The following is a 55,162-nucleotide window of genomic DNA, read 5'->3' as shown; positions in this document are numbered from 1 at the left end:
GGCCGATCCGGCGGATGTGGACCAGGATGTCGTCGACCGCACCGATCATAAGCGAGGGCAGGAAGCCGAACAGATAGCTGTATTGCAGGGACTTGAAGAACACCGCGAACAGCTTGCCGACCTCAGCGAGATTGGTCTGGGTCCAATAGCCGGACTGATAGGTCGTCGTCAGCAGCAGCAGGAACCCGCCCACGAACGGGCCGACCAGCGCAAACACAAGATAGCGTTTCATCAGGCACCCTCATCCTTCGCCCCGTTATAGCAGCGCCGCGGGAACCTTGAATAGCGGGAGGTGCGGGCTCCGCGCTGGGAACAAGCGGCATAGCGACGGACTTGAAACTCACCTGTCAGATTTGGAGCCGCCGATGTCCCGCAAACTGTTCTTCCTGGCGACGATCGCGCTGACGGCCGTCAGCGGCTTGTCGAACGCGCCCGCTTTCGCGCAAGGCCATATGGGTACGCCGCAGGAGCAGAAGGCCTGTTCGCGGGACGCCTCGCGCTTCTGCCGCAAGGACCTCGGCAACGACATGGCGGTGCAAGGCTGCTTGCAAGCCAACCGGGCCAAGCTGTCGCGGTCTTGCAGCAAGGTGTTTCAGAGCCACGGCATGTGAGGACCGGAACCATCCCCGGATAATGGAGAGTGAAGCCATGTTGCGCGACGAACAGCTCTCGATTCTCAGGGACATCAGCCAGTCCATCGCGTTTGCCGACGACCGGCACGGCAAGATAGGCGAGCTGATCGCCGACGGTTACGTGATGAAGGACGGCGATCTGTTCGAGCTCACGGCAAAGGGCGTTACGGCGGTCGAAGAGCACGCAGCGCTTGGCGCAAGCGATACGGAACAAGCGAGCGTATCCTCCGATCGATTGATCTGATCGCACGCGAGTGGCATTGTGCGTGACGTGCGCGCAACAATTGCGAATTCCTTTTCGCCTGCCATTGCAGCCGCGTGACAATGGCGCATACTTGATTCGGGCGGCGCAGCACTTTTCGATTCGAACATCACGAGAGATCGAGCGACCACATCCGGGATTGAGGTCCCGGCGTGAAGGCTGTGACATGCGGCAGATCAAGCCGCGTGCGGCGCCCCAAAACCAAGTGGCTCAACCCACGGAACTCGGGGACGCATTCCGCATGACACGCAACCAGACCATCGCAACTCTCTTCGCCGTCACAACCGCAGCCATCGCTTTCCAGACATCGCCCGGCCTTTCCTTCTCGTCCGAAGCGCAGCAGATGTGCTCCGGCGATGCCATGCGGCTGTGCTCGAGCGAGATCCCCGACATCCCCAGGATCAGGGCCTGCATGGTGCAGAAGAAAGCTCAGGTCAGCCCCGGCTGCCGCGCCGTGATGGACCGCGAGCACGCCGCCGCGACATCGCGCAAGCGGGAAGCGACGGCGCAGTAGAGAGAGCGTAGCTGCGGCATCCCTCGAGACGCCCGCCCAAGGGGCGGGCCCTCAGGATGAGGTCTCGTTTCGCGGCGAGATATCAAACCCTCATGGTGAGGAGCCCGCCAAGGCGGGCGTCTCGAACCATGCGGGCCGAGGTCTCACGGTTTAGAGATCTAATCGCCCCACTGCGCGAAGGCGTCGTTGAAGGCGCGCTCGCCGGGAGCGCCCTTCTCGATGGCGATGATGGCGCGGCGCTGGTTGGCGTAGACCAGGGGCACGTCGAACCAGGAGCGCTCCTTCAGGAGCTGGACGTTCCGGCTGCGGTCGGCGTCGACGTTGGAGAGGCCGACCAGGAAGAAGCCGTCGGTGACTTTGACCGCGAGGCCTGCGAGCGGCGTGCCGCGTGCCTGCTCGTTCGACTTCATCAGGATGCCCGGCACGTTGGCGACGCCGCCGCCCGAAAAGTCCGCCGGCAGGACGAAGGTCAGCTCCGCGGTGTGGCTCGCCGGCAGCGAGGAGTCGGTGTTGCGGCGGAACGACATCGTCATCTTGAACTTGCGGTCGGGGATCTCGATGTCGGCGCGCACGGCGACGTCGGCCTTCTGGTTGCCCGACGCCTTGATCGGCTCGAGCCGCCACACCACCGAGCCGACATATTGTTTGCCCTTCGGATCGGATGGATCCTCGTCGTAGAGCACGACCTTCTGCGCCACCGGCGCGACCGGCTGGTCGCTGGCCGAGGGCTGGCCGACGCGATCCGGAATCTTGGGCCTGCTCTGCGGCTGCGACGAATCCCTGGGCGCCTCCACCACCTGCGTCGGCGAAGACTTCAACAGGTTGGTCGCGGTCTGAACCAGCTGCTTGCCCCAGAGGATGCCGGCACCGACCAGGATCAGCACAATGCCGACGGCGATCGCGCTCTTGAACGGAAACACGGAGCCGGTGCGGGCGCGCTTCTTCTTGGGTTCGCGGTCGAGAACGGGGATGTGCGGACGTTGCGACGGCGGCTGCGACTGCGGCGCGTAGCGCTCGGCCTCCTCGATCGATTCGTCGTAGGAGTAGGGCGCGTCCGTCCCGGCGGCGCGATTTTCCAGGCTCGGCTCGAGCCGGTCGAATTCCGGCGAGGGCGACGGCACGTTGGCGTAGGTGCGGCGCGCCGCGCGGTTGGCCTGCGCGGCGGCGCCGCCGAGATCGTTGGCGTCGGCCGTAATGTCGCGGAAGCCGCGCACGCCCGGTGCCGGCGGCAGCGGCGGCGGGGGTCCCATGTCCGGCGGACGGCGCCCACCGGCGCGATCACGTCCGGCCGGCGGAGGCTCCGGCATCGACGGCGGTGCCGACGGACCCTGCGGCCGCGGCGCGTCGAAACGCGGAGCCCGCGGCGCACGCGGGGCGTCGCCCTGGTCATCGACGTTGAAGGAGGGCCGGTCGGCGCGCGGCGGCGGCGGAGCCGGACGGGCGCGCGGCGGGGCAGAAGTTTGGGGCGCGGGCGCATTGCCCTCGGTGGCGCGGGTGCTGGCGCGGCGGAAGGCATCGCCGCTGCCGCTGCTGCGCGCGCCGCCACCGGGGCGCGAGGCCTCGCGGGCACGCTGGGCGGCCTCTGATTCGACCTTGCGGACGGCCTCTTCCAGCGAGAGCCGCTCGCGGGTGATCTCGGATTCGGAGAGCGGCGGCTGCACGCTGCGCAGTTGCGCGATCAGCGCCGTGCGCGCCCGCTCGTAGAGCGCGCGACGGCTCTCGCCGGGAGCGTTGGGGTCCAGGGCGGCAATAGCGCGGGCGATCAGCGGATAGTAATCAGCCATTTCTACTCAATTATACGCGCGTCCCGGTAAGAGATCGTTAAGCCTCAAACGGATTTTGTACCAGGATAGTATCCTCGCGTTCGGGGCTGGTGGAAAGCAGTGCGACCGGGCACCCCACCAATTCCTCGATCCGGCGGACATATTTGATCGCCTGGGCCGGCAGCTGGGCCCAGGACCGCGCATTGGCGGTCGGCTCCTTCCAGCCTTCGATGGTCTCGTAGATCGGCTCGACCCGGGCCTGGGCGCCCTCGCCCGCCGGGAAATGATCGATCTCCTTGCCGTCGAGCTTGTAGCCGGTGCAGACCTCGATCGTGTCGAACCCGTCGAGAATGTCGAGCTTGGTCAGCGCCAGACCGTTGATGCCGCAGGTCCGGACCGCCTGGCGAACCAGAACCGCATCGAACCAGCCGCAGCGGCGGGGCCGCCCAGTATTGGTGCCGAACTCGCGGCCGCGCTCGCCGATCTTGCGGCCGATCGGGTTGTCCTGCTCGGTCGGGAACGGGCCCTGGCCGACGCGGGTCGTATAGGCCTTGCAGAGGCCGAGCACATAGCCGACCGCGGCGGGGCCGAGGCCCGAGCCGGTCGCGGCCTGCGCCGCCACCGTGTTGGACGAGGTGACGTAAGGGTACGTGCCGTGATCGACGTCGAGCAGCGCGCCTTGCGCGCCCTCGAACAGCATGCGCTTGCCGGCGCGCCGTTCGATATCGAGCAACCGCCACACCGTCTCGGCATAGGGCAGGAGCTGCGGCGCGAGCGCAGTCAATTCCTTCAGGATCTCCTTGCCGTCGAACTCCGGCAGGCCGAGTCCGCGGCGCAATGCATTGTGATGCGCCAGCAGCCGGTCGATCTTGTGCGGCAGCGTATCGAGATCGGCGAGGTCCATCAGGCGGATGGCGCGGCGGCCGACCTTGTCCTCGTAGGCCGGGCCGATGCCGCGGCGGGTGGTGCCGATCGCGGTCGCCGCATTGGCGGATTCGCGATGCGCGTCGAGTTCGCGGTGCAGCGGCAGGATCAGGGTGACGTTCTCGGCAACCCGCAGATTGTCCGGGCTGACCGCGACGCCCTGCGACCGCAGCTTGGTGACCTCGTCGAGGAAGGCGGCGGGATCGAACACGACGCCGTTGCCGATCACCGACAGCTTCTGCTCGCGCAGCACGCCCGAGGGCAGCAGCGCCAGCTTGTAGGTCTTGCCGTTGATCACCAGCGTGTGGCCGGCGTTATGGCCGCCCTGGAAACGGACGACGATGTCCGCCTGCTCCGACAACCAGTCGACGATCTTGCCCTTTCCTTCGTCGCCCCACTGGGCGCCGACGACGACAACATTGGCCATTCGCGGGTAATCCCTATGCAATCTGTTAGATGCGCCCAGCCCAATCACGGCCGGGGCCGCTCGAACGCGAGGCAGCCAACCGGATAAAGGATGCAGCCCCTCTAGGCAAGCAAGAACGGGACTTTTTCGAGGCCGTGAGCGCACTCCAACCCTTTGATATCCCCTGAAAATCCAGAAACCTTCGCGACCGGTGCAATGCTTCGACCAAAGCGTGAGAGGCTGCTTCCGCCGCTGCATGGTCGCGATGCATCCGGCCCCCGTTGATGCAACCTCGATTTCCGTGTCTTTGAACGGGCCGGGTCCGAACCGGCCCGGGTGCCGCCGGGCTGGAGGCTTGGCGCATGACGCGGGGCCACAACACTCCAATGTCCGCCACCGACGAGACCACCGGCGCTGCCACGTCGGCCCAGAACTGGATCGCCAACCAGCCTTATCTGCTGCTCAGCATCACTGCGCTGTGCTGGGCCGGCAATGCCATCGTCGGACGGCTCGCCGCCGGTCACATCCCGCCGGTGACGCTGTCGTTCCTGCGCTGGTTCTTCGCCTTCCTGCTGGTGCTGCCGTTCGCCTGGAAACACCTTGCGCAGGACTGGCCCGCGATCCGCGGCAAGATCGGCCTGATGGTCACGCTCTCGATCACCGGCATCGGCGCCTTCAACACGCTGCAATATTGGGCGCTGGAGCATACGCAGGCGCTCAACACGTTGCTACTTCAGTCAGCGGCGCCGCTCGTCGTGGCGCTGTGGTCGCTCGCCATCCTCGGCATCAGGCTCACCGTGGCGCAGGCCTTCGGCGTGCTGCTGTCGATGTGCGGCGTGCTGATCATCCTGCTGCATGGCGATTTCACCACGCTGTCGAACATCGACTTCAACAAGGGCGACCTCATCTTCGTCGTCGCGCTGATCATCTTCGCGCTCTATTCGGTGCTGACCTTGAAGCGGCCGCCGATGCACGGCCTGTCGTTCCTCGCCTTCACGTTCGGCTGTGGTGCTGCCTGTCTCATTCCGCTGGAGATCTGGGAATTGTCCGCGCGCCCCGTGATGAAGCTCGACGGGCCGAACCTCCTGACCCTGTTCTATGTTGCGGTGTTCCCCTCGACGCTCGCCTATCTCTGCTTCAATCGCGGTGTCCGGCTGATCGGCGCAAACCGCGCGGCGCCGTTCTTCCATGTCGTGCCGGTGTTCGGCTCGATCATGGCAATGGCATTTCTGGGCGAGCACCCCCAGGCGTTCCACTTCATCGGCTTCGCGCTGGTGCTGGCGGGCGTGTTCGTGGCGTCACGAAAGCAGGCGAGCTAGGCTTGGGGCTCGGTTCGATCGCCGCGATCAAGCGTTTGCCGACGGGTTCATCCACACCATCTCCCAAACATAGCCATCCGGGTCTTCAATGTGTCGGTTGTACATGAAGCCGAGATCCTGCGCCGGATTGGGATCGGCGCGACCGCCCGCAGCCACCGCGCGGGCCAGCGTTGCATCGACGGCATCGCGGTCGTCGACCGTCAGGGCGAACATAGACTGGCTGTGGCGCCGCGCGTCGCCGATCTCGCGTTGGGTGAATTCACGATACTGGTCGTGGGTCAGCAGCATCACGCCGATCGCATCCGTGAACATGAGCGAGGTCGAATTTGCTCCGGAGAATTGAGGGTTCACCGCGCCACCCAGCGCTACGTAGAACGCCGTCGAGGCGGCGAGGTCGCGTACAGGCAGGTTGACGAGAATCATCTTGGACATTGCTTTTCCTTCGAAAGCGACTGCAAGCCGCGCCAGGGTCTGTCATTGGGAACGGAGAGCTCTCAACACTCCTCCCCGAAACTGCATTCAAATGTAGCGCGCGGCGCCCATGCAGAGCGCGGCGATGCCCAGCAGGCCCGCCGCCGCACGTTGGGCGGCGGCGATACGTGCACGGAGGTCCTCCGGCTTGCCGGCGCCGCGACGCAGGGCCACGAGCGCACGGGGACCGATGACCGCCTGAACACCCGCCGCGATCAGTGCGCAGACAGCACCGACCGCGAGCACCTGCTCGGTCGTGCCGAAGCTGTGGGAATGAACGAGATGCCCGAGATAACCGCCGGTCAGGATGGCAATCGTCGCCGCGCCGAGTTGTGGAAAGACCAGTTGCTCACCGCCAACTCCGCCGATGCGGGCCAGCGCAAAGCTTGATCCCGCCCAGAACACGGACGACAACACATGAAGTGACAAGGCGATCACGAGGGCAGTCTGCATGGCAAGCTCCGAACTGGCTTCTAAATTCGATATACTACATGTATAGTCAATACGTCAACAGAATGGCGAGGCGATGCCTAAGCGCAATTATGTGAGCTCCGCGCGGGCTTCCGCGGCGGCGGCGACGCGCGAGCGCATCATCGCGGCCGGCGCGCGACTCCTGCGCGAGGACGCGAGCATTGCGAACTTCTCCCTCGACGTCGTTGCGAAGGCGGCCGGCGTCACGCGGTTGACCGTCTACAACCAGTTCGGATCGCGGCGGGGATTGCTGGAGGCCGTGTTCGACGACATCGCGCACCAGGGCGGACTGTTCGAACTGGCCGGGGTGATGACGATGGCGGATCCGCGCGCCGCGCTCGACCGCGTCATCGAAATCTTCTGTACGTTCTGGGGACGCGATCCCGCCATCGGCGGGCTCAACCAGGCCATCGCGACCGATCCGGAATTCGGCGAGGCGCTGATCGAGCGTAACGAGCGACGGCGCGAATTGCTGACCACGCTGCTGTCGCGGATCGTCGGCAAGCACGCGGCAAAGCGCGCCATGCGGGACACGGTCGATCTAATCTTCGTGCTGACGAGTTATCCGACTTTTGCAGCGCTGAGCCGGCAGCGGTCGACGGAGGAGGTCTGCCGCCTGCTGCAGACGGCGTGTCACGCGGCTATAGACGGACTGAAGTAAGACGGCGGCAGGCGGCGCTATTTCGTCTTGAACTTGCTGTACGCTTCGTTCATCGCAATGATGACGTGCTCGGCGCAGGCGTTGACGCGGTGCGGATCGGCCTCGCTCTCGTAGGCCTCCGACGTCATCATGTCGATGAAGGCCGCAACTGTGGGATAATGGACCAGCGCCGCGAAATCCCAGTTGTTGCCCTGCTGCGGCCCGAGCGCGACCGCCTTGGCGTCGCCGGTCCAGAGCAACGTGCCGCCGCGCGCCTTGATCATCCGCACTGTGACCGCGCTGTAGCGCAAATAGGCGTCCCAGCCGGAACCGTCGCCGTCGCCGGAGCGCGCGTGGAAGCGCATCAGGTTCAGCATCACCACCGGTGCATGCCGATCGAGCCGCTCCAGGCCATCGATGTTCAACATATTAACCGCCAATGCCGCCTCCTCTGGTCATGCCTGCATTGTAGCATTGCGGCCGCGTGACTTGTGTCACGACATAAATCCGGCGCAAGCTTCTAACCAACGCCAATGACGATCGCTCCGCCCGCGCCACCGGCCTCCAATCCAGCCAGTTGGCTCAACAACCAGCCTTATCTGCTGCTCAGCCTGAGCTCGCTGTTCTGGGCCGGCAACATCGTGCTCGCGCGCCACGTCGGCGCGCATGTGCCGCCGCTGACGGTGACCACGATCCGATGGTTCGGCGTGTTCCTGATCCTGTTGCCGTTCGCCTGGCCGCATTTGAAGCGCGACTGGCCGAATCTGCGCAAGAGCCTGCCGCTGATGCTGTTCCTGTCGCTGGTGGGCTTTGCCTTCAACAACGCGATCTCGTATTGGGCGATGCAGTACACGGAAGCGCTGAACGCGCTGCTGATCCAGTCGGCTGGACCGCTGTTCGTGGCGCTGTGGTCGCTGGTGCTGTTCGGCGTGCGGCTGACCGGTGCGCAGCTCGCCGGCATCGGGATCTCGCTTCTCGGCGTGCTGATCATCATCCTGCGCGGCGATCTCGCTGCGCTCGCGAGCATCAGCTTCAACAGGGGCGACATCATGTTCGCCTCCTCGCTGGTGGCGTTCGGGATCTACTCCGCCTTCATCCCGCGGCGACCGAAGATCCACCAACTCTCCTTTCTCTCCTTCACCACCTGCTGCGGCGCGACGATGCTGCTGCCGACCGCGATCTGGGAAGCCTGGAGCGGCCGCGTCCTGCAATTCGACGGGGTGACGCTGGCGACGCTGGGTTACATCCTGATCTTTCCCTCGACGCTGGCCTATCTGTTCTTCAACCGGGGTGTGGCGCTGATCGGCCCGAATCGCGCCGCGCCGTTCTTCCATCTGGTGCCGGTGTTCGGCTCGGCGATGGCGATCCTGCTGCTCGGCGAAAAGATCCAGCCATTCCACCTGATCGGCTACCTGCTGGTGCTCGCCGGCGTCGTGATCGCCTCGCGCCAGGGCTCTGCGGTGAAGTAATTCCGCACCGCGAGATCTCGCGACAAACTCGCGCCTTCCGATTTCGACGAGGAGACGCTAGGTTCCCCGCCAACGAAAAAAGAGGGAACGAACCGACATGCTTTCAGCGTTGATCCGAAACCTGCGTGCCATCGGCACGGCCGTCCTTTGTCTCGCCGCCGCGTCCGCTGCGCAGGCCGACAACTATCCGAGCCGCAACATCACGCTGGTGCTGCCGTTCGCGGCCGGCAGCGGCACCGACACCACGACGCGGCTGATCTCGCAGCATTTGTCGCAGGCACTCGGCGTCGGCATCGTCATCGAGAACAAGGCGGGCGCCAACGGCATGATCGCCGCCACCTATGTCGCGCGCGCCGCGCCCGACGGCTACACGCTGCTGGTGACCACCAACACCACGCATTCGGCCAATCCCTATCTGCTCAAGAGCCTGACCTACGATCCGGTCAAGGACTTCACGCCGATCGCGCGCACGGGCGACCTGCCCTTCATGCTGGTGATCCACCCGGAGGTGCCGGCCAAGACCGTCGGCGAACTCATCGCCTACGGCAAGGCGAATCCGGGCAAGCTGAGCTACGCCTCGGGCTCGTCCTCGGCGATCGTGTCGGGTGCGACCTTTGCGCATAATGCCGGGCTCGACCTCCTGCACGTGCCCTACAAGAGCTCGCCGCCGGCGCTCAACGACGTCATGGGCGGCCGCGTCTCCATGATGTTCGTGGACATCCTGACCGGCCTGCCGCATGTCCAGGGCAACGCGCTACGCGCGCTCGCCGTCACGACGAAGGACCGCTCCTCGCTGGTGCCGAACCTGCCCTCGATGCAGGAGGCCGGCGTGCCGGACTTCGACATCTCGTCGTGGCAGGGCTATTTCGGCCCCGCCGGCATGCCCAAGGAGATCGTGACAAGGCTCAATGCCGAGATCCGGAAGATCGTCGAGAAGCCGGAGATCAAGGCCCAGCTCGCCACCCTCGGCATGGACGCGTTTTCGGGCACGCCGGAGCAGCTCGGCACGTTCGTGAACGAGCAGCTGGTGTTGTGGGAGAAACTGATCCGCGAGGCGGGGATCGAGAAGCAGTAGACCGGTCTCGTAGGGTGGGCAAAGCGAAGCGTGCCCACCGAGAAGTTACCGCGAACTCAAAAAGAAAAGGTGGGCACGACGCTTCGCGTCTTTGCCCACCCTACAAATTCAGTGCAAGAACTTACGCCGCGCGCATCTTGGCGAGGAAGCCGTCGACTGCACTGCGTAGCGCGCCGGATTGGCTGTCGAGCTCGCGGGCGTTGGTGAGCACGTCGCTTGCCGCCGTGCCGGTCGCTTCCGCAGCCGAGGTGACGCTGCCGATATTGGCGTTGATCTCGCTCGAGCCGGCGGCGACCGACTGGATGTTGCGGGCGATCTCGCGGGTCGCCTCGCCCTGCTGCTCGATCGACGCGGAAATGCCCGCGGTGATCTCGCTCATCTCGGCGATGGTCTGGGTGATGCCGCCGATGGCGGCGACCGCATCGCTGGTCGAGGTCTGCATCGCCGCGACCTGGGCGGAGATTTCCTCGGTGGCCTTGGCGGTCTGGTTGGCGAGCGCCTTGACTTCGGAAGCGACGACGGCGAAGCCGCGGCCGGATTCACCGGCACGCGCCGCCTCGATGGTGGCGTTGAGGGCGAGCAGATTGGTCTGCGCCGCGATCGAGTGGATCAGCTTGACCACCTCGCCGATCTTCTCGGCGCCGGTGGAGAGTTCCTGCACCGTGGCATTGGTGCGCTCGGCGTCGTTGACGGCACGGCTCGCCACTTCGGTCGAGCGGGTGACCTGGCGGGAGATCTCCGCAACCGAGCTCGACAGCTCTTCGGCGGCGGCGGCAACCGTGCCGACATTGCCCGACGCTCTCTGCGAGGCCGCGCCGACCGTCGCCGCACGCGAAGAGGCGTCGCTGGCGGTCGCGGTCATAGATTGAGCCGTGGCTTGCATGCCCGTCGCGGCCGAGGAGACCGAGCGGACGATGCCGTTGACGCTGCGTTCGAAGTCGCTGGCGATGCCCTCCATCGCGCTGCGACGTTCCGCCGCGACACGATCCTTGGCATCGGCTTCGGTCTTCTCGAGGTCGCGAATGCGCAGTGCGTTGTCCTTGAAGATCTGGACGGTCGATGCCATCGCGCCGACCTCGTCGCCACGGCCGACGCCGGGAATGTCGCCCTCGAGCTTGCCCTCAGCGAGATCCTTCATGCGGGCTCCGAGCAGAACCAGCGGACCGCTGATGCTGCGGCCGAGCAGCCAGGCGACGCTTCCGGCGACGATGACGATGCCGAACATGGCGAGACCGAGCAGCCAGTAGACCGGGCCCATCTTTGCGTCGATGTCGTCGAGATAGGCGCCGGTGCCGAGATACATCTCGAGTTCGGGAACGGCCACCGCGTAGCCCATCTTCCGGATCAAGCCTTCCTGGCCCGGTTTCGCATATTCATAGGTCAGCAGGATCGAACCGTTAGCCTTCGCGCCGTTCATCAGCTCCCAAGACAGTTTGCGGCCATTGGTCAGAACTTCCATGCGGTTGCTGCCGATCTGCTTCGGATCTGGCGCTAGCTGCGTGATACCGTCATAGGACGTTCCGAAGAGATAACCGGCGCCTTTGTCATAGGTCATCGCGTTGCCGTAGCGGCGAAGATCAGCCATCGCGGCATCCTTCGTCATCTCGCCCGCATCCACCCGCTTCTTCAGCGCCACCGCATAGTTGCGGCCCATGTCGACGATGGCCTTGGCCTGCTCGATGCGCGCGTTCACCATCTCCTGCTTCATCAGATAGCCGGAAAGAACCCCGGAGATGCACAAGCCGAACAAAGTGACGCCGACAAGGATGCCGAGCTTGGGGGCGATCTTCAGATTGCTCAATTTCACGGGATGCTCCGGCAACAAAGGGATAAGGACGCGCGAGGGAATCGATCGCAATTGAATCAACTTTTAGTGGCGAGCCCTTAGCAACCTGTTACGGAGCGCCCCGTAAAAGCCCGGAGAAGACGTCGAACCGGTCGTACAATCGCTCAAACGACAACCGGGAATTGTACGCAACCGGCCCGATTTCGCGTAAAAGACGCAAAGGCCCGCGCGAAGGCGGGTCACAACAAGAAACCAAAATCGGGAGCAGGACATGCCGAAATACAGGATCGTGACGCCGAAGGGCGCGAGCTTCACGGTCGCGAGCAGCGATTATTCCTACGAGCGCGAGGCGCTCGATCCGATCGACGCCGAGATCGTCGAGGCGCCTGCCGACGAAGCCGGGTTCATCGCCGCCGCCAAGACTGCGGACGCCATCTACGCCAAGGGCATCCCGATCACCAAGACCATCATCGACGCGCTGGAGAGCTGCAAGGTCATTACGCTGGGCTCCGTCGGCGTCGACAGCGTCGACATCAAGGCCGCGACCGCGCGCGGCATTCCCGTCACCAACATCCCCGACACCTTCATCGAGGAGGTCGCCGACCATGCCATGATGCTGCTGCTCGCAGGCTTCCGCCGGCTGGTCGAGCAGGACCGGATGGTGCGCAGCGGCCGCTGGGCCGAGGGCAGGCCGGCGTTGTCGAAGATCCCGCGGCTGATGGGCCAGACGCTCGGCTTCATCTCGTTCGGCCGCGTCGCGCGCGCAGTGGCGAAACGCGCAGCTCCGTTCGGCCTGCGGATGATGGCCTACGATCCCTTCATCCAGGAAACGCTGATGTCCGACCACGGCGTGATTCCGGCGACGCTGAACGAGGTGTTGTCGCAATCCGACTTCGTCTCGATGCACGCCCCCGCCCGGCCCGAAGTGCATCACATGCTTACCGAGAAGCACTTCCGGCAGATGAAGAAGGGCTCGGTCTTCATCAACACAGGCCGCGGCGCCACCGTGGACGAGGAAAGCCTGATCAAGGCGCTGCAGGAGGGCTGGATCGCCCATGCCGCCCTCGACGTGCTGGAGAAGGAGCCGCCCTCGCACAACAATCCGTTGCTCGGCATGGAAAACGTCACCCTGACCGCCCATGTCGCCTCCGCCTCGGCACGGTTTGACGAGGCGCGCAAGCGCCGGGTGGGCTACGAATTGTCACTGGTGCTTCAGGGCATGTGGCCGGTAAGCTGCGTCAATCCGTCGGTGCTGCAAGACACCGCGCTCCGCCGCTGGCAGCCTGTCAGCATGGACCGCGGCCCGAACAGCTAGGCGGGACGGCCGCGAAGACGCGCCGGCAACCGGAAAGACCCTTCACCGGCGATCAACGCCGGGAAGGGAAACACATAGGGAGGAACCGATGAGGAACGACATCACACGTCGTGATGCCTTGGCGCTGGGCCTGTCCGCTGCGGCAATCGCGGCAACCGGTGCTCCGGCAAACGCGCAATCCGCGATCAAGGCCGCGGACGTCCCCACACCGAAACTGCCGATCGAGAAAGGCGCATCCCTGCGCATGCTGCGACCGGTCCGCTTCGTCCAGGCCGACGAGGATGTGTTCCGCGCCAATGCGGCAAAATTCACCAAGGAAACGGGCGTCGAGGTCAAGGTCGATTTCGTCGGCTGGGAGGACATCAACCAGCAGACCGCGGTGACCTCGAATTCCGGCGCCGGTCCCGACATCATCATCGGCTTTTCCGACGCACCGCACATCTATGTCGACAAGCTGGTCGAGCTGACCGACGTCGCCGATTATCTCGGCAAACGCTACGGCGGCTGGCTGCCGCTGGCGCAGCGCTACGGCAAGAAGAACAAGAGCCCCATTTGGATCGGGCTGCCGTTCGGAGCCACCGCGGGTCCCGTGATCTACCGCAAGTCGATCCTGCAATCGGTCGGCTTCGACAAGGTGCCGGAAGACCATGCCGGAATCCTCGACCTGTGCCAGAAGCTTCAGAAGGCCGGCAAGCCGGCGGGCTTCGCGCTCGGCAATGCCAAGGGAGACGGCAACGGGTTCGCAAGCTGGGCGCTATGGTCGCACAACGCGGCCCTGCTGGACGAAGAGGGCAACGTCGTCATCAACAGCAAGGAGACCATCGCCGCGCTGAACTGGGTCAAGCAGCTCTACCCGACCTTCATCGCCGGCACGACGTCCTGGAATGACGTCAGCAACAACCGCGCCTACGCCGCGCAGGAGATCGCGCTGACCGCCAACGGCGTCTCGCTGTATTTTTCGCTGAAGAACGATCCGGCGACCAAGGCGATCGCCGACGACAGCGAGCATCAGTTGCTGCCGAAGGGCTTGGCCAAGGTCTCGCCGATGGCGGGCCTGACGCTGAACGCCATGGTATTCAAGCACAGCCAGTATCCCAACGCCGCAAAGGCCTTCCTGCAATACATGCTGGAAAAGGACCAGTACGAGCCTTGGCTCAACGCCAATTCCGGCTACTGGTCCCAGCCGCTGGCCGCCTATGCCGAGGCGGCCGTGTGGTCGCAGGACCCCAAGGTGAAGCTGTTCAAGGACACCATGAACAGCACCTATTACGACGGCTACGCGGGCCCGATTTCGACCGCGACCGGCGCCGTGAGCGCCGACTACGTGCTGATTCAGATGTTCGCATCCGTCGCGACCGGCGCTGCCACACCGGAAGCCGCGGCCGCGGAAGCCGAGCAGCGCTGCAAGCGGTACTTCCGACGGCAGAAGTAAGGCCAGAGCACAAGACGGCCGTCATTGCGAGGAGCGTAGCGACGAAGCAATCCAGACTGCAACCGCGGAAACAGACTGGATTGCCTCGCTTCGCTCGCAATGACGGTGTGGCGGCATTCAACGACAGGACAACGACCCGATGTCCGTGACCACACTTCCCACTCTCGCCCTCGCACGACGGCAGCCCTCCTGGCTGGTGCGCCTGTTCGACTACAAGCCGTTCCTGATCGTGATGTGCCTCGCACCCGCGATCGGGCTGCTCACGGTGTTCCTGACCTATCCGCTGGGTCTTGGCATCTGGCTCGCCTTCACCGACACCACGATCGGCAGAAAAGGCGTCTTCGTCGGTCTGGAGAACTTCCAGTATCTGCTCACCGATTCCCTGTGGTGGAACGCGGTGTTCTACAGCGTGGTCTACACGGGGATCGCGACCTTCGGGAAGTTCGCGCTGGGCTTCTGGCTTGCACTGCTGCTCAACAACCATTTTCCGTTCAAGAGCCTGTTGCGTGCGATCATCCTGATGCCATGGATCGTGCCGACGGTGCTCTCGGCGCTGGCGTTCTGGTGGATCTACGATCCGCAATTCTCAATCATCTCCTACCTGCTGGTCGACGTGCTGCACTGGCGCACCACCAATATCGACTTCCTCGGCTCGCCCTGGCCGGCGCGTTTCTCGCTGATCGCCGCCAACATCTGGCGCGGCATTCCCTTCGTCGCGATCTCGCTGCTGGCCGGTCTGCAGACCATTTCGCCCTCGCTCTACGAGGCCGCGATGCTCGACGGCGCCAGCGCCTGGCAGCGCTTCCGCTACATCACCTTCCCGATGATGATGCCGATCCTCGCCATCGTCATGACCTTCTCGATCATCTTCACTTTCACCGACTTCCAGCTGGTCTACGCCATCACCCGTGGCGGCCCCGGCAACTCGACCCATTTGCTGGCCACGCTGGCCTTCCAGCGCGGCATTGCCGGTGGCGAGCTCGGCGAGGGCGCGGCGATCGCGGTGTCGATGATCCCGTTCCTCGTGTTCGCAACGCTGTTCTCTTATTTCGGCCTGGCGCGCCGCAAATGGCAGCAGGGAGAGAGCAATGACTGATACCGCCGCCCAACCGGCCGCCGTCGCCACCACACCGCCGGACACCATGGCCTGGGATTCCGGGCTGCGGCGGCTGATGATGATCTACCTGCCGCTCGGATGCTTCGTGCTGATCCTCCTGTTTCCGTTCTACTGGATGGCGATCACGTCGTTCAAGCCGAACGCGGAGCTGATGAACTACAAGGAACACAATCCGTTCTGGATCTCCTCGCCGACGCTGGCGCACATCAAGCACCTCTTGTTCAATACCGCCTATCCGCGCTGGCTATGGACGACGATGCTGGTTGCGGTCGGCGCGACCACGCTGTCGCTGATCGCGAGCACGCTGGCCGCCTACGCGATCGAGCGCCTGCGCTTCCGCGGCAGTCCCTATGTCGGCCTCGGCATCTATCTTGCCTATCTCGTGCCGCCGTCGATCCTGTTCATTCCGCTTGCGACCGTGGTCGTGCAGTTCGGCTTGTTCGCTTCACCGCTGGCCCTGATCCTGGTCTACCCGACCTTCCTGGTGCCGTTCTGCACCTGGCTCCTGATCGGCTATTTCAAGTCGATCCCCTACGAGCTCGAGGAATGCGCGCTGGTGGACGGCGCCACACGGCTCCAGATCCTGCGCCGGATCACGCTGCCACTGGCCGTGCCCGGCCTGATCTCGGCTGGCATCTTCTCCTTCACGCTGTCCTGGAACGAGTTCATCTACGCGCTCGCCTTCATCCAGAGCGGCGCCAACAAGACGGTGCCGGTCGCGATCCTGACCGAGCTCGTCACCGGCGACGTCTACCAGTGGGGTGCGCTGATGGCGGGATCGCTGCTCGGCTCGCTGCCGGTTGCGATCTTCTACTCGCTGTTCGTCGATTATTACGTGTCGTCGCTGACGGGGGCGGTCAAGGAGTAACTCGTGGCCGCGCGCAAGCGCAGTGGATCGTGCTATCGTGATAGACTGCTTGCTGCATTGGCCCCACGCTCAATCCTGACAGCGGGGTCGATCATTGGCGCCGTCGATTGTCGCTCGAGAAAGCGAAAATTGCATGCGTTCGCCAAAGCTCCCGTCGTTGTCTCGACGCGGTTTCTGCCTGTGTTGCGTCGGCGCCGCAGCGTCCGCCGCTTCGGGATGGCTTAGCCCGAGGCAAGCCTACGCAGAGGCGCGAGGCATCGTCAGCCTGATCAAGGACAGCGCTGCGATATCGCCGATCGTCACGCACAAGCTCCGAAACAACATCACCGTGCTGGAAGGCTCCGGCGGCAACATTGCCGTGCTGACCGGGCCCGACGGCAAGGTCCTGATCGATGCGGGGATCCGCGTCTCACGTCCCCAGCTCACCAAAGCGCTGGCTGATCTCGGCGCCGATCCCGTCACCCATCTCGTCAACACCCACTGGCATTTCGATCATGCCGATGGCAACGAATGGCTGCATGCAGCCGGCGCCAAGATCATTGCGCAGGAAAACACCCGCAAACACCTTGCCGAAGTGCAGCGGGTCGAGGACTGGGACTACAATTTCCTTCCGCTCGGCGCGGGCGGCATCCCCAGCGAAGTCTTTACCGACAGCCGCGAGCTTAAGCTCAACGGAACCTCGATCGGCCTGAAGTATTATGGGCCCGCGCACACCGACAGCGATATCTCCGTCACCTTCGCAGAAGCCAACATCGTTCACGTCGCCGACATGTTCTGGAACGGCATCTATCCGTTCATCGACTATTCGACCGGCGGCAGCATCGACGGGATGATTGGGGCATGCGACGCCAATCTCGCGGCGATGGACAAGGACACGATCGTCATCGCCGGGCATGGCAAACCGGTCGGCAACAAAGTCGAATTCCAGGCGTTTCGCGACATGCTCGTCGGGATCCGCGACAACGTCGCCCGCCTCAAGAAGCAGGGACGAACGCGCGATGAAACCGTTGCGGCGAAGCCGACCGCGGCGTTCGACGCGATATGGGGGCAATTTGTGATCGATCCCGGCTTCTTCACCCGGCTGGTCTTTCAGGGCGTTTAGGCTCGAAATTCCACGGCCCTTCGCCCCGACGTTCGCCGGTCAAGAGGTAGACCGCGACCGCGCAATAGCCCGGCTTCACAAAACTGCAATGCGCGGTCCGCATAAGACGGCCTCCGTTAACAGGAGACGCACATGCGAGCGACTTTTCTTGGGACCGTCGCAACGATCATTCTTACCGCGAGCTCCGCGCTCGCGCAGAGCGAAGGCGAATTCCCCGCCAAGCTCGCCGGCCATGTGGTGATGCCGGCTGCTACGTTCATCGACGCGCCGGCTGACGCGCCCGCCGATCTCAAGACATCCGGCAAATACACCACCGGCAAGCGGGTCGACGCGCTCGGCACGGTGATGGGCAAGTCCTATGAGCGGGCGACCGGCGTGTCGCTGCCGTTCAGGGGCCAGCCGCTGCAGGGCCATTCCGGCATCAAGTCGATGGGCGACGGCACCTTCTGGGTCATCACCGACAACGGCATGGGCGCGCGCGCCAACTCGCCGGATTCGATGCTGTACCTCAACCGCTACAAGATGGATTGGGCCGGCGGCAAGATCGAGCGGCTGGAGACCGTGTTCCTGCACGATCCCGACAGACGCGTGCCGTTCCGCATCGTGCATGAAGATACCGAGAAGCGCTATCTCACCGGCTCCGACTTCGACACCGAGGGCTTTCAGATCATCGGCGACACCTTCTGGATCGGCGACGAGTTCGGCCCCTACATCCTGAAGGCCGACAAGACCGGCAAGATTCTGGCCGTATTCGAGACGGTCGCCGACGGCAAGCCCGTGCGATCGCCGGATCATTGGGCGGTGGCGACCCCGGGCGCCCCGGGCGCGACCTACAGCAACGTCAACCTCCGACGCTCCAAGGGTTATGAGGGCTTCGCCGCCTCGAAGGACGGCAAATTCCTCTACGGCCTGCTCGAGGGGCCGCTCTGGGACGCCGATAAGAAAGACTGGGAGAAGGTCGACGGCAAGGAAGCCTCGCGCATCCTCGAATTCGATGTCGCCGCGGAAAAGTTCACCGGCCGCTACTGGCAATATGTGTTCGAGCAGAACGGCAATGCCATCGGCGACTTCAACATGATCGACCCGAGCGCCGGCCTGATCATCGAGCGCGACAACGGCGAAGGCACGCCCGACAAGGCCTGCCCGCAAGGCACCCGCGGCGAGAACTGCTTCCCCGACGTGGCCAAGTTCAAGCGCGTCTACAAGATCGAGCTTACCGACGCCAATGTCGGCAAGCCCGTGCGCAAGGTCGGCTACATCGACCTCCTGAAGATCAGGGATCCCGACAAGAAGGCGAGGAAGCCGCTCAATGACGGCGTCTACACCTTCCCGTTCTTCACCATCGAGAACGTCGATCGCGTCGACGAAACCCACATCATCGTCGGCAACGACAACAATCTGCCGTTCTCGTCCAGCCGCGATCCCAACAAGGCCGACGACGACGAGTTCATGCTGCTCGACGTCGCGGATTTTCTGAAAGCGAAGTAAGCCAGCGCTCTCTCAACGCGGGTCATGCCTAGATCAAGCCGGGGCATGACAGCGGAGGACTTATCGCACCGTGAACTCCACCGGAATCGTAAAGCTCATCGAACCGTTCTTGATCTCGTCCGGGATCGGCGGAAACGGCGAGGCCTGGCGCACCATCGACATGGCCTGGGCATCGAACGCGGCAACGCCGGACGAGCCACTGAGCCGGCCGGACGTAACCTGCCCGCTGCGGCTGACGGTGAAGCTGAGCCTGGCAACGCCGCGCTGACCGCCGCCACCGGACGGATATTGGTGGAAGCGCATCAAATGCGCGCGGACCCGCTGATTATAGGATGCGATCACGGAGGCCACCGCACCGGCGCTCATCGCGGACGCCATCGGCGCCTCACGCTCGGCGCGCGGCGGCGCGCTGGTGCGCGGTGCAGGCATCGCCTCCGACGGCTTCCTGGCCTCGCGACGGACCAGCTTCGGCTTGGCCGGTGTCAGTTCGAGCTTCTGCTCCGGCGGTGCGACCACGTCCGGCTTCTCCTGCGGCGGCGTCGGCGCGATGGTCTCCTCGGCGGCCCGCTGCTGCACCGGCTCCGGTGGCGAGGCGTCGGCCTCCTGCATCAACGGTCCCGGCGCGACGTCGTCCTGCATCGAGTGCGGTGCCGACGTCACCGGGGCCATGTCGATCATGATCGCCGGCAGGCTGACGCCCTGCTCGGGCTGCGATTTGAGCCAGCTCGTCGCAAGAAGCGCGGCCGCGACGTGCAACGCCACGATCACCGCTGCCGCTACGCTCCATCGCGCGCCCTCGCGCTCGCCAAGCGGCTCGTGCAGGGCAAAGGCGTTCGCGGCCATCAGCTGCGACCGTCGAGGCCGACCAGCGCAACTTTCAAATAGCCGGCGTTGCGCAAGCTGTTCATCACCTCCATCAGGTCGCCATAGGAGACGGCCTTGTCGGCGCGCAGATAAATGCGCTCGTCCTTGCGGCCCTTGGTGGCGGCATCGAGCGAGGTACTGAGCGCATCGCGGGCGACGACGTCCTCGCCGACCGCGATCGAGAGATCGGGCTTCACGGTGAGGAAGACCGGCTTGTCAGGCCGCGGTGCCGGCTCGGCCGCGGTCGCCGGCAGCTCGACGCCGATATCGACGGTGGCGAGCGGGGCGGCCACCATGAAGATGATCAACAGCACCAGCATCACGTCGATGAACGGCGTGACGTTGATCTCATGGGTGACGTCGAGATCACCTGGATCGCCGCGCTTGAGCGGCGATCCCGACCGTGCGCCGAGCTTCGCGGCCATGGCCTACTCCGCCGCCCGCGCCATGCGGAACTCTCTGTGATCGCGCTGCCGGCTCACCAGCAGCATGAGCTGCGCCGAGGCATCGCCCAGCAGCGCCCGGTAGTTGGCGATGCCGCGGACGAGGTGATTGTAGATCACGACCGCCGGGATCGCAGCGACGAGGCCGAGCGCGGTCGCGAGCAGCGCTTCCGCGATACCGGGCGCGACAACCGCAAGGCTCGTGGTGTGGCTCTCGGAGATGCCGATGAAGGAATTCATGATGCCCCAGACCGTGCCGAACAGGCCGACGAACGGCGCCGTGGCGCCGATGGTCGCGAGCACGCCGGTGCCACGCGCGATCTGCCGCGACATCGCGGCCTCGACCCGCTCCAGCCGCAGCGCCACGCGCTCCTGAAGGCCGTCGTCGAGGATGCCGCCGGAGAGCTCCGCTTCCTTCGCGCAGGACTGGATGAGCTGGGCGACGGCGTCGTGCGCATCGCCGGTCTGTTCTGCCGCCTCGGTCAGCTTGATGTTGCCTTCAAGCGCGCGCGTCCACTGCAAGGCGAGCGCGCCCTTGCGCCGAAGCTCAATGGTCTTGGCGAGCCACACGGTCCACGTCACCAGCGAGGCGACGGCCAGCCCCACCATCACCGTCTTCACGATGATGTCGGCGCTGACGAACATGCCCCAGGGCGACAAATTGCGCGGCAACAGCGCCTCGTCGATCGCAAAGGCGGGCGCCGGCGCGAGCGCCAGCACGATGGTCACGATGGCGTGCCGCAGCCTGGAATTGCCCTGCATCCTGATCTCCCGACAGACAAAAGGAAGCTATGCCGCGGGCAATGCCGCGATCTGATCCGCGAGCTGGCGGAACCGCACGAGCTGATCCGCACGCAGCGCCCGGGTCTCGTCGCGGCCGACGAAGACCTTGAACATGATGCCGCCGTCGGCGTTGACGAAAGCGACGAAAGCCGAAGTCTTGCTCATGAAGGGACGCTCGACGAAGGCCACGGCCGCGCAGCGCTCGTGCCGGAGATGGCCGTGCAGGCCCTTCGGCTGCATCAGGTTGAAATAGCCGCGGCCGATCTCGCCCGCTGGGATCGCGCCGGTGAACTCGAAGATAGCATCGTCCGTGTGCACGATCAGCGTGACTTCGCCCCACGCGGCGATATCCTGCATGGCGGCGGCGAAATGCTCGCCGCCCCCCATCCGAACCATCGACGACGGCAGCGCCTCGATCACCGCGCGCGGCGTGACCTTGCGTTCGCGCGCGACGTCCTCGATCACCGCACCGGGGTTGTCGGCCATATACGCCTTGAGATCGGCGAGATCCGTACCCAGCATGTCCAGCTCCTTTCGTGCTTCGCGCTGCATCAGGCGGCCGCGGCCCTGCGCTCGCTCTGGATCACCTCGAAACCTTCGAATTTGGGATGGCCGAGATAGAGGCTCTCTCCGGTTGGATTGTCGGCGCGGGCATGGGCACGACGAAACTGGTCCGAGCGCGTCCAGGCCTCGAACGCCGCCTTGTCGACCCAGGTGGTGTGCGAGGAATAGAGCGTGTGGTCCTCGGCCTCGGGGCCCTTCAAGAGATGAAACTCGACGAAGCCCGGCATGCTGCCGAGATAGGATTCGCGGGTAGCCCAAACGGTTTCGAACGCGGTCTCTGCGCCCTTCTTCACTTGAAAACGGTTCATGGCGATGAACATTCAATTCTTCTCCTGTCAGTCATGCAGATCGGCGAACGCCGACCGGGTCTTCAGAACGCACCGAAACCACGCCGGAGACATCGGCGTGGCTTTGGTGGCCGATGCGGATCCCATCGGGATCGCTGGCAGTCTCTTTAGGTACCGCCGAAGTGGTACTTGAGGCCTCCCTTGATCACGAGCCCCGCCCCGGCGCTGGCCCACTTCACGTCGTTTTGCGTATCGCCGGTACTGCCGACCGGAACGGCGTAAGGCCGGTAGTACCGATTGAAGAGATTCTCGACCGAGAAATTGAGCGTGAGGTCCGACGTCGGCTGATATTGGGCATAGAGATTCACGAGATCGTACGACGTCGCCGGAGTGTAGCTCCGCGGGATGTCGTAATTGGCGATGGCCGATGTCCACATCACCGAGAGGATCAGGGTTCGGTCGAGCAGGCGCACGCCAGCCGTCGTGGTGACCTTCTGCGGTGGAATGCTGTACAGGCCAAACCCCGTCTGCAGGTTCTTGCCATTTTGATACGTGCCGGAGAGACCGAGGAACCAGAGATTTGCGTCGTACATCGCCTCGGCTTCCACGCCCTGAATGCGCGCCGACGCCACGTTCTGATATTGCAGGAACGGCAGCACGGTGAGGCTCGGTGCCGGCGGCGGACCGGTGGGAACGACCAGGGGATTTCCGTAGGCGACCTGATCGATGAAGTCCGTTATGTCGTTGCGGAACACGTTGATCTTGCCGCGCAGCGTATCACCCGGAATGAACAGGTCATTCTTCTTGATGTTGAAGCCGATCTCCTTGTTCTTACCGACCTCGGGCCGCAGATTCGGATTGGGCACGAAGCAGAAAGTCGAATCCGCGCCCGGTCCCGGCGTGCCTGACGGACAGCGGAAGAAGGAGTCGTTGATCGTGGCACCCGAATGCGGCCCGCTGACCAGCGTCTCCGTGATCGATGGAGCGCGATAGCCTTCGGCATAGCTGACATACGGCGTCACGATCGCGGTGGGAACAAGCGCAACCGTGATCTTCGGCGACAAGCGATCGCCGCCGGAGGACGAGGAAGCCGAGGAAAGCTGATAATTATCGTACCGGAGCGCGCCGATCACCTCGAGCATCGAGGTATAGTTCGCCTTCCACTGCACGAAGCCGCCGGAGACCGTGCGCTGACCGCCGGGCGTCGTGACCTCCGACGTACCGGTGGTGTCGCGCGACGACACCTTGTCCTGGAACGCATCCAGTCCGTAGGTCAACGCGTGACGCCAGCTTCCGGTCTCGAACCGCGACGTGTTGTGCACGTCGACGCCAATCGTGTCGAGCAGATATCCGCGATTGCTGCCGATACAGCCGGACACGGCATTTCCGGGCGCGCCGCCGCAATAGACCGACGGCGTTATGCTCGTATGCGCGGTCTTGACCTGATCGTTCTCGGTGCGATTCCAGTACACCTTCGCGTCCCAATCGACCCACGGATTGTCCGGCTGTGAATATTTCCAGCCGAGCGTCGTGGTGTAGTTCTTGACATTGGATGCGTAGATCGACGTGCCACCGAGATTGTTGGTGCCGCTCGCATTGGTCGAGTTGGGATCACCGGCGCGACGTGGCGGCTGGCCGACGCGGTAGATGTCTTCCTGGAAGATCGTGCCGAGCTTGACCTCGTGTCCGTCCGCAGGCCGCACCGTCAGCTTGGCGATGCCGCTCGTGAGGCGATTGCCGGTATTGGCGACCTCGAAACCCGTGCCATCCTTGTAGTTCTCCTGCGTGGAGTAGGTGCCGCCTGCGAATACGTCGACGTCAGGGTTGACGCGGACGCCGCCGAAGGCCGAGCCGAGCGCACGCCCGTAATTGCTGCCAAGAATGGTCTTGACGTCCACGCCCCATCGCTCTCCGGCGCGCACGACATCCTCGATGTCCTTGGTACGGAACGACGCCACACCTCCGATCGCACCGGAGCCGTAGATATTGGCGGTGGGGCCACGGACGATGTCGATGCCGCCGATCAGCTCGGGATTGAGGAAGAACGAGCCGTTTGCGAAATGACCGGTCCGCTGATAGTTCTGCCGCGCGCCGTCGACAACGACAGCGACACGGCCGAAATCCTGCAAGCCGCGGATGTTGATCGAGGTCGACGGCTCGTCGCCGCGATTCTGAACCCACACGCCCGGCACGTTGTAGATGAGATCGCCGACAGTACTGGCCTGCCGCGCCTCGATCTGCGCCGACGTCACGACGCTGACCGGTGCAAGCGCATCGACGGCACGCTCCTCGGTCTTTGAGGCCGCGGCCGTGATGGTGTCGAGCGCTTGAACGGACGCAACGCCGCCAGCCTGGGCGCGGGCGTTCGTGACATCAGGCGCCGCCTGCTGCGCGACCGGCGGCTTGGCCAGCTTGCGCTTGGCCTGCTTCGGCCGCTCCGGCGACACACTCTCAGCTCGCGGCTGAGCCGTCTGCGCAAGGCCGCTCTCCGTCACCAATGCCGCAATTGAAACCACCGACGCGCCCAAAATAAGGGCGCGCGAATACCTAGCCCCGTCAGCCATATCAGCCCCAGCCTGCACTTCACTTTTTGGAGTCTTTTGGCTGGCGTGCGTTCGCAGGGCGAACGACTGGCTGGCTGATGTTCTCGAGACGCGGACAAGCTGTCCGCTGCCATAATTGGTTACGTGGCAACACTTCGACGGTCAATGACATCAGGTTGCAGTTTATATCGATTGTAAATCGTCGCCGTTGGAATGCGCTACCCGCCGCTTATACAAGCAAGACGCATCTGAAATTTCGAAAGCGCATCACACCTAACATGTCAGCAACGTCCGGAGACAGCGGCGGCGATGCGGCGGGGCCGACACAAAGCCCTTCCGCAACAACGAGAACCCTCACCATGCGAGAGAGTCGGATCGACAGCCGCGAGCTGTTTGCGACCGAGCGCGAGATCATCATCGCGCATGGCGAGGACAATTATCGCCTGCGTTTGACCTCGCAAAACAAGCTGATCCTGACGAAGTGATTTGCAATGGCATTTTGTCGCACCCTCACGAATCTCCTGCTCTCCGGCGCGATCGCACTCGCGTCCAGCGCGCACGCCGCCGGCATCGTCGTGCATGACGCGCGCAACCGCGATGTCGTTGTCGCCGATTTCGCGCGAACGGTCTCGATCGGCGGGGCCATCACCGAGATTCTCTATGCGCTCGGGCTCGAGAGCCGGCTGGTCGGCGTCGACACCACGAGCCTTTATCCGGCAGCTGCGCTGCGCGACAAACCCAATGTCGGCTACATGCGCCAGATTTCAGCCGAGGGCGTGCTCGGCCTCAACCCCACGCTGATCCTGGCGATCCAGGGATCGGGCCCGCGCGAAACCATGGAGCTCCTGGAGACGGCGAAGGTGCCGCTGGTGCTGGTGCCGGAGACCTTCACCGAGGACGGACTGATCGAGAAAATAAGACTGGTCGGCCATGCCATGGGCGTGGACGCGCGCGCCGAATGCCTGAGCGCCGCGGTCAGCGCCGATCTCGCGCAGCTCCGCGCACTGCGTGCCAAGGTGACGAAGCCGGTTCGCGTGATGTTCGTGATGTCGCTCCAGAACGGACGCGCCATGGTCGCCGGTCACAAGACCGCGGCCGACGAGATCATCCAGCTCGCGGGCGCCGCCAACGCCGTTGACGATTACGACGGCTACAAGATCATCGGCGACGAGGCGATCGTAGCGGCGAAACCCGATGTCGTGCTGTCGATCGAGCGCGGCAAGGACTCACTCCAGGCCGACGCGATCTATGCCCATCCCGGCTTTGCGTTGACGCCGGTCGCGGCCACCAGGAGTTTCATCACGATGGACGGGCTCTATCTGCTCGGCTTCGGGCCGCGCACCGCGGCGGCGGCGCGTGATCTCTCCGTCCGGCTCTATCCGGCATTGGGCGACCGGGGCGGAACGTTCACCTCGGCCTTGTCGGCGGCGAACTGCCGGCAATGAGTGTCGCAGTCGGAACCGGGGCGCGTAGCACTGGGCAACGCGCCGGCAGCGGACGCGGGTTCGCGTCGATTGCGCTTCCTCTGCTCCTCGCAGCGCTCGCGATCATCGCGATCGTTGCGCTGACCGTCGGCGCGGCCGGCATTCCCCTGTCGCGGCTGCCTGCCGCGCTCGGCTTTGCCGGCAACGCAGCCGCCGATGCCATGACCGCCCGTGACCAGCTCGTGCTGTGGTCGATCCGCATCCCCCGGATCGCGGCGACCGCGATGGTCGGCGGCCTGCTCGCTGCGGCCGGCGCGATCATGCAGGGCTTGTTTCGCAATCCGCTTGCCGATCCCGCGCTGGTCGGCGTCTCCAGCGGTGGCGCGCTCGCGGCCGCGAGTGCCATCGTCTTCACCGATTCGCGCTTCGGCGAGACGCTGCATTTCCTCCAGACCGAGCTGTTGCCGCTTGCTGCCTTCGCGGGATCGCTGGTCACGACCGCGATCCTCTACGGCATCTCCAGCCGCTCGGGGCGGACCTCGATCGCGATCTTCCTGCTCGCCGGCGTCGCCATCACCGCGATCACCAATGCCGGCATCGGCCTGCTGGTGTTCGTCGCCGACGACCGCCAGCTCCGCGACATCACGTTCTGGCTGCTGGGCTCGATGAGCGGCGCCAGCTGGACCAAGGCGGCCGTGCTCGCGCCCATCCTGGTCGTCGCGCTCGCGGCCTGCACCTACATCGCGCGCGGTCTCGATCTGTTGGTGCTCGGCGAGGCCGACGCCTTTCACGGCGGCGTCGACGTCGAGCGCCTGAAGCGAATCTCGATCGTCATGGTCTCCGCCATGACGGGCGTCGCGGTGTCGATCAGCGGCGTCATCGGCTTTGTCGGCATCGTCGTGCCGCATCTGTTGCGCCTCGTCATCGGCCCTGCACACCGCCTGCTGCTGCCGGCCTCGGTGCTGCTCGGCGCGATCCTGATGGTCGGCGCCGACACGCTGGCGCGCACCATCGTGGCGCCGGCGGAGATGCCGATCGGCATTTTGACCGCCGCGGTCGGCGCCCCGGTTTTCCTGGGGATTCTGCTGCGGCAGCGGGGGCTCGCCTCGCTATGAGCGCCGTGATCGAAGCACGTGCTTTAGGCAAGCGCGCCGGCCGCGCGAGGCTGCTCGATGGCGTCGGCCTGAGCGTGGGGGCCGGCGAGATGATCGCCATCATCGGTCCGAACGGCGCCGGCAAGTCGACCCTGCTGCGGCTGCTCTCCGGCGACCTCCGCCCGAGCGAAGGCGAGGTGCGACTGAAGCAGCGCGATCTCCGCAGCTATACGCCGCGCGAACTCGCCGCGCGCCGCACGATGTTGTCCCAGCACATCAACGTCACCTTCCCCTTCACGGTCGGGGAGATCGTGCTGATGGGCGCGGGCGACCGCAGCTTGCGCGATCCCGGTCCGCTCGTCGATGCCGCACTGGACGAGGTTGGCCTTACGCAATTTCGTGAACGGCAATTGCCGACGCTGTCAGGCGGCGAGCAGCAGCGCGCCCATTTCGCCCGCGTGCTGGTGCAGCTTGCCTGCGGCGAGGCCGAGCACGGACCGGGCCTTCTGCTGCTGGACGAGCCGACCTCGAGCCTCGACCTGCGTCATCAGATCGACCTCGTCGAAGCCGCGCGCCGCCGCGCGGCGGCTGGCACCGCCGTCATCGCGATCCTGCACGACCTCAACCTCGCGATCCGATTTGCCGACCGGCTGGTCGTGCTGAACCGCGGCCGGCTCGCCGCCGACGGCCCGCGCGCCGAAATCGTCACACGCAAAACCATCCGCGACATCTTCGAGATCGACGCCGTCGTCCATCGGGACGACGACGGCGTACCTTACGTGTTGCCGCAATCGATGCGCGCGGCGCCGCCTTTGCAGGACGTTTAACCCGCCGGCACGATCACCATGCTCTTGTCCTTCGGCCAGCGAACGCGCCAGGCGAAGTTGATGTCCTTGACCTCGCCGGGCTTAGCGTCGAACGACCATTCCAGGACGCCGCGCCGGTCGCGAATGTTGCTTGCGGTCGGCGGCGTGGTCGCAGGCAGCATCTCGACGAGGATGTCCTCGTTCTCGCTGACCGGCAACTGATCCTCGATCGCGACCTTGATCGGGAAGTCGTGACCGTTGCGGATCGTCGTCTTGAACGATCGCTCGTCGGTCTTCGACGTCGTGACCAGCAGGCCTGCCGAACCTTCGTTGCGCTTCAGCACCGCGCGCTCGATCCGGACCTTGTCGTCGGCGCCGAAGCCGAGCCGCACGATATCGTCCTTGGCCGAAGCCGAGAGCTTGCCGCGGCCGACGAAGGTTCCATCGCGATAGATTGCGACCTTGCCCGGCAGCAGACTGGTGTCGTCGGTCTGCTTGAAGCTGGCTTCGAGGAAGGCGGTGGGGTCCATCACCGGCGCCGCGCGCACCATGAGATCGGCGGGCGCGGTCATCGAGGCGATGCGCAGGCTCTTGGCGCCCTCGGCGGCGCCAAGGCTGACGCGGCCGGGAATTTTGTAGGTGGCCTGGAAGTCGCCGATTTCGGCGACCGCCTGCTGTTCTTCGGCGCGCTCGCGGATATCGTCGGCCGCCTTGGCCGCGGACATTTCCATCTTTCGTTGCTGCATTGGCGCCGCCGCAGGCATTGCTGAATCCGAAACTGAACCCAGCGCGCGCGGCTTCGGGACTTGCGGATATTGTGCAACCAGCGAATTCAGCTCCGGCGCGCTGCCGCCACGACCGATGCGGACCGTGGAGACGCCGAGCGCGACGTTCGACCAGTCCTCGCCGGTCGATTGCGTGACCTCGGCACGGCGGACAAGCTCGAGTTGCGGCTTGCGATCCTTCGCCCCGGTGTCGAGCCGGGCGTCATAGAGCGGCAGCCAGCGCGCATTGCGCACATTGTAGGTGACCCTCAACGTCGCCTTGGTTGCTGCCGGCGCGGCGATGTCCATGCGGACTTCGAGCTTGCTCGGCGGCTTGGCCTTGCGCTCGACTTCGAGCTGGGCGATCTGCCGATCGATCTCGCGCATCTTGCGCGTGGCGTCGCGAACGGCGGTATCGGCGCTCGCAATTTCCTCGCCGACGGTGGCAAAGGCTGTGCGCCATTCGGCAATCGGCCGCGCTTCGCCCTTGTCGCCGATGCCTACGGGGGAAGCTTCCGCAAAATGTTCCGCGAATTTGCGCCGCGCATTGGCCGAGTCGATCGCGCCTTGCAGGTCGGCTCGTTGGTCGGTCAGCGCCTCGATGCGCTTGTCCAGCTCCGGCAGATTGACCGGCGCCGCACGCGGCGTTCGGGCATCGATCGTGCCGATGGTGAGCTTCGCTCCCCCCTCACCCTCCACGCGGATCGAGGAGGTATCGAGACCAAGCGGGAAGTCCTTGGCAATGAGCGTCGAGTCGCCAGACGGCAGGTCCACCGCGATGACACGGGTCACGGTCGCGCCATCGAGGTAAACGGTGACGGTATCGATGGCCGACGTGGCGTCCAATTCGGCGGCCCATGACGACGACGGGAATGCCGTGGTCACCAGAACCAGGCTCGTCGTCGCCAAACATCTTGCGGTGATGCGCATCAAGTCCCTCCTCCAAGTCATCGCCGCCGCCAGCCGGGCGTACGATCCAATGCCTCGCCAACATGGTTGGACGCGGCAGGGAAGGAACTGGTTCGATTGGGGTTTCCGTGGGGCGCCGCCGCTGCGGCACCATGGCCGCGGAACGTGTCGTCAGCCCGCGACGGAGCCGTTAATCCTGCGCGAGCGAGCCCTGCCCGAAGATGCGGCGGAGCAGATCGGTGACGTTCTTGGCGCCCGCCTTCCTCAGAATGCCGGCGCGATAGCCCTCGACCGTGCGTGCGCTCAGATGCATGCGCCGGGCGATCTCCTTGTTGGTCAGGCCGGCGGCGAGATGCTCGAGCACGTCACCTTCGCGCGCGGTCAGGGGTTCGCAGCCAAGCAACCAGCGCTGCCGGTTGGAGCCGGGCTGTGCGAACTCGTCGATGGCGGCATCGATCCGGTCGACGATGTCGCGGGTGCGGAACGGCTTCTCGATGAAGTCGGCCGCGCCGCTCCTGATGGCATCGACCGCCATGGCGATGCTGCCGTTTGTCGCGGTCACCAGCACCGGCGCCATGCAGTTTTCCTCGCGCAGGCGCTTGAGCACGTCGAGACCGGAGCGATCGGGCGGCATCTCCAGCAGCACGCAGGCCGGCATCCGCGCCTTGGCCTCCGAGAGCAGAGACGCGCCGTCGGCGAAGCAGATCACGTGGTATGCGCTCTGTTGGAGCGCGGTGGACAATTGTTCGCGGGAGGCGGCATCGGTGTCGATGACGAATACCTCACCCTTGGAAAGCATGTTCCCCGGCATAATTCCGATCCAGCAATGTCTTTGGTCAAATGGTCCGAGACGGCAGCGGGGCCTCGTCGCGCCGCGCCGTCATATGCACGGCATTCACGCCCGTGCTTCGGTTTCACTTATGTATGTTCCACCCGGTTCCCGGATTTGACGGATCGGGACATAAACTTTACATTTCGGGACATCTGCGGGATGGCTGGCAGGAACGGGTCGCATGACCGACCTCATTCGTAGCGCAGGCTTGAGCTATTACCCGGAGGTCGCCCGGTCGGTCGGGCTCGACCCCAAACAAATGATGCGCAAGGTCAGGCTGCCGCTGGCCTGCCTCGACAAGCCCGATACGCCCATTGCCGTCACTGGCCTGCGCCGCCTGCTCGAATTGTCGGCAGAGGCGTCCGGAGCCGAAGATTTCGGCTTGCGGCTTGCCGAGCGCGGCGGGCTGACCAATTTCGGCGCAGTCGGCCTGATCGTGCGCGAACAGGCGACCGTTGGTGAAGCCATCGAAGCCTTCTCGCGCTTCATCCCGATCCATCACGACGGCATGAGGCTGGACGTCACCCGCGACAAGCAGACCGTCACCGTCACGCTGCACCTGCGCGGCCGACAGCCGACCGCGCCGCGCCAGTCGATCGACATGGCGCTCGGCAGCGTCCATCGCATCATCCAGTCGCTGTTCGGCAGCGATTGGCGGCCGCAGGAAGTGCACCTGCATTACCCACCGCCGCACGACCGCAAGCGCTACCGCGAGTTCTACGGCTGCCGTGTGACCTTCAATGCGGAGGACGATTCCATCCTGTTGTCGGCACACGACATGGAGCGCCGGATCCCGAGCGCGCATCCGCTGATTGCGAGCTATCTGCGCAAGCGGATCGAGGCGATCGAGACGCGGCCGGCAAGCTGGGAGGAGAAGGTCGACGAGGTCGTGCGTCTCCTGCTCGCCGGCGGCGACTGCACGGTCGAGCGCGTCGCCGAGCACCTCGCCTGCACCCGCCGCACCATCCACCGGCATCTCGCCGAAGCCGGCACCAGCTTCTCGGCCATTCACGACGCGCAGCGCGCCGATCTCGTGGTCCAGCTGATCGACGACCCCGGCCGGCCGCTGGCCGACATCGCCGTGCAGCTCGGCTTCTCCGCACAGAGCGCCATGGCCCGCTGGTTCCGCGGCCATTTCGGCTGCACCATCACCGCATGGCGCAAAGGCGTCCGGCCATTAGAATCATCGACCGCGGCTTGAATTCAGCGTGCCGCGACGGGCATGCCCATGATGGCGAGGGCGCGGCGACAGCTGCCGGCGAGCAGCGGACCGAACGCGATGGCAAAACCGAGGAACGCAACGATCCAGCCGCAGGCGGCAAGGTGCAGCAATGCATCGCCGTGCGCCGGCCAAACCACCGCCGCGACCCGCGCCAGTGCCGCGACGATGATCGCGGCATAGATGGCTTGGGTCGCCGGCGAAGCCGTCAGCGCCTGTCCGGTATGGCCGAGACTCGCACGGGTCATCACCGCGAGCGTCATGGTTCCGGCCGCGCCGGCCATCCAGGCGTGGATGCCTGCGCTCGGCGGCAACGCGCCGAAGACGGCAAAAGCATGCAGAAGGAAGCCAAGCGGCACGAAGACATAGCCGACATGGAGAATCAGGAGCAGCCGCTCGCGGAAGGTGCGGTCACCGGCCCAGCGCGCAAGCCGCACCAAATGGAGCCCGCCGACGAGCGCCATCGCCGCCCCGGTGACCGTACTCAACGGCGCGACGATCCATGAGACAAGCGCCAGCGCGCTGCAGCCGATCACCAGACCGTCGAAGCGACCGAATGGCACCGGGAGGCGGCCAGGGTTGAACTTGACCAACCAGTTGCGGGTGAAGCTTGGGATGATGCGGCCGCCGATCAGCGAGATCATCACAACGACCACGCCGATGCCGACGCGGATGCCGACATCGGCCGCACCCGCATAATGCGCTTCGAGGTGGAAGGCGACATTGCCGGCGAGCAGCACGAGCACCAGCACCACCACAGGAAGGTTGCGCCAGTTGCCTCCGGCGATGATCTCGCGCGTTGCAGCGGCGACGACCAATGTCAGGAAGGCGGCATCGACGGCAAGCGCAAACAGCCAGCCGATGTCGGCAGACAGCGTCACCGCGACCCGGCCAGCGATCCAGACCGCCAGCAGCGCGCCCAGAGACGTCCCCTGGATCGGCAGCCGCCCGGTCCAGTTCGGGATCGCCGTGAACAGGAATCCCGTAATCACCGCCGGCAGGAAGCCGTAGAGCATCTCATGGACGTGCCAGTCGCGCGGCGCAAAAGCCGACGTCACCGACAATTCGCCGTAGAACATCGGCAGCCATGCCAGGATCGAAAGCCCTGCCTGGATGGCGGCAAGCAGGAAAAACGGCCGAAAGCTGTTCGCAAACAGCGGCCAGCCCTCAAAGTTGCGGGATCGGGCGCCAGCCATGGGTCAACTCCAGTCGATTCAAATCGTCGCCTGGAAAAATACTGCCGTCCGGCTGGCTCGTTTTTGAGCTATCGCAAACACCCTGACGATTGCAGGTGTCATCACACTTCCAGCGCCAAGGAGGCAGAATGGCCAAGGTCGACACATCGCTGGTTGCGCATTTGCCGCTGTTTGGGGGTGTCAAACCGGAGGACCTCGAGGAGATCCTGCGCGAGGCCCGCTCAGTGCGCTATCCCAAGAACAGCGCCATTTTCGAGCAGGGCGCGGACGCGCAATCGTTCTTCCTGCTGCTGCACGGCCATGTTCGCGCGGCCAAGACCACACCGACCGGCGAGCAAATCGTGGTGCGATATGTCGCGCCAGGCGAAACGTTCGGTCTCGCGATGGCGATCGGGGCCGCGCGCTATCCGGCCACGGCAATCGCGGTCGACGACAGCGTCGCACTGATCTGGCCGACTTCGGCATGGCCGCGACTGGTCGAGCGATTTCCCTCGCTTGCCGCCAACACGCTCCAGACTGTCGGCACGCGGCTGCAGGAGAGCCACACCCGGATCCTGGAAATGTCGACGCAGCAGGTCGAGCAGCGCGTCGCGCATGCGCTGCTGCGCCTCGCCAAACAATCCGGCAAGAAGCTCGACCACGGCATCGAGATCGATTTCCCGATCAGCCGCCAGGACATCGCGCAGATGACCGGCACCACTCTGCACACCGTGAGCCGCATCCTGAGCGGCTGGGAACAGCAGGGGCTGGTCGAGAGCGGCCGTCAGCGCATCATCCTGCGCGATCCGCATGGGATCGTCGTGCTGGCGGAGCGGAGCCCCGACAGCGGCGCGGCGTGAAGCCAGGGGTGAAGGGTGCTTCCGCTTACGGCGCAAGCGCCCCTCACCCGGAAATCCGCGCGCGGCCCACGCGAATTCCAAACCGGTTCACGCCGGCACGCGGTCGCACAGCGCGGCGAGGAATTTGTCGCGATCGATGCCATGCTCGCGGCAGGCGTCATCGACCGTGTGGAAGGTTGCGATCGGACAGCCCACGCAAGCCATCCTGAAGGCGAGAAACACCCGGATCGTGTGCGGCGCCGTGCGCATGATGTCATCGACCAGATCGTCGGATCCAAAAGGCATGGACAACAACTCCGTTCCGAAACCACGATAGCGGAGCGGGCGAGAGTCTCTTTGTCGAAGCGCAAGCTGGCCCGTCATTCCGGCATGATGGTAAGGTGATCTCACACCGCCCGGCTGTGCAACTGCTTCGCCGGATCCAGATGCGCGTCGAATGCGGCTGCGACGCTGCGCACGAGAAAGCGCGAGTCCTTTGCGACTGCGATGCGGTCGCCGTCCAGTCTCACGACGCCGTCGGAAATCAGCGGCTTCAGACGCGATGCCGATTTCAGCATTGCCCCGGCCTCCGCGCCATGACGCGCGCAGATGTCGCCGAGATCGGCGCTGAACTCGCACATGATGCGTTCGATGATGTCGGCGCGGAGCCGGTCGTCGTCGGTGAGCCCATAGCCTTTCGCGGTGGCCAAATGGCCCGCGGCGATGCTCTGCGCATAGGCGCCGATCTGCACCTCGTTTTGGACATAGCCCTGCGGCAAATGTCCGATCGCGCTCGCGCCGAAGCCGAGCAGGACTTCGCCCTTGTCGGTGGTGTAGCCCTGAAAATTGCGCCGCAGCGTGCGTTGCTCGAAGGCCACAGCCATGGAATCGTCCGGCCGCGCGAAATGATCGAGCCCGATCTGCACATAACCGGCCTCTTTCAGCGCATTGGCGATCGCGCAGGCCTGGTCGTGGCGCGCCAGGCCGTCGGGCAGCACGGCCTCGTTGATCATGCGCTGGTGCTTCTTGAAAGCAGGCACATGCGCGTAGCCGAACACCGAGAAGCGGTCGGGCCCAAGCTCGAGCGAACGTCGCACCGTATCCAGGCACGAAGCAACGGTCTGGTGCGGCAGTCCGTAGATCAGATCGAAATTGATCCCGTTGATGCCGGCGCGCTGGAGCATGTCGACGACGGAAGCCGTCTGCTCAAAACTCTGCACACGGTTGATCGCGCGCTGCACGACGGGGTCGAAGCTCTGCACGCCCAGGCTCGCGCGATTGACCCCGGAGAGCCGCATGGCCTCGACCATGTCGGCCGTCAGCGTGCGGGGATCGATCTCGACCGCAATCTCGGCCGACGGAAGCACGAAGAATGATTGGCGCATCGCCGCCATCAACTCGGCAAAAGCCTCCGGCGCCATGATCGTCGGGGTGCCGCCACCGAAATGGATGTGCTCGACCTTGATGCGCCGGCCGATCGTCTCGGACACCTGCGCGATCTCGCTGCGCAGCGTACGCAGATAGGCCGTGATGAGACCGTCTCGACGGACGATCTGGGTATGGCAGCCGCAATACCAGCACATCTCGCGGCAGAACGGCACGTGTAGATAAAGCGACGCGCTGGCTGCCGCCGGGAGCTCCGCCAGCCACTGGGCGTAGGCGCCCTCGCCGATCGCCGGCGAGAAATGCGGTGCGGTCGGGTAGCTCGTGTAGCGCGGCAGTCGTTCCTCGCCGTAGCTCGCCGCAAGATCGGCCCTCATATCTTACCCATTCGTCAATCAATGCTGCGCAGCGGGGCGGCGCATCCCGGATGGCAGGAAATTACCCGTTTTCGGGTGCGCTACCTTGCGCTCGCTCAAAGTCCGAGCACGGGATCGGCGCCATGGTGATATTTGATTATTGCCCACTGGAGACAGGTTATGGCGTCGTTCGCGCTCGATCTCGTTCTGTGGCTCACCGGCGTTCGCGGCCATATCCCGCGCTTCGACGATTTTCGTCCCGTCCCCACGACGCCCACCGTTGGCGCCAGCCACCTGGTACGCGTAATGGTCATCACGGCCGCCGTTCTCGCCGCGCTGTCGCTCGCGGTTTGGGGCACGGTCTGGATTGCGATCCAGTTGCTCTAGTCGACAACAATCCATTCGCAATAAACGCAATTGAACATGCGAACGATTTGCGGCCGACGCGGCTGACGTCGGGCGCCATCGCGTCTTTGGTATCGCCGATGCGATCTTCGACAAACTCCTAAGGATTCTACCGGAGGCGAATACGGCAAAAGCTTGTCGCAGCGCAAACACGCTTGCCGCGATCGGCGCACACTGCATTCCGTCATCAAAACCATTTCAGATGAAGGATGCTTCCGATGTTCACCCGCCGAGCCGCATTGATCAGCGCCGCCGCCACCGCCTTGATGCTGGCGACACCCGCCTTGGCTGCCGACGATCTCAAACTGCCGCGCCAGAAGGTCGAGCTGGTCGCTCCTCCCTTCGTGCACGCGCATGAGCAAGCGACCAAGCAGGGCCCCAAGATCGTGGAGTTCACGCTCACGATCGAGGAGAAGAAGGTCGTCATCGACGAGAAGGGCACCACTTTCCAGGCGATGACCTTCAACGGCTCGATGCCGGGTCCGATGATGGTCGTGCATGAGGGCGACTACGTCGAAACGACGCTGGTCAATCCCGCAACCAATTCCATGCCGCACAACATCGACTTCCATTCCGCGACCGGTGCGCTCGGCGGCGGTGCGCTCACGCTGGTCAATCCAGGCGAGCAGGTCGTCTTGCGCTGGAAGGCGACCAAGACCGGCGTGTTCGTCTACCATTGCGCACCGGGCGGCCCGATGATCCCCTGGCATGTCGTCTCCGGCATGAACGGCGCCGTGATGGTGCTGCCGCGCGACGGCCTCAACGATGGCAAGGGCCACGCACTGAAATACGACAAGGTCTATTATGTCGGCGAGCAGGACATGTACGTGCCGCGCGACGACAAGGGCAATTTCAAATCCTATGAATCGCCGGGCGAAGCCTTCACCGACACCGAAGAGGTGATGAAGAAGCTGATCCCCTCCCATGTCGTGTTCAACGGCAAGGTCGGCGCGCTCACCGGCAAGAATGCGCTCACCGCCAATGTCGGCGAGAACGTGCTGATCGTGCATTCGCAGGCCAATCGCGACAGCCGTCCGCATCTGATCGGTGGCCATGGCGACTATGTCTGGGAGACCGGCAAGTTCTCCAACGCGCCGGAGACCGGGCTCGAGACCTGGTTCATCCGCGGCGGCTCGGCGGGCGCTGCGCTGTACAAGTTCATGCAGCCCGGCATCTACGCCTATGTCACGCACAATCTGATCGAGGCCGCCGACCTCGGCGCCACCGCGCACTTCAAGGTCGAAGGCAAGTGGAACGACGATCTGATGACGCAGGTGAAGGCCCCTGCCGATATCCCGGCCCCCAACACCAACTAGACGCGACGAGGGGCCGGTGATGACCGGCCCCTTCTTCCTTGGGGGATGACCATGCTGATCGCATTCAAGCTGAAGCTGCTGCTCGCCTGCGCCGCCGGGCTTGCGGGGCCGATCGCAGTGGCGCCGCTGGTATCGGACATCCGGACCCACGGCACCGCGACGGAGCCCGCCATCGTCAGGGTCGCGCCAGGCAGCCTGTCCTATCGCGAGGCCGGCGATTTCGCCCGTGGCGGGCAGCAGGCGGAAGCGCCGCTGCGCGCAATGCGGTTCGAGAAGCCGCTGCACATCATGCGGCATCAGGTCTCGTCATCCGACTATCAGATCTGCGTGCAGGAGGGAGCATGCCGCGCGCTTGATCGCGGCGTGGCAGTCGCCTCCGATCGACCCGCGGTGCAGGTGAGCTGGCACGATGCCGAGGCTTATGCGGGTTGGCTCTCGCGGAAGACCGGTCACAGCTACCGCCTGCCGAGCGACGCGGAATGGGCCTTTGCGGCCGGCTCCAGATTCAGGGATGACGGTCTTCCGGTGGACGCAGCAGATCCATCGAAGCGCTGGATCGGTCGCTACGAGCGTGAATCAGAGCGCGACCTCTTCGACACGACCGCCTATCCCTTTGGCAAGTTCGGTTCGAACGAGCACGGCATCGAAGATCTCGCCGGTAATGTCTGGGAGTGGACCTCGACCTGCTTCGTGCGCTCGCGGGTCGACGCGGCCGGCAATGCCGGCAAACCGACCGTGAACTGCGGCGTGCGCGTCGCCGAAGGTGCCCACCGCGCCAATGTTACCGATTTCATCCGCGACGCCCGCGCCGGCGGCTGCGCGCAAGGCGTACCGCCTGCCAATCTCGGCTTCCGCCTGGTGCGAGAGGAAACGTCGTGGGTCGCAAGCGTGTCGGCGCGATGGAGCAAGACGTGGGCAGCGAGGTCGTAGCGGATTTACATGCGAGGGAAGATCGACGCCGGCGCCTCATATTCCGTCATTGCGAGCGCAGCGAAGCAATCCAGAATCTTTCTGCGGAGACAGTCTGGATTGATTCGTCGCAAGAGCTCCTCGCAATGACGAGATTGCGGCGCGCGCCCGGCGCTCAACCGTCACCGCTCGCGCGGCGTGCTCAGATCGCCCGCGCGAACATGCGAAAGCCCGGCGCACCGATGATCGCCTCGAAGGCAGGATCGCGCTTCTCCTCGGCAAGGACAAAGCCGGCCTTGGCATAAGCGCGCTCGGCGGGCTCGTTGCCGATCAGGAACGATATCGTCGCCCGGGCAAATCCAGCCGCCCGCCCCTTCTCCAGCGCATGCGCAATCAGCGACTGCACCAGGCCGCGACCACGATAGGCGGGATCAGTCGCGACATACTCGATCATCCAATCGCCGTCACCGCCCTGAATCCAGCAGGCGCGCGTGTAGCCGCCACGTTGACGAATGGCTTCCAGCTCTGCAGCGGCGAGTCCGGACGCGGCTGCGACTTCCTCGATCGCACGCCAAGCCGCGGGTCCCGTGCCGGCCGCCGGTAGCGCACACAAGGCGGCAGCAGGCTTGCCATCGATCTCGGCGACCACAAATTGCGAGACGTGCCACATCGACACCGCACGGGCGGCTGCGACGCGCGCGATGAATTCGCGGCACTGTGTTTCAGGCCAACCGAGCGCAACGTCGAACCAGCCGCGCGGCCGGTAGCCGCGCTGCGATAACAGGATGGTTTGTGCGATGAAATCAGCGTCTTCGGGACGCGCAGACCGTATCGTCATGCGCGCCCCCTTCGCGAAAACCTTACGTGTTCTTCAGCGCGACGCGGAATTCGGCGTCGGTCTTGGCCTTGACCTCGTCGAGCGAGACGCCGTCGGCGAGCTCGATCAGCGCCATGCCGCCGTTACCGTGCTTGTCGATGGTGAAGACGGCCAGGTCGGTCACGACCATGTCGACCACGCCCTCGCCGGTCAGCGGCAGATTACACTGCTTCAGGAGCTTTGGACCGTCCTTGGCCGAATGCTCCATCACCACGACGACGCGCTTGACGCCGGCGACGAGATCCATCGCGCCGCCCATGCCCTTGACCATCTTGCCGGGGATCATCCAGTTGGCGAGATCGCCGTTCTGGGCCACCTGCATGGCGCCGAGGATCGACAGATCCATGTGGCCGCCACGGATCATACCGAAGGAATCCGCGCTCGAGAAATACGAGGTCGACGGCAGCTCGCTGACGGTCTGCTTGCCGGCGTTGATGAGATCGGCGTCCTCTTCACCCTCATAGGGGAACGGGCCCATGCCAAGCATGCCGTTCTCGCTCTGAAGGCTGACGTCCATGCCGTCAGGGATGTAGTTCGAGACCAGCGTCGGGATGCCGATGCCGAGATTGACGTAATAGCCGTCACGCAGTTCCTTCGCGGCGCGCGCAGCCATCTGTTCACGGGTCCAGGCCATGTGTATCTCCTGATACGCTTAAGCGGCGGTGCGCGGGCGGGTGTTGCGGAATTCGATGCGCTTCTTGGCCGTCCCGACCTCGACGATGCGCTTGACGAAAAGACCGGGCGTGTGGATGTGGTCGGGATCAAGTTCGCCGGCCGGAACCAGATGCTCGACCTCGGCCACCGTGACCTTGGCGGCGGTCGCCATCATCGGGTTAAAATTGCGCGCGGTCTTGCGGTAGATGAGGTTGCCGGCGGTGTCGCCCTTCCAGGCGTGGACGATGGCGAGGTCGGCGAACAGGCCGCGCTCCATCAGGTATTTCTGTCCGTCGAATTCCTTCACTTCCTTGCCTTCGGCGATCAGCGTGCCGACGCCGGTCTTGGTGTAGAAGGCCGGAATGCCGGCGCCGCCCGCGCGAATGCGCTCGGCCAGCGTGCCCTGCGGATTGAATTCGAGTTCCAGCTCGCCGGCGAGGAATTGCTGGGCAAACAGCTTGTTCTCGCCGACATAGGACGAGATCATCTTCTTGATCTGGCGGGTTTCGAGCAGGCGGCTGAGGCCAATGCCGTCGACGCCGGCATTGTTCGAGACCACCGTCAGGTCCTTGACGCCGGAGTCGCGGATCGCGTCCGACAGCGTCTCGGCGATGCCGCAGAGGCCGAAGCCGCCCGACATGATCATCATGCCGTCTTTCAGAACGCCCTCGAGAGCCGACTTGGCGTCGGGATAGACCTTGTTCATGCAAATTACCCTCGAGTGAACCTTCGGCTTGCAGGCGTCGCGCCTTAGTGGCGGCGATTATTAGGCGAAATCGTCCGAAGCCGTCAATGATACGGGGTTCTCCGCTCCGCCCCTGGGTGATAGAAGCTGCCCAAGCCGTGGGCGCAACCGTTCCCGTGGCCTTGAAAGCGACAAGAAAACCCATCAAGTTGCGGCACTTAACACAATAGGTCTTGGGCGTGGGGGCGCGCAGGTTTCCCGGCCCGCCTTCTGGCTCCAGCGACCAACCCGATCAGGACATGCCATTGACCATGGCCCAAGGAATGAAGCGCCTCGGGACGCCGATCGCGGCGCTGCTCGGCGTGGCGCTGATCGCCCTGATCGCGACCTCATGGCTCATCAACCGCGACGCGCTGCGCAAGGCGGTGGAAACGCAGATCCGCGACGTCACCGGACTCGAGGTCAATGTCGCAGGTGCGATCGACATTTCGGTTCTGCCGGCAAGCTACATCTCCTTCCATGACGTCGGCCTGAAGGGCGGCGGCACCAGCGATCCCGCGCTCCATGTCGACGTGCTCACCGCGAACCTGCGGCTGCTGCCGCTGCTGCTGCAACGGTTCGAGATCGCGGACCTGACGCTGCTGCGGCCGCGCATCCATGTCAGCCTGAAGCCGGACGGCGAGAGCAACTGGACGCCGTTCATCCAGACCATCGCGCGCACCATGAAGCCCGGCGCCGAGAATCAAGTGTCGTTCTCCGAGATCCGGATCCAGGACGGCGTGCTCGATTACGAGGACGCCGCCACGCACGGCACCGAAAAATTCGAGGACATCGACCTGTCGCTGGCCTGGCCCTCGATCTCGCGCTCCTTCGCCGCGACCGGACAGTTCGACTGGCGCGGCGAACGGGTCGACGGCTCGATCAGCTTTTCCGATTTCGTCGCCGCGCTCTCCGGCGAGCGCTCGGGGTTGAAGGCGCGGATCGCGAGCGCACCGCTCAAGCTCGCCTTCGACGGCAGCGTCGCCAACCGCACCAGCCCGATGATGGAGGGCACGCTCACCATCGACAGCCCGTCCTTGCGCAACGCGCTGCGCTGGACCGGCCAGCCGCAGCCCGCCAGCGGCGGCTTCGGCCGCTTCGCGCTGAAGGCGCGCGCCAATGTCGTCGGCGCCTCGATCGCGCTCACCAACGTCAATGTCGAGCTCGACGGCAACACCGCCGAGGGCGTGATGACCTACGCCAATAACGGCCGGCAGACGCTGCAGGCGACGCTCGCAGCCGACGCGCTCGACTTCACACCCTATATCTCGACCTTCCGCCTGCTCGCGAGCGGCGCGCGCGACTGGAACAGGCAGCTGTTCGACCTCAACGCCCTCTCGACCACCGACCTCGACATGCGCCTGTCGGCCGCCAAACTGACGGTTGGGGCGTCGAAACTCGGCCGCACCGCGATCGGCGCGAATCTGCGCAACGGCACGCTGGCGCTCTCGGTCGGCGAGGCCCAGGTCTATGGCGGCATCGCCAAGGGCTCGTTCGGCATCGCGCGCTCCGACACCGTCGCCGACATCAAGGCGCAGTTCCAGTTCACCGACGTCGACCTTCAGGCCTGCGCCTCCGAGCTGTTCGGTATCAACAAGCTGTCCGGGCGCGGCAACATCAACGTCTCGCTGCTGGCGTCCGGCTCGAGCCCGTTCGGCCTCGTGCAGTCGCTCGACGGCAGCGCCACCGTGACCGGGCATGACGGCGCGATCGCGGGCTTCAATGCCGAGCAGCTCCTGAAGCGGCTCGAGCGGCGGCCGCTGTCCGGCGGCGGCAATTTCCGCAACGGCTCCACCCCTTACGACAATCTCACCATCGCGGTGAAGTTCTCCGATGGCATCGCCACCGCCGAGGACATCCGCGTCGAAGGACCTGCGGCAAAGATCACGATGACCGGTACCGCCTCGGTGCCGACGCGCGAATACGACATGAAGGGCGTGGCCAGCCTCAACAGCGCGTCGGGGTTCGAATTGCCCTTCGTGGTGCAGGGCCCCTGGGACGACCCCCTCGTCTTTCCCGATCCGGAAAGCCTGATCCGCCGCTCGCCGGCCTCTGCGCCCCTGCTCGACATGCTGAAGGACCGCAAGCCGGGCGACGCGGTGCGCTCCGCCATCGAGCGCATCACCGGCACCGGAAAACGTCCCGCACCAGCCGAAGCGCCGACCGCGGAGAACGCCAAGGAAGGCGCGAAGTCGAACTAGTCCTGAGCGGATCGCGGACGCGGAACGCCTCCGCCAACGCATAAGAGCCGTCCGTATTTCGCCACGATGGTCTCATACCTGAGGTTGAAGCAGGAGGAGACATCGCCCAATGGGAAGCTTTGGAAGATGCCGGGTGGCCGCCGTTATTGCGGCACTCGCGCTGGTCACCGTCGCGAGCGCCTCGCATGCGCAAGACGTTTCACGACCGGAGTCTGTTGATCGCCCCTCCGCTCTTCTCCTTCCTGCCGGGAAGGTCATTTTCGACGCCGCGGTGGCTCGTGCGAACAGGGGCACAAACGGCTTCGGCCTGTCCCCTTCGTTCCCACTGCCGTCGTGCGGATTTCCTGATGGGCTTTGCGGCGCGGTGAACCGCGACGGCACGCTTGCGGTGCCGCCTGAATACGATTGGGTCGATACCTTCCGTGAAGGGCGCGCGCTGGTGCGATCGAACGGTCGCTATGGCTATGTCGACACAAGCGGTCAGGTGATCGCAAAGCCGCAATATCCGATTGCAGCTCGCTTCTCGCGCGGATTTGCGCAGATCGACGTCGGCGGCCGATCCGGTCTGATCGACCTCGACGGCAATACCGTGATCGAGCCGAAGTTTGGCTACGTCATCCCCTTCACCGACAAGGTCTTCTTTGCCACCGAGGGCCGGACCACATCAGAAGGCATCGCGGGCACGGAGCAGTTCAGCCATGGGATTTTCGAGTTCGTCGGCGCGATCGCTGACAGCAGAGCGGTCACAGCGACAGGCAAATGGGGCCTCGTGGACCGCTCCAGCGCTTGGCTTGTTCCGCCGTCTCTCAACGCGATCCTGCCTTTTGACACCGAAGGTACGGCGCTCATGCTGGCGAGGGTCGATTCCGGATGGGGTGTGATACGTCCCGACGGAAGCTGGGAGATCGAACCAAAATTCCAGCAGCTTGGTTCGTTCGTTGATGGGATGGCCCCCGCAAAGGTCGATGACCATTGGGGTTTCATTGATCGCGCGGGACGCCTCAAGATCGAGCCGAAATTCGAGAGCGTCCATCAATTTGTACACGGCGCGAAATTTACCCCAGCCCGCCTGAACGGCCGATGGGGCCTGGTAGATCGCACCGGCGAATGGGTCGTCCAGCCCCAATACGAAAACATATCTCTGAAGGGGACTGCGCCATGGTCGTGGGACATTCAGAACGAGAAGAAGCATGGCTATCTCGATGAAAACGCCAAGGTCATTGTCCCGCCCCTATTCGATTTTTCCGTCGGGCGATGCGCCAATGGACGCATCGTCGGGGAGATCGACAGGCAGCTGCGAATTCTTGATGAGAAAGGCAAGTCGATCGAGCCGCAGGAGGGTGAGCTATCGAGGCCGGTGACCTGCGACGGACCTTATATCCTCAAGATTGGCGGTAAATTTGCCTATGCAGCAGCCGATCTCACGCCGATGACGGCACAGCGGTTTGACCGTGCCGGCCCTTTCGTCGGCTCTCTTGCTGTCGCCGGTTGGGGGGACAAGTTCGGATTGTTGAGAACTGACATTACCTGGGCCATAGAACCCACGCTCGATGCGATCTCTCCAGGCTTACCGAATGGTTCGGTTCTAGCGCGGCTGGACGACAGGAACGGCATCATCGATGCCTCGACCGGTGCATGGATCACCAAGCAGCCTTTCGAACGCATCTGCCACATCAGGCCTGATATGGCCATGGCATTCGAGGGGGGTAAACGCGGCATCCTTGATGCCCATGGCTCCTGGCTAATCAAACCGCGAGAGGGACGGATGGGCATTCGCCTCGAGGATGGCCTGGTCCCGGCCCAATCGGGCGGGCATTGGGGCTTCATGGATGTGGAAGGAAAAATGGTGATCGAAGCGAGATTCGATGCACCGACGTTTTTCGATCGTGGCATCAACTGGGCCAGTACCGACGCCTCTTGGTGTCCGATCGATCGCAGGGGACTGCCGATCGAAGGCATTCAATGCCAGCCGTCGGACCCGCTAAAGAGACAGTTTGGCGTATTTGGATGTCAGCTCGGGCCCTGAGACCTCACGCGAATTGATCAGGGCGAATTGATGCGGCGATTGGATCGATGCGCACATTAAGCATCTCCTCTCGCCCGACACCCCCACGACCTATGTCTGACAAGAAGCCGCTAGATCGGATAGCGGCCATGCGCTAATGTTTTATACGACCGGTTAAAAACACCGGCCGTTTGAGGGAGAAAAACGTGAAATCCAAGGTTATTGGCGCAGTATCACTGGCGGTCGCTGCGGCCGGGCTGTTTGCAGCCGCTGCACCCGCATTTGCGCAGCAGAAGACGATTACGGTCTGGTGGGGCAAGGGCTTCTACCGCTCCGAAGACGACGCGCTGCTCGACACGATCAAGAAGTTCGAAGCCAAGACCGGCATCAAGGTCGAATTGTCGCAGTACGCGATCCAGGACATGATTCCGAAGACGGTGGCCGCACTCGATTCAGGCACCGTGCCCGATGTTGCCTATTCCGACACCTACGACGTGCAGGTGCAGGGCAAGTGGGCCTACGAAGGCAAGCTCGAGGACCTCTCCGAGATCATGGAGCCGATCAAGGATCGGTTCGTGCAGAACACGCTGGATGCGTCAATCCTCTACAACGACGTCACCAAGAAGAAGGCCTATTACGGCTTCCCGCTGAAGCAGCAGAGCATGCATGTCGAGATCTGGAACGACATGTTGGAGAAGGCCGGCTTCAAGCTCGCCGACATCCCGACGGACTGGGCGGGCTACTGGACGTTCTGGTGCGACAAGGTGCAGCCGGGAATCCGCAAGGCCACGGGCCAGCGCATCTATGGCGTCGGCCAGCCGATGGGCGTCGAATCCACCGACGCCTTCCAGTCGTTCTACACCTTCATGGACGCCTACCACGTCAAACTGGTCGACGACGACGGCAAGCTCACGGTCGACGATCCCAAGGTGCGCGAGAACCTGATCAGCGCGCTGAAGGACTACACCGACACCTATATCAAGGGCTGCACGCCGCCGTCCTCCACGACCTGGAAGGATCCCGACAACAACGTCGCCTTCCACAACAAGACCATCGTGATGACCCACAACTTCACGATCTCGATCGCGGCGAAATGGTTCGAGGACTCCCAGAACCAGGCGCTCACGCAGGAGCAGCGCGACGCCGGCAAGAAAGCCTATGGCGAGGACATCATCACCGCGTCCTTCCCGAAGGCTCCGGATGGTTCGACGATCCGCTACCGCTCGGACGTCAAGACCGGGCTGGTCTTCTCCGTGGCCAAGAACAAGGCCGAGGCCAAGCAGTTCATCGCCTTCCTGCTCCAGGAAGAGAACGTCCGCCCCTATATCGAGGGTGCGCTCGGCCGCTGGTTCCCGGTGACGAAGGAAAGCCAAGAGAGCCCGTTCTGGCAGGCCGACCGGCATCGCAAGGCGGTCTACGCGCAGTTCAAGGGCGGCACCGCCCCGTTCGACTTCACCAAGAACTGGAAGTTCACCATCCTGAACAACGAGAACGTCTGGGCCAAGGCGATGAACCGCGTGGTCAGCGAGAAGGTGCCGGTGGACAAGGCGGTCGACGAGCTGATCGCCCGCATCAAGGCGGTCGCGGGCTGATCCCAGACTGAAATAAGGTATATGCTAATACCGGTCGCGGCTCTCCGCGACCGGTTGCTTTCGGTGGGTATGCGATATGGCGATCACACTTTCCGGCTCAGACACAATTCCGGCCCCTCCCCTGTCGGCGCGCCTGACCACGCAGCAGGTCTGGGGCATCTTGCTGCTTGTGCCCTATCTACTCGTCTTCCTGGCCTTCGTCCTCTATCCCGTCGGCTACGGCCTGTGGCTGGCGCGCGATCCGGCGAACTATGTCGCGCTGTACAACGACCCGATCTTCGCGCGCGCCGCGGTCAACACGCTGATCTTCCTGGTCATCGGCATCAACGTGAAGATGCTGATCGCGCTGTTCCTGTCCGGCTTCTTCGCCCAGCAGCGCCCCTGGATCAAATGGCTGTCGGTGATCTTCATCCTGCCGTGGGCGGTGCCGTCGATCCCGACCATCCTGTCGGTCCGCTTCATGCTCAATCCCGAATGGGGCATGGTCAACCATTTCATCTTCTCCCTCACCGGCGATGACGGCCCGAACTGGCTGAACGATCCGACGGTCGCGCTGACCATGGCGATCGCCGTGCATATCTGGAAGTCGCTGCCGTTCTGGACGCTGATCCTGCTGACCGGGCGGCTCGCGATCGCGCAGGACCTGTACGAGGCGTCCGAGGTCGACGGCGCCAGTCCGTGGCAGAAATTCCGCTTCATCACCTGGCCGTCGATGCAGATGCTCTACGTCACCTGCACGCTGCTCTCGATGATCTGGACGCTCGGCGACTTCAACAGCGTCTATCTGCTTACCGGCGGCGGGCCGGCCGACCTCACGCATGTGCTGTCGACGCTCGGCATCCGCTATCTCCGGCTCGACCAGCTCTCGCTCGCGATGGCCTCCATCGTCTGCGCGATACCGTTCGTGCTGCCGCTGATGTACTTCATGATGAAACGGTTGTCGCGATGAAGCTTCCCACCCTCCGCGAAGTTGGTACCGAAGCCAAGCTCCTGCTGATCGGCATCCCGGTCTTCATCTGGACCATGATTCCGATCTACCACATGTTCCTGTTCGCGATCTCGCCGAAGGAGGACGCGTTCTCGGGCAAGCTGTGGCCGGATCATCCAACGCTGCACAACTTCCACATTGTGTTCTACCAGGAGCACTATTTCCTGCGCGACTTCTGGATCCAGTTCTGGAACTCGACTGTGATCGCACTGGCCGCCGGCGCGCTGACCTTATTCATCGCGACCGCCGCGGCATTCTCGATCTCGCGCCTTAAGGTGCCGGGCGGCCGCTGGGTGATGAATCTCGCGCTGTTCACCTACTTCATCCCGGCGGCGTTCCTCGCCGTGCCGATGTATCGAACCATGGGCAATTACGGCCTGCTCAACAATCACTGGTCGCTGATCCTGGCCATGGTGACGATCGCCTCGCCTTACGCGATCTGGGTGCTGAAGCAGGCGTCCGACAAGCTGCCGGTCGAGCTCGATGAGGCCGCCGTGATGGACGGCGCGACCACGCTGCAGCTGTTCCGCCTGGTCTATGTGCCGCTGATGATGCCCTCGCTGGTCGCGATCGGCACCTATGCCGTGCTGCTGGCCTGGAACGAATATCTCTACGCGTTCCTGCTCTTGTCCAAGGACACCGACATCACGCTGCCGGTCGCGCTCGGCAACTTCCTCGCCGCCGACGACTCGCCGTGGGAGCTGTTGATGACCACCGGCTTCATCTACGCGCTGCCGCCGGCCGCGGTCTATTACGCCTTCAAGCGCTACATGGTGGGCGGGCTCACGGCCGGTGCGGTGAAGTCCTGACCCAGCAGGACGGATCGGGACGCCACAAGCACGGCGCTTGAGCAAGTGAGCTGACAATTGCAAGTTGTCAGCGCCTGCTCTAACTTGCGGCCCGCAAAGCCAGCGGGGCGCTCATGCGCAGCAACGACGCACTCCATCTCGGCCTGATGCTCGGCGCGCTCGCGGCGTCCTATCTGGTGCCGTTCGAGCTGTTGCTGCTGGCCTATGTCGTGCTCGGCCCGGCGCACTATTTCACCGAGATCTCATGGCTGCACGATCGCAGCTACTATCTGCCTCACCGCGGGATTGCCGCTGTCCTGGCGATTGTCGCGGTGGTCGCGGCCCTGATCGACAACGCGTCCTGGTTCGGCTCCGCAATGTGGGGCGCGCTGGTCGTCTGCGCCATGCTGGCGGCCACCACCTCGGCAATCGAAAGCATGCTGCTGTTCATGGCGGCCATCGCGCTGTCCGCGATCATGTATTCGAGCGGGTCGTCACTCGCGGTGATCGGCATCCTGATTCCGACCCTGATCCATGTCTGCCTGTTCACGCTGATCTTCATGGTGCTCGGTGCCTACCGGTCCGGTAGCCGCGCGCAGGCCGCGCTGGTGGCCGTCTATCTCGTCGCGCTCGCCACGATTTTGCTGCTGCCGCCGACCGCCGAAATCCGGATCGCGAGCTTTGCGCGCGTCGGACAGGATTACTTCGGCAATGTCGGCCCGGCCCTCGGCCGGCTGTTCGGGGTGCCAGGACTCGTCCTCGACGTCAGGCTGACCAGCCTGCTCGCCTTCGTCTACACCTATCATTATCTCAACTGGTTCATCAAAGCCGACGTGATCCGCTGGACCGCTGTGCCAAAGGCGCGGCTGGCGGCGATGGCCGGCGCCAGCGCCGTCTCGACCGCGCTGTATTTCTACGATTACGCCTTCGGCTTCACCTTCCTGCTGGCGCTGAGCCTGATGCATATCCTGCTCGAATTTCCGCTCGACAGCCTTGCGCTGCGGCAGCTTGGATCCGCCGTCCACGGCGCGGTGCGCGCGCGGTACGCGGAGCCCGCCGCGGCCTCCGCGACACGATCGCGTTCTACAGGCACCAAGACTGTGAAACGCGCATCCCGGTCACATTGATCATCCCACCGCGCTCTTGCGACGATACGCGATCAGCAGCGCGATCGTCGAACCGATGAAATAGCCGGCGGTCGCGCCCGAGATGGCGCGGCCGACGATGACGGCCAGCGCACGATCGCCGGCATCGATCGCCGAGATCACGCCAACCGTATACTGCGAGGCGAAGACGATGAGGTTGCGGACCAGCGCAAACGCGCCGCCGGGACGAATGATCTCCCCGGTCGTGTGATCGACATCGAACGGACGCGGCGTCAGCACGCCGAGCGGTAGTAGCGCCAGTGCCGCCGCGATCCAGGCGATCAGCGGCCACGTGCCGTCCTGATGTCCAAAGCCGATCCGTGAGACGCCCCAGACGATGAACACGACTGGTACGATCAGCGCTCGCCAGATCGGCGTCGTGCGCGGCTGCATCGCCTGCACACCTTGCCAGACGAGATAGGCAAGCAGTGCGAAGACCCAGACCGGCGTATGCACCAGGACCTGATAGGCGAAGATCATCCCTCCCCCTCAAAGCGGCGCCGCGCTCTCGCCCTGCGAACTCGACAGTTTCGAGGCGAGCGAGGCGATCACGATGACGACAGCGATCAAGGCGATCACCAGCGTGCAGATCGCGTTGATCTCGGGCTTCACTCCCAGCCGCACCTCCGAATAGATCCGGATCGGCAGCGTCGCCGACCCGGGGCCGGTGGTGAAGCTCGCGATGACGAGATCGTCCAGCGACAACGTGAAGGCGAGCATCCAGCCCGCGACGATCGCGGGCGCGATCAGCGGCAGCGTGACGGCCACGAACGCGCGTACGGGATCGCAGCCGAGATCCATCGCGGCCTCTTCCAAGGAGCGGTCGAGCGAGCCGAGGCGGGACTGCACGACAACGGCGACGAAGCACATCGTCAGCGTGGTATGGGCGATCGTCACCGTCCAGAAGCCCCGCTCGGCATTCAGCGCCACGAACAGCAGCAGCAGCGACAATCCGGTAATCACCTCCGGCATCACCAGCGGCGCGTAGAGCATGCCGGAGAACAGGGTGCGGCCGCGGAACCGCTCGCCGCGCGACAGCGCCAATGCGGCGAGCGTGCCGATCAGGGTCGCAATGGTCGCGGACGAAACCGCGACGCGCAGGCTCATCCAGGCCGCCTCGATCATGGCACGGTCATTGAAGAACTCGTGATACCAGCGCAGCGACCAGCCGCCCCACACCGTCACCAGCCGCGAGGCGTTGAAGGAATAGATGACGAGGATCAGGATCGGCAGATAGAGGAAGGCAAGACCCAGCGCGAGCGAGGCGACGTTGAAGCGTGACAGGCGGGAGACTTTGCGCATCGCCTCACCGCACCTGTTCCAGCTGCCGCTTCTGCAGTCGTTCGTACAGCAGCAGCGGGACCAGCAGCACCACCAGCAGCACGATGGCCGCGGCCGAGGCGACCGGCCAGTCCTTGTTGGTGAAGAATTCGAGCCACAGCGTCTGGCCGATCATCAGCGAATTGGAGCCGGCCAACAGATCCGGAATGACGAACTCGCCGACGATGGGGATGAAGCACAGCAGCACGCCGGCGCCGACGCCGGGCAGCGACAGCGGGAAGGTGACCAGCCAGAACACCTGCCAGCGCGGCGCGCCGAGATCGGAGGCGGCCTCCTCCAGCACCGGCTCCATTTTGGCCAGCGTGGCATAGAGCGGCAGGATCATGAACGGCAGGTAGGAATAGACGATGCCGATATACATCGCGCTGTCGGTGGAGAGCCACACCACCGGCTGACTGACCAGATGCAGCGCCAGCAGGATCTGGTTGAGCAGGCCGTCGTGCTGGAGGATGTTGATCCAGGCATAGATCCGGATCAGGAACGAGGTCCAGAATGGCACGATCACCAGCACCATCGCCACAGCCTGCCAGCGCGCCGGCAGCCGCGCCATGCCGTAGGCGATGGGATAGCCGATCAGGAGCAACAGCGCGGTCGCAGTGACAGCGACGGTGAGGCTACGCACATAGGCGAACAGGTAGATATCGTCCGAGACGAGCAGCCTGAAATTGTCGATCGACAGCGCGGCAAAGGCGGTCTTCAGCGCCCCCCATCCCGCCATCAGGTCGAACACCGGCTCGTAAGGCGGCTGCGCGATCGCGGTCTGCGACAGGCTGATCTTCAGCACGAAGCCGAACGGCACCAGGAAGAACAGCACCATCCAGACATAGGGCGCGATCGCGGCAAAGCGAGCCGGTCGCGCGAAGATGCGGCGCGCGCTCATGACGGCAGCATCACGCAGTCGTCGGGCGTGAACCAGGCGACGACAGGCTGGTTCAGGCTGTAAGCGTCGACGTCAAGGCGCGCGCTGTTGGCGACCGAAGCCTGCACCATCCCGCCGGCGTCGAGCTTCACCTTGTAGGTGGTGGCGCCGCCGAGATAGCAGATGTCGGCGATCACGCCGTCGAGCTGGTTGATTGCCGTTTCATGACCGGCTTCCCTCACCGGACCACGGCGCGAGAGCTTGACCTTTTCGGGGCGGATCGCAATCGATAATCTGCCCTCGCCGAACGGCTCGCGCGGCTCCGCCACCACCAGCGTGCCCGCGTCGCGCGTGCCGATGACCAGACGATGACCATCGCGTAATTTGGACTCGGCGTCGAACAGGTTGACGTCGCCGACAAACTCCGCGATCCAGCGCGAGCGTGGCGCCTCGTAGAGTTCGCGCGGGCTAGCGACCTGCGCGAGCTTGCCGTCCCTCATCACGCCGATCCGGCTCGCCATCGTCATCGCCTCTTCCTGATCGTGGGTGACGATGATGAAGGTCATGCCGAGTCGGCGCTGAAGCTCCATCAGCTCGCCTTGGGTGTTTTCGCGCAACTTCTTGTCGAGGGCCGCAAGCGGCTCGTCGAGCAGCAGCAATTGCGGCCGCCGCGCCAGCGCACGCGCCAACGCCACACGTTGGCGCTGGCCGCCGGAGAGCTGGTCGGGCTTGCGCTTCTCGAGCCCGTCGAGCTTCACCAGCGCGACCATCTCCGCCACACGCGTGGCAATGTCGGCGCGCGCCATGCCGGCGCGCTTCAGGCCGAAGGCGATGTTGTCGCGCACCGACAGGTGCGGAAACAGCGCGTAGTTCTGGAACATCATGTTGATCGGCCGCTCATGCGGCAGCGCCTGCGCGATGTCCTTGCCGCCGAGCAGGATGCGCCCTTGATCCGGCGCTTCGAAACCGGCGAGCATGCGCAGAAGCGTTGTCTTGCCGCAGCCGCTGGGGCCGAGCAGCGCAAAGAACTCGCCGGTCTTGATGTCGAGCGACACGCCGTCGACGGCCCGGAACGTCCCGAAGGTCTTGGCGACGCCCTCGATGCGCAGCAGCGGCTCGCCGGCCGCGAACTGCGTCTCCCCGACCGCAGCCGCGTCTGTTCTGGGCAACTCGTCAGTCATGGTCCCTGCCAACCTCAATCCCGCCGCACGCTAGCGGCCGATCGTCGCTCACTCAACCGGTTAGAGGCGGCTCGTTCACGTCGGATTCGCCATGAACGCAGCCAGCGCATCGCATTCCTGCGCCGACATCGTTAGGCCGAGCTTGGAGCGGCGCCACAGGATGTCCTCGGGAAAACGCGCCCATTCGTGGGTCATGAGATAACGCACCTCGGCCCCGGTCAACTCGGGACCGAAGGCGGGGCCGAGATCGTCCCGGGTCTTCGCCTCGGCAAGCACAGCCGATAGCCGCGAGCCATAGGCCGCGACAAGGCGTTGGGCCTGCGTCTCAGAGAGAAAGCGCCAGTGGTCACGCGCAAGATCGACCTCGGTATCGAAACGATCCCAGGCGAAATCCCCGCCCGGCAGCGCCGCGCCTGAGGTCCAGGGCGGCGACATCGGATAGAACGGCGTCAACTTCGTCACCGCGCGCTCCGCGCGGAGGCGCGAGGTGGTGACGTCGCCGCCGAACATCGTGATGAGCGGCGCCTTGCGCCGCCGCGCGTGAAACAGCGTGGTGCCGTCACGCCGGCGCGCGGACGCAAGCGTCAGGTTGACGCCGGAGACCGCACGCACCACGTCGGTCGGGGCGACGCGCTCGCGGAAATAGCGGCTGGCTGCCTCACAGAGATAGCCGACGTCGGCCCCGCGCATCGCGACGATCGCGGGATCGCCGGTGAAATCGTGCGTGATTGTGCCGATCAGCGTAAAGTCGCGATCGAGGGGACTCGCGAAGATCAGCCGGCCATCGCTGTTCTGGAAGACGTAGACGTTATCGGAATCGAACAGCCGCGGGACGATGATCTGGCTCATCTGCATCGCCGCCATGGCAGGTTGCGGCTGCCGCAGCACGGTCTCGGCGACCATCGACGTCCATCCGCCGGTGGCGTTGGCCAGTGCCCGGGCCGTGATCGCGTGGCGATGGCCGCGGTCGACCACCGCGAGCCGCCATGTGTCGGTTCGATCGGCACGCACACAGCGCGCTCCAGTCCGAATCACGGCGCCGCGCTCGGCCGCATCCAGTGCCGTGAGCACCACCAGTCGGGAATCGTCGACGACGCAATCCGAATATTCGAAGGCCGTGCCGAATGGTCGTTTCAGCGCGTTGCCGACCGGATGATGCGTGATGTCGAGGGTCGCCGTTGCAGGCAGGCCGCTCCGGCTGGTGAGGCTGTCGTAGAGGAGCAGGCCGATGCGAAGCAGCCATGGCGGGCGCTCGTCGGAATGCGCCGGGATCACGAAGCGCATCGGCCGAACCAGATGCGGCGCGATCCGAAGCCAGGTCCGGCGCTCGGCGAGCGCCCGGCGCACCCGTCGGAAGCCGCGCCGTTCCAGGACCGAGAGATCGCCGTGGATCAGCCGCGGTGTTGCCGAGGACGCCGCGCCGCCCAGATCGCCCTGCTCCAACAGGATGACCCGCAGGCCGCGGCCGGCGGCATCGCGCGCGAGGCTGACACCGTTCAGGCCGCCGCCGATGATCGCAAGGTCGTAATCCGCCATGAAGCCGTCGAATGGGAGCGAAGCGCTCGCCATCTCTAGAGCCATTTCCGTTCCGATGAAATCGGAACGGGGCTCTAGGTTCTAATTTAGCGCGTTTTCTTGACGCGAACCGGCATCCACTTCGCTCGAAAACGCTCTAACCGGTCTTGAGCGCAAGTTCTATGACTTCGGCGCGACCGACGAGGCCGGCATATTTCCCGATCGGCAGGGGCTTGCCGAGCAGATAGCCCTGCACGCCGTCGCAGCCTTCTTCGGCGAGGAAGACCAGTTGTTCCAGCGTCTCGACGCCCTCGGCGACGATCGACATTTCCAGGCCATGGCCGAGATCGATCACCGCGCGCACGATCGCCGCCGATTGCGGGTTGCGGCCGAGATTGACGATGAAGGCGCGGTCGATCTTGATCTTGTCGAACGGAAACGCCTGGAGATAGCTCAGCGAGGAATAACCGCTGCCGAAATCGTCCATGGAGATGCGCACGCCGAGCGCCTTGAGCCGGCGCAGCAGCGCAAGACCGCGATCGAAGTCCTCGATCAGCACGCCCTCGGTGATCTCGAGCTCGAGCCGGCCGGGTGCGAGACCCGTCTCGAGCAGGATGGAATGGACGAGCCCGACCACGTCGCCGTGCATGAACTGCGCCGGTGACAGGTTGACCGCGACCTGAAGCGGCGTCGGCCAGGAGGCGGCCTCGCGGCAGGCCTCGCGCAGGATCCACTCGCCCATCTCGACGATCAGGCCGCTTTCCTCCGCGATCGGGATGAATTCGGCCGGGGAGACCTGGCCGCGCACCGGGTGCTGCCAGCGCGCCAGCGCCTCAAAGCCGATGATCTCGCTCTCGGCGACGCTGTGGCCCGCAGTCCCCTGCGGCTGGAAGGCGAGCGAGAGCTCGCCATTCTTGATTGCCATCGAGAGGTCCTGGTGCAGCACGCGGCGATCGCGGATCTGCTGGTCCATCTCCGGCTGGAACAGGCTGATCGTGCCGCGCGATTTCTGCTTGGCGCGGAACAGCGCCGCGCCGGCATTGGCGAGCAGCGAGGCGGCGTCGGCGCCGTTGTGCGGGAAGATCGACATGCCGGTGGTGACGCCGGCGCGGACGGGACGGCCGTCGATCTGGAATTCCTTGGCGATCGCAGCACCGATCTGCTGCGCCAGGGCGAGACCTGCGTCCGGCTGTTTGCCGTCGATGATCAGGCCGAACTCGTCGCCGGACAGGCGCGCCACCACGCCGCCGCGCGCGGAGTCCTGGAGCCGCTGGGCCACCTCGACCAGGAGCTTGTCGCCGTGCGCATGACCGAAGACGTCGT

General features: G+C 64.5%; 55 protein-coding genes (2 of these 55 cut by a window edge). 28 read left to right on the top strand and 27 right to left on the bottom strand.

Going from position 1 to position 55,162, the window contains the following annotated elements; all coding sequences use genetic code 11:
- On the bottom strand, positions 1-232 hold the 5' portion of the coding sequence (locus AC0L3J_RS15710) for a DUF5413 family protein (RefSeq protein ID WP_473347591.1). It extends 194 nt beyond the left edge of the window; only the first 232 of its 426 coding nucleotides appear in the window; it begins with the start codon at positions 230-232; the stop codon falls past the left edge of the window.
- A gap of 133 nt (positions 233-365) precedes the next feature.
- Here AC0L3J_RS15710 and AC0L3J_RS15705 point away from each other — a divergent pair, with 133 nt between their 5' ends.
- The 3 genes from AC0L3J_RS15705 to AC0L3J_RS15695 all read left to right on the top strand — a co-directional run bounded on the left by AC0L3J_RS15705 (position 366) and on the right by AC0L3J_RS15695 (position 1,408).
- Positions 366-611, top strand: coding sequence for a hypothetical protein (locus AC0L3J_RS15705; protein WP_473347590.1), 246 nt, complete (start codon positions 366-368; stop codon positions 609-611).
- A gap of 37 nt (positions 612-648) precedes the next feature.
- Positions 649-876: a hypothetical protein gene (locus AC0L3J_RS15700; RefSeq protein ID WP_473294535.1), complete on the top strand. Its 228-nt coding sequence runs from the start codon at positions 649-651 to the stop codon at positions 874-876.
- A 259-nt stretch (positions 877-1,135) separates the two neighbouring features.
- A complete protein-coding gene (locus tag AC0L3J_RS15695; protein ID WP_473347589.1) occupies positions 1,136-1,408 on the top strand; it encodes a hypothetical protein in 273 nt (90 codons plus the stop codon).
- Between the two features lie 158 nt (positions 1,409-1,566).
- On the opposite strand, the gene AC0L3J_RS15690 is transcribed toward AC0L3J_RS15695, so the two are convergent.
- Both AC0L3J_RS15690 and AC0L3J_RS15685 read right to left on the bottom strand, forming a co-directional pair.
- Entirely contained in the window at positions 1,567-3,192 is a 1,626-nt protein-coding gene (locus AC0L3J_RS15690; RefSeq protein WP_473347588.1) for a hypothetical protein, read from the bottom strand.
- A gap of 37 nt (positions 3,193-3,229) precedes the next feature.
- Positions 3,230-4,522 carry an adenylosuccinate synthase gene (locus AC0L3J_RS15685; RefSeq protein ID WP_473347587.1) on the bottom strand — a complete coding sequence of 431 codons (1,293 nt, stop codon included), beginning with the start codon at positions 4,520-4,522 and terminating at the stop codon, positions 3,230-3,232.
- Positions 4,523-4,887: 365 nt separating this feature from the next.
- On the opposite strand from AC0L3J_RS15685, the gene AC0L3J_RS15680 reads away from it, so the two are divergent.
- Entirely contained in the window at positions 4,888-5,820 is a 933-nt protein-coding gene (locus AC0L3J_RS15680) for a DMT family transporter (protein WP_456769822.1), read from the top strand.
- 27 nt (positions 5,821-5,847) lie between these two features.
- Here the strand turns inward: AC0L3J_RS15680 and AC0L3J_RS15675 are convergent, their stop codons facing one another.
- Both AC0L3J_RS15675 and AC0L3J_RS15670 read right to left on the bottom strand, forming a co-directional pair.
- A complete protein-coding gene (locus tag AC0L3J_RS15675) occupies positions 5,848-6,252 on the bottom strand; it encodes a VOC family protein (RefSeq protein ID WP_473347586.1) in 405 nt (134 codons plus the stop codon).
- Positions 6,253-6,339: 87 nt separating this feature from the next.
- Complete coding sequence (locus AC0L3J_RS15670; RefSeq protein WP_456768083.1) at positions 6,340-6,744, bottom strand: hypothetical protein; 405 nt, start codon at positions 6,742-6,744, stop codon at positions 6,340-6,342.
- Positions 6,745-6,817: 73 nt separating this feature from the next.
- On the opposite strand from AC0L3J_RS15670, the gene AC0L3J_RS15665 reads away from it, so the two are divergent.
- Positions 6,818-7,423, top strand: a complete 606-nt coding sequence (locus tag AC0L3J_RS15665) for a TetR/AcrR family transcriptional regulator (RefSeq protein WP_473347585.1) — start codon at positions 6,818-6,820, stop codon at positions 7,421-7,423.
- A gap of 17 nt (positions 7,424-7,440) precedes the next feature.
- Here AC0L3J_RS15665 and AC0L3J_RS15660 read toward each other — a convergent pair whose 3' ends face one another.
- Entirely contained in the window at positions 7,441-7,830 is a 390-nt protein-coding gene (locus tag AC0L3J_RS15660) for a DUF1330 domain-containing protein (RefSeq protein WP_473347584.1), read from the bottom strand.
- Between the two features lie 105 nt (positions 7,831-7,935).
- Between AC0L3J_RS15660 and AC0L3J_RS15655 the strand changes: the two genes are divergently transcribed.
- Together AC0L3J_RS15655 and AC0L3J_RS15650 are read left to right on the top strand one after the other, a co-directional pair.
- Positions 7,936-8,871 carry a DMT family transporter gene (locus AC0L3J_RS15655; protein WP_473347583.1) on the top strand — a complete coding sequence of 312 codons (936 nt, stop codon included), beginning with the start codon at positions 7,936-7,938 and terminating at the stop codon, positions 8,869-8,871.
- A gap of 97 nt (positions 8,872-8,968) precedes the next feature.
- The gene (locus tag AC0L3J_RS15650; RefSeq protein WP_027570398.1) at positions 8,969-9,946 is read left to right on the top strand and encodes a Bug family tripartite tricarboxylate transporter substrate binding protein; all 978 of its coding nucleotides are present in this window, start codon (positions 8,969-8,971) and stop codon (positions 9,944-9,946) included.
- A gap of 121 nt (positions 9,947-10,067) precedes the next feature.
- Here AC0L3J_RS15650 and AC0L3J_RS15645 read toward each other — a convergent pair whose 3' ends face one another.
- Positions 10,068-11,753, bottom strand: a complete 1,686-nt coding sequence (locus AC0L3J_RS15645; RefSeq protein ID WP_473347582.1) for a methyl-accepting chemotaxis protein — start codon at positions 11,751-11,753, stop codon at positions 10,068-10,070.
- 250 nt (positions 11,754-12,003) lie between these two features.
- Between AC0L3J_RS15645 and AC0L3J_RS15640 the strand changes: the two genes are divergently transcribed.
- The 6 genes from AC0L3J_RS15640 to AC0L3J_RS15615 all read left to right on the top strand — a co-directional run bounded on the left by AC0L3J_RS15640 (position 12,004) and on the right by AC0L3J_RS15615 (position 19,054).
- Positions 12,004-13,047 carry a C-terminal binding protein gene (locus AC0L3J_RS15640; protein ID WP_456768078.1) on the top strand — a complete coding sequence of 348 codons (1,044 nt, stop codon included), beginning with the start codon at positions 12,004-12,006 and terminating at the stop codon, positions 13,045-13,047.
- 88 nt (positions 13,048-13,135) lie between these two features.
- Entirely contained in the window at positions 13,136-14,479 is a 1,344-nt protein-coding gene (locus AC0L3J_RS15635) for an ABC transporter substrate-binding protein (protein ID WP_473347581.1), read from the top strand.
- A gap of 139 nt (positions 14,480-14,618) precedes the next feature.
- The gene (locus AC0L3J_RS15630) at positions 14,619-15,575 is read left to right on the top strand and encodes a carbohydrate ABC transporter permease (RefSeq protein WP_027519956.1); all 957 of its coding nucleotides are present in this window, start codon (positions 14,619-14,621) and stop codon (positions 15,573-15,575) included.
- A complete protein-coding gene (locus AC0L3J_RS15625; protein ID WP_473347580.1) occupies positions 15,568-16,464 on the top strand; it encodes a carbohydrate ABC transporter permease in 897 nt (298 codons plus the stop codon). The genes AC0L3J_RS15630 and AC0L3J_RS15625 overlap by 8 nt, the downstream gene beginning before the upstream one ends.
- Before the next feature lie 133 nt (positions 16,465-16,597).
- A complete protein-coding gene (locus AC0L3J_RS15620) occupies positions 16,598-17,566 on the top strand; it encodes an MBL fold metallo-hydrolase (RefSeq protein WP_473347579.1) in 969 nt (322 codons plus the stop codon).
- Positions 17,567-17,698: 132 nt separating this feature from the next.
- Positions 17,699-19,054 (top strand): esterase-like activity of phytase family protein, encoded by a 1,356-nt coding sequence (locus AC0L3J_RS15615; RefSeq protein WP_473347578.1) that lies wholly within the window; start codon positions 17,699-17,701, stop codon positions 19,052-19,054.
- A 60-nt stretch (positions 19,055-19,114) separates the two neighbouring features.
- On the opposite strand, the gene AC0L3J_RS15610 is transcribed toward AC0L3J_RS15615, so the two are convergent.
- The 6 genes from AC0L3J_RS15610 to AC0L3J_RS15585 form a co-directional block, all read right to left on the bottom strand.
- Positions 19,115-19,897, bottom strand: coding sequence for an energy transducer TonB family protein (locus AC0L3J_RS15610; protein WP_473347577.1), 783 nt, complete (start codon positions 19,895-19,897; stop codon positions 19,115-19,117).
- Positions 19,897-20,343, bottom strand: coding sequence for a TonB system transport protein ExbD (exbD, locus tag AC0L3J_RS15605; protein WP_473347576.1), 447 nt, complete (start codon positions 20,341-20,343; stop codon positions 19,897-19,899). The genes AC0L3J_RS15610 and exbD overlap by 1 nt, the downstream gene beginning before the upstream one ends.
- Before the next feature lie 3 nt (positions 20,344-20,346).
- Entirely contained in the window at positions 20,347-21,123 is a 777-nt protein-coding gene (gene exbB / locus AC0L3J_RS15600; protein WP_473347575.1) for a tonB-system energizer ExbB, read from the bottom strand.
- Between the two features lie 27 nt (positions 21,124-21,150).
- Positions 21,151-21,666 (bottom strand): heme utilization cystosolic carrier protein HutX, encoded by a 516-nt coding sequence (gene hutX, locus AC0L3J_RS15595; protein WP_473347574.1) that lies wholly within the window; start codon positions 21,664-21,666, stop codon positions 21,151-21,153.
- 29 nt (positions 21,667-21,695) lie between these two features.
- Positions 21,696-22,028 (bottom strand): heme-degrading protein HmuQ, encoded by a 333-nt coding sequence (gene hmuQ / locus AC0L3J_RS15590; protein ID WP_456768069.1) that lies wholly within the window; start codon positions 22,026-22,028, stop codon positions 21,696-21,698.
- Between the two features lie 134 nt (positions 22,029-22,162).
- Complete coding sequence (locus tag AC0L3J_RS15585; RefSeq protein ID WP_473347573.1) at positions 22,163-24,559, bottom strand: TonB-dependent hemoglobin/transferrin/lactoferrin family receptor; 2,397 nt, start codon at positions 24,557-24,559, stop codon at positions 22,163-22,165.
- Between the two features lie 257 nt (positions 24,560-24,816).
- Here AC0L3J_RS15585 and AC0L3J_RS15580 point away from each other — a divergent pair, with 257 nt between their 5' ends.
- Genes AC0L3J_RS15580 through AC0L3J_RS15565 form a run of 4 tightly spaced genes read left to right on the top strand, consistent with a single transcriptional unit; the run spans position 24,817 to position 27,883 of the window.
- On the top strand, positions 24,817-25,023 hold the full coding sequence (locus AC0L3J_RS15580; protein ID WP_473347653.1) for a hemin uptake protein HemP: 207 nt from the start codon (positions 24,817-24,819) through the stop codon (positions 25,021-25,023).
- 6 nt (positions 25,024-25,029) lie between these two features.
- A complete protein-coding gene (locus AC0L3J_RS15575) occupies positions 25,030-25,983 on the top strand; it encodes a heme/hemin ABC transporter substrate-binding protein (RefSeq protein ID WP_473347572.1) in 954 nt (317 codons plus the stop codon).
- Positions 25,980-27,077 carry a FecCD family ABC transporter permease gene (locus AC0L3J_RS15570; protein ID WP_473347571.1) on the top strand — a complete coding sequence of 366 codons (1,098 nt, stop codon included), beginning with the start codon at positions 25,980-25,982 and terminating at the stop codon, positions 27,075-27,077. The genes AC0L3J_RS15575 and AC0L3J_RS15570 overlap by 4 nt, the downstream gene beginning before the upstream one ends.
- Positions 27,074-27,883, top strand: a complete 810-nt coding sequence (locus AC0L3J_RS15565) for a heme ABC transporter ATP-binding protein (protein WP_473347570.1) — start codon at positions 27,074-27,076, stop codon at positions 27,881-27,883. Before AC0L3J_RS15570 ends, AC0L3J_RS15565 begins: the two co-directional genes overlap by 4 nt.
- On the opposite strand, the gene AC0L3J_RS15560 is transcribed toward AC0L3J_RS15565, so the two are convergent.
- Together AC0L3J_RS15560 and AC0L3J_RS15555 are read right to left on the bottom strand one after the other, a co-directional pair.
- Positions 27,880-29,556, bottom strand: a complete 1,677-nt coding sequence (locus AC0L3J_RS15560) for a mucoidy inhibitor MuiA family protein (RefSeq protein ID WP_473347569.1) — start codon at positions 29,554-29,556, stop codon at positions 27,880-27,882. The two genes, AC0L3J_RS15565 and AC0L3J_RS15560, sit on opposite strands and share 4 nt — an antisense overlap.
- 169 nt (positions 29,557-29,725) lie before the next feature.
- Positions 29,726-30,346, bottom strand: coding sequence for a response regulator transcription factor (locus tag AC0L3J_RS15555; RefSeq protein WP_473347568.1), 621 nt, complete (start codon positions 30,344-30,346; stop codon positions 29,726-29,728).
- A 202-nt stretch (positions 30,347-30,548) separates the two neighbouring features.
- On the opposite strand from AC0L3J_RS15555, the gene AC0L3J_RS15550 reads away from it, so the two are divergent.
- A complete protein-coding gene (locus AC0L3J_RS15550; RefSeq protein ID WP_473347567.1) occupies positions 30,549-31,568 on the top strand; it encodes an AraC family transcriptional regulator in 1,020 nt (339 codons plus the stop codon).
- Between the two features lie 2 nt (positions 31,569-31,570).
- Here the strand turns inward: AC0L3J_RS15550 and AC0L3J_RS15545 are convergent, their stop codons facing one another.
- Positions 31,571-32,782: an NnrS family protein gene (locus AC0L3J_RS15545; RefSeq protein WP_473347566.1), complete on the bottom strand. Its 1,212-nt coding sequence runs from the start codon at positions 32,780-32,782 to the stop codon at positions 31,571-31,573.
- A gap of 128 nt (positions 32,783-32,910) precedes the next feature.
- Here AC0L3J_RS15545 and AC0L3J_RS15540 point away from each other — a divergent pair, with 128 nt between their 5' ends.
- The gene (locus tag AC0L3J_RS15540) at positions 32,911-33,621 is read left to right on the top strand and encodes a Crp/Fnr family transcriptional regulator (RefSeq protein ID WP_027570385.1); all 711 of its coding nucleotides are present in this window, start codon (positions 32,911-32,913) and stop codon (positions 33,619-33,621) included.
- Between the two features lie 87 nt (positions 33,622-33,708).
- On the opposite strand, the gene AC0L3J_RS15535 is transcribed toward AC0L3J_RS15540, so the two are convergent.
- Together AC0L3J_RS15535 and hemN are read right to left on the bottom strand one after the other, a co-directional pair.
- Positions 33,709-33,906: a DUF1858 domain-containing protein gene (locus tag AC0L3J_RS15535; protein WP_007596228.1), complete on the bottom strand. Its 198-nt coding sequence runs from the start codon at positions 33,904-33,906 to the stop codon at positions 33,709-33,711.
- A 101-nt stretch (positions 33,907-34,007) separates the two neighbouring features.
- Entirely contained in the window at positions 34,008-35,360 is a 1,353-nt protein-coding gene (hemN, locus tag AC0L3J_RS15530) for an oxygen-independent coproporphyrinogen III oxidase (RefSeq protein WP_473347565.1), read from the bottom strand.
- A gap of 159 nt (positions 35,361-35,519) precedes the next feature.
- Between hemN and AC0L3J_RS15525 the strand changes: the two genes are divergently transcribed.
- From AC0L3J_RS15525 to AC0L3J_RS15515, 3 genes are all read left to right on the top strand, one after another.
- Positions 35,520-35,726: a hypothetical protein gene (locus AC0L3J_RS15525; RefSeq protein WP_027519965.1), complete on the top strand. Its 207-nt coding sequence runs from the start codon at positions 35,520-35,522 to the stop codon at positions 35,724-35,726.
- Between the two features lie 236 nt (positions 35,727-35,962).
- Positions 35,963-37,060 carry a copper-containing nitrite reductase gene (gene nirK, locus AC0L3J_RS15520; RefSeq protein WP_456768057.1) on the top strand — a complete coding sequence of 366 codons (1,098 nt, stop codon included), beginning with the start codon at positions 35,963-35,965 and terminating at the stop codon, positions 37,058-37,060.
- Positions 37,061-37,111: 51 nt separating this feature from the next.
- Complete coding sequence (locus AC0L3J_RS15515; protein ID WP_473347564.1) at positions 37,112-37,990, top strand: SUMF1/EgtB/PvdO family nonheme iron enzyme; 879 nt, start codon at positions 37,112-37,114, stop codon at positions 37,988-37,990.
- Positions 37,991-38,171: 181 nt separating this feature from the next.
- On the opposite strand, the gene AC0L3J_RS15510 is transcribed toward AC0L3J_RS15515, so the two are convergent.
- From AC0L3J_RS15510 to AC0L3J_RS15500, 3 genes are read right to left on the bottom strand one after another with little or no spacing between them, the layout of a single operon-like run.
- Positions 38,172-38,807 carry a GNAT family N-acetyltransferase gene (locus AC0L3J_RS15510; protein WP_473347563.1) on the bottom strand — a complete coding sequence of 212 codons (636 nt, stop codon included), beginning with the start codon at positions 38,805-38,807 and terminating at the stop codon, positions 38,172-38,174.
- 22 nt (positions 38,808-38,829) lie between these two features.
- A complete protein-coding gene (locus tag AC0L3J_RS15505; protein WP_473347562.1) occupies positions 38,830-39,480 on the bottom strand; it encodes a 3-oxoacid CoA-transferase subunit B in 651 nt (216 codons plus the stop codon).
- A gap of 18 nt (positions 39,481-39,498) precedes the next feature.
- Positions 39,499-40,206: a CoA transferase subunit A gene (locus AC0L3J_RS15500; protein ID WP_007596238.1), complete on the bottom strand. Its 708-nt coding sequence runs from the start codon at positions 40,204-40,206 to the stop codon at positions 39,499-39,501.
- A gap of 290 nt (positions 40,207-40,496) precedes the next feature.
- On the opposite strand from AC0L3J_RS15500, the gene AC0L3J_RS15495 reads away from it, so the two are divergent.
- The 6 genes from AC0L3J_RS15495 (at position 40,497) to AC0L3J_RS15470 (ending at position 48,925) form a co-directional block, all read left to right on the top strand.
- Complete coding sequence (locus tag AC0L3J_RS15495; protein ID WP_473347652.1) at positions 40,497-42,425, top strand: AsmA family protein; 1,929 nt, start codon at positions 40,497-40,499, stop codon at positions 42,423-42,425.
- Between the two features lie 133 nt (positions 42,426-42,558).
- Complete coding sequence (locus AC0L3J_RS15490) at positions 42,559-44,451, top strand: WG repeat-containing protein (protein WP_473347561.1); 1,893 nt, start codon at positions 42,559-42,561, stop codon at positions 44,449-44,451.
- A 185-nt stretch (positions 44,452-44,636) separates the two neighbouring features.
- A complete protein-coding gene (locus AC0L3J_RS15485; RefSeq protein ID WP_456768055.1) occupies positions 44,637-46,022 on the top strand; it encodes an ABC transporter substrate-binding protein in 1,386 nt (461 codons plus the stop codon).
- Between the two features lie 76 nt (positions 46,023-46,098).
- Positions 46,099-46,971, top strand: coding sequence for a carbohydrate ABC transporter permease (locus tag AC0L3J_RS15480; protein WP_473264861.1), 873 nt, complete (start codon positions 46,099-46,101; stop codon positions 46,969-46,971).
- Positions 46,968-47,819: a carbohydrate ABC transporter permease gene (locus tag AC0L3J_RS15475; RefSeq protein ID WP_106942006.1), complete on the top strand. Its 852-nt coding sequence runs from the start codon at positions 46,968-46,970 to the stop codon at positions 47,817-47,819. Before AC0L3J_RS15480 ends, AC0L3J_RS15475 begins: the two co-directional genes overlap by 4 nt.
- Positions 47,820-47,932: 113 nt before the next feature.
- Positions 47,933-48,925 (top strand): hypothetical protein, encoded by a 993-nt coding sequence (locus tag AC0L3J_RS15470; RefSeq protein ID WP_473347560.1) that lies wholly within the window; start codon positions 47,933-47,935, stop codon positions 48,923-48,925.
- On the opposite strand, the gene AC0L3J_RS15465 is transcribed toward AC0L3J_RS15470, so the two are convergent.
- From AC0L3J_RS15465 to AC0L3J_RS15440, 6 genes are all read right to left on the bottom strand, one after another.
- Complete coding sequence (locus AC0L3J_RS15465; protein WP_473347559.1) at positions 48,926-49,423, bottom strand: DUF6622 family protein; 498 nt, start codon at positions 49,421-49,423, stop codon at positions 48,926-48,928.
- Between the two features lie 9 nt (positions 49,424-49,432).
- Positions 49,433-50,245 carry an ABC transporter permease gene (locus tag AC0L3J_RS15460; RefSeq protein ID WP_473347558.1) on the bottom strand — a complete coding sequence of 271 codons (813 nt, stop codon included), beginning with the start codon at positions 50,243-50,245 and terminating at the stop codon, positions 49,433-49,435.
- A 4-nt stretch (positions 50,246-50,249) separates the two neighbouring features.
- Positions 50,250-51,164, bottom strand: coding sequence for an ABC transporter permease (locus AC0L3J_RS15455; RefSeq protein WP_473347557.1), 915 nt, complete (start codon positions 51,162-51,164; stop codon positions 50,250-50,252).
- A complete protein-coding gene (locus AC0L3J_RS15450; protein ID WP_473347556.1) occupies positions 51,161-52,324 on the bottom strand; it encodes an ABC transporter ATP-binding protein in 1,164 nt (387 codons plus the stop codon). The genes AC0L3J_RS15455 and AC0L3J_RS15450 overlap by 4 nt, the downstream gene beginning before the upstream one ends.
- Positions 52,325-52,399: 75 nt before the next feature.
- Positions 52,400-53,860 (bottom strand): glycerol-3-phosphate dehydrogenase, encoded by a 1,461-nt coding sequence (locus AC0L3J_RS15445; protein ID WP_473347651.1) that lies wholly within the window; start codon positions 53,858-53,860, stop codon positions 52,400-52,402.
- 136 nt (positions 53,861-53,996) lie between these two features.
- Positions 53,997-55,162, bottom strand: partial view of a sensor domain-containing protein gene (locus AC0L3J_RS15440; RefSeq protein WP_473347555.1) — the 3' portion only. The gene runs 1,519 nt beyond the window's last position; the window shows 1,166 of its 2,685 coding nt (coding positions 1,520-2,685); its start codon lies beyond the right edge, outside the window; the stop codon is at positions 53,997-53,999.

Source organism: Bradyrhizobium sp. Kon37, from assembly GCF_055807535.1.
The sequence above is the reverse complement of the archived record's forward strand: the minus strand, read 5'-3'. Positions and strand labels throughout refer to the sequence as shown.

What these genes read in the sequence shown, in the direction of transcription:
- AC0L3J_RS15705 (WP_473347590.1), top strand. Translation starts at nt 366, where the DNA reads ATGTCCCGCAAACTGTTCTTCCTGGCGACGATCGCGCTGACGGCCGTC.
- AC0L3J_RS15700 (WP_473294535.1), top strand. Translation starts at nt 649, where the DNA reads ATGTTGCGCGACGAACAGCTCTCGATTCTCAGGGACATCAGCCAGTCC.
- AC0L3J_RS15695 (WP_473347589.1), top strand. Translation starts at nt 1,136, where the DNA reads ATGACACGCAACCAGACCATCGCAACTCTCTTCGCCGTCACAACCGCA.
- AC0L3J_RS15690 (WP_473347588.1), bottom strand. Translation starts at nt 3,192, where the DNA reads ATGGCTGATTACTATCCGCTGATCGCCCGCGCTATTGCCGCCCTGGAC.
- AC0L3J_RS15685 (WP_473347587.1), bottom strand. Translation starts at nt 4,522, where the DNA reads ATGGCCAATGTTGTCGTCGTCGGCGCCCAGTGGGGCGACGAAGGAAAG.
- AC0L3J_RS15680 (WP_456769822.1), top strand. Translation starts at nt 4,888, where the DNA reads ATGTCCGCCACCGACGAGACCACCGGCGCTGCCACGTCGGCCCAGAAC.
- AC0L3J_RS15675 (WP_473347586.1), bottom strand. Translation starts at nt 6,252, where the DNA reads ATGTCCAAGATGATTCTCGTCAACCTGCCTGTACGCGACCTCGCCGCC.
- AC0L3J_RS15670 (WP_456768083.1), bottom strand. Translation starts at nt 6,744, where the DNA reads ATGCAGACTGCCCTCGTGATCGCCTTGTCACTTCATGTGTTGTCGTCC.
- AC0L3J_RS15665 (WP_473347585.1), top strand. Translation starts at nt 6,818, where the DNA reads ATGCCTAAGCGCAATTATGTGAGCTCCGCGCGGGCTTCCGCGGCGGCG.
- AC0L3J_RS15660 (WP_473347584.1), bottom strand. Translation starts at nt 7,830, where the DNA reads ATGTTGAACATCGATGGCCTGGAGCGGCTCGATCGGCATGCACCGGTG.
- AC0L3J_RS15655 (WP_473347583.1), top strand. Translation starts at nt 7,936, where the DNA reads ATGACGATCGCTCCGCCCGCGCCACCGGCCTCCAATCCAGCCAGTTGG.
- AC0L3J_RS15650 (WP_027570398.1), top strand. Translation starts at nt 8,969, where the DNA reads ATGCTTTCAGCGTTGATCCGAAACCTGCGTGCCATCGGCACGGCCGTC.
- AC0L3J_RS15640 (WP_456768078.1), top strand. Translation starts at nt 12,004, where the DNA reads ATGCCGAAATACAGGATCGTGACGCCGAAGGGCGCGAGCTTCACGGTC.
- AC0L3J_RS15635 (WP_473347581.1), top strand. Translation starts at nt 13,136, where the DNA reads ATGAGGAACGACATCACACGTCGTGATGCCTTGGCGCTGGGCCTGTCC.
- AC0L3J_RS15630 (WP_027519956.1), top strand. Translation starts at nt 14,619, where the DNA reads ATGTCCGTGACCACACTTCCCACTCTCGCCCTCGCACGACGGCAGCCC.
- AC0L3J_RS15625 (WP_473347580.1), top strand. Translation starts at nt 15,568, where the DNA reads ATGACTGATACCGCCGCCCAACCGGCCGCCGTCGCCACCACACCGCCG.
- AC0L3J_RS15620 (WP_473347579.1), top strand. Translation starts at nt 16,598, where the DNA reads ATGCGTTCGCCAAAGCTCCCGTCGTTGTCTCGACGCGGTTTCTGCCTG.
- AC0L3J_RS15615 (WP_473347578.1), top strand. Translation starts at nt 17,699, where the DNA reads ATGCGAGCGACTTTTCTTGGGACCGTCGCAACGATCATTCTTACCGCG.
- AC0L3J_RS15610 (WP_473347577.1), bottom strand. Translation starts at nt 19,897, where the DNA reads ATGGCCGCGAACGCCTTTGCCCTGCACGAGCCGCTTGGCGAGCGCGAG.
- exbD (WP_473347576.1), bottom strand. Translation starts at nt 20,343, where the DNA reads ATGGCCGCGAAGCTCGGCGCACGGTCGGGATCGCCGCTCAAGCGCGGC.
- exbB (WP_473347575.1), bottom strand. Translation starts at nt 21,123, where the DNA reads ATGCAGGGCAATTCCAGGCTGCGGCACGCCATCGTGACCATCGTGCTG.
- hutX (WP_473347574.1), bottom strand. Translation starts at nt 21,666, where the DNA reads ATGCTGGGTACGGATCTCGCCGATCTCAAGGCGTATATGGCCGACAAC.
- hmuQ (WP_456768069.1), bottom strand. Translation starts at nt 22,028, where the DNA reads ATGTTCATCGCCATGAACCGTTTTCAAGTGAAGAAGGGCGCAGAGACC.
- AC0L3J_RS15585 (WP_473347573.1), bottom strand. Translation starts at nt 24,559, where the DNA reads ATGGCTGACGGGGCTAGGTATTCGCGCGCCCTTATTTTGGGCGCGTCG.
- AC0L3J_RS15580 (WP_473347653.1), top strand. Translation starts at nt 24,817, where the DNA reads ATGTCAGCAACGTCCGGAGACAGCGGCGGCGATGCGGCGGGGCCGACA.
- AC0L3J_RS15575 (WP_473347572.1), top strand. Translation starts at nt 25,030, where the DNA reads ATGGCATTTTGTCGCACCCTCACGAATCTCCTGCTCTCCGGCGCGATC.
- AC0L3J_RS15570 (WP_473347571.1), top strand. Translation starts at nt 25,980, where the DNA reads ATGAGTGTCGCAGTCGGAACCGGGGCGCGTAGCACTGGGCAACGCGCC.
- AC0L3J_RS15565 (WP_473347570.1), top strand. Translation starts at nt 27,074, where the DNA reads ATGAGCGCCGTGATCGAAGCACGTGCTTTAGGCAAGCGCGCCGGCCGC.
- AC0L3J_RS15560 (WP_473347569.1), bottom strand. Translation starts at nt 29,556, where the DNA reads ATGCGCATCACCGCAAGATGTTTGGCGACGACGAGCCTGGTTCTGGTG.
- AC0L3J_RS15555 (WP_473347568.1), bottom strand. Translation starts at nt 30,346, where the DNA reads ATGCCGGGGAACATGCTTTCCAAGGGTGAGGTATTCGTCATCGACACC.
- AC0L3J_RS15550 (WP_473347567.1), top strand. Translation starts at nt 30,549, where the DNA reads ATGACCGACCTCATTCGTAGCGCAGGCTTGAGCTATTACCCGGAGGTC.
- AC0L3J_RS15545 (WP_473347566.1), bottom strand. Translation starts at nt 32,782, where the DNA reads ATGGCTGGCGCCCGATCCCGCAACTTTGAGGGCTGGCCGCTGTTTGCG.
- AC0L3J_RS15540 (WP_027570385.1), top strand. Translation starts at nt 32,911, where the DNA reads ATGGCCAAGGTCGACACATCGCTGGTTGCGCATTTGCCGCTGTTTGGG.
- AC0L3J_RS15535 (WP_007596228.1), bottom strand. Translation starts at nt 33,906, where the DNA reads ATGCCTTTTGGATCCGACGATCTGGTCGATGACATCATGCGCACGGCG.
- hemN (WP_473347565.1), bottom strand. Translation starts at nt 35,360, where the DNA reads ATGAGGGCCGATCTTGCGGCGAGCTACGGCGAGGAACGACTGCCGCGC.
- AC0L3J_RS15525 (WP_027519965.1), top strand. Translation starts at nt 35,520, where the DNA reads ATGGCGTCGTTCGCGCTCGATCTCGTTCTGTGGCTCACCGGCGTTCGC.
- nirK (WP_456768057.1), top strand. Translation starts at nt 35,963, where the DNA reads ATGTTCACCCGCCGAGCCGCATTGATCAGCGCCGCCGCCACCGCCTTG.
- AC0L3J_RS15515 (WP_473347564.1), top strand. Translation starts at nt 37,112, where the DNA reads ATGCTGATCGCATTCAAGCTGAAGCTGCTGCTCGCCTGCGCCGCCGGG.
- AC0L3J_RS15510 (WP_473347563.1), bottom strand. Translation starts at nt 38,807, where the DNA reads ATGACGATACGGTCTGCGCGTCCCGAAGACGCTGATTTCATCGCACAA.
- AC0L3J_RS15505 (WP_473347562.1), bottom strand. Translation starts at nt 39,480, where the DNA reads ATGGCCTGGACCCGTGAACAGATGGCTGCGCGCGCCGCGAAGGAACTG.
- AC0L3J_RS15500 (WP_007596238.1), bottom strand. Translation starts at nt 40,206, where the DNA reads ATGAACAAGGTCTATCCCGACGCCAAGTCGGCTCTCGAGGGCGTTCTG.
- AC0L3J_RS15495 (WP_473347652.1), top strand. Translation starts at nt 40,497, where the DNA reads ATGGCCCAAGGAATGAAGCGCCTCGGGACGCCGATCGCGGCGCTGCTC.
- AC0L3J_RS15480 (WP_473264861.1), top strand. Translation starts at nt 46,099, where the DNA reads ATGGCGATCACACTTTCCGGCTCAGACACAATTCCGGCCCCTCCCCTG.
- AC0L3J_RS15475 (WP_106942006.1), top strand. Translation starts at nt 46,968, where the DNA reads ATGAAGCTTCCCACCCTCCGCGAAGTTGGTACCGAAGCCAAGCTCCTG.
- AC0L3J_RS15470 (WP_473347560.1), top strand. Translation starts at nt 47,933, where the DNA reads ATGCGCAGCAACGACGCACTCCATCTCGGCCTGATGCTCGGCGCGCTC.
- AC0L3J_RS15465 (WP_473347559.1), bottom strand. Translation starts at nt 49,423, where the DNA reads ATGATCTTCGCCTATCAGGTCCTGGTGCATACGCCGGTCTGGGTCTTC.
- AC0L3J_RS15460 (WP_473347558.1), bottom strand. Translation starts at nt 50,245, where the DNA reads ATGCGCAAAGTCTCCCGCCTGTCACGCTTCAACGTCGCCTCGCTCGCG.
- AC0L3J_RS15455 (WP_473347557.1), bottom strand. Translation starts at nt 51,164, where the DNA reads ATGAGCGCGCGCCGCATCTTCGCGCGACCGGCTCGCTTTGCCGCGATC.
- AC0L3J_RS15450 (WP_473347556.1), bottom strand. Translation starts at nt 52,324, where the DNA reads ATGACTGACGAGTTGCCCAGAACAGACGCGGCTGCGGTCGGGGAGACG.
- AC0L3J_RS15445 (WP_473347651.1), bottom strand. Translation starts at nt 53,860, where the DNA reads ATGGCGGATTACGACCTTGCGATCATCGGCGGCGGCCTGAACGGTGTC.